The following is a 56,228-nucleotide window of genomic DNA, read 5'->3' as shown; positions in this document are numbered from 1 at the left end:
GGCTCAGCGACTGCTGCACCAGGTACTCCGATTCGGGGTCCGCGAAGGCGGTCGCCTCGTCGAGGATGAGGACAGGGGCGTCGGCGAGGATCGCGCGGGCGATCGTGAGGCGTTGTCGCTCACCGCCGGACAGCGCGGGATCGCGGCCCAGTACCGTGTCGTAGCCCTGCGGCATCCGCAGGATCCGCTCGTGCATGTCGGCGGCGCGGGCGGCGTCCTCGATCCGCTGCCTGTCGGCGTCCGGGACCGCGAGCGCGATGTTCTCGGCGACGGTCCCCACCACCAACTGGGTCTGCTGCAGGACGATTCCCAGGTGCCGGTACAGCTCGTCGGCCGCCATCGTGCGGATGTCCTTGCCGCTCACCGTGATCTCCCCGTCGCCCACGTCGTGGAACCGGGCGATCAGCGCGGCCAGAGTGGACTTGCCGGAGCCGGAGGCGCCGACGAGCGCCGTCACCGTACCGGGACGCAACGTGAGCGAGACATCGTGCAGCACCGGCACATCGGGGCGGTAGCCGAACGTGACGTCGCGGATCGCGACCTCGCCCGGCGCACCGTCGAGCTCGCCCGACGGTGCGCGTTCGGTCAGCTCGGGCGCGTCGAGCACGATCTGCAGGTCGCGCGCCGCGATCATGCCCGCGCGCAGTCCGGCGAGCCCGTACCCGATCCCCAGCAGGCGCACCCCGAAGGTCGCGCCCAGGAGTAGGAACGGCAGCAGGTCCACCGGGTCGGTCCAGCCGAGGGTCACGAAGAGGGTTCCCGCGGCGGCGATCACCCAGAGGAAGGTGGTAGGCCGGGTGACGATGTCCATGATCGTCTTGGTGCGGACGAACGGCCGCTGCCAGGCGGAGAGGAAGGCGATGTAGCCGTCCAGGTTCCGCCGGAAGCCGGACGCGAGCACGCCGCCGAAGACGCGGATGACCGGCTGCGCGTCGAGGTACGCGGTGGCCTCGTCGTCCATCTTCTCGACCCACGCCTGGTGCTGCGGGATCTTCACCGACGACGAGATGATCATGCGGTACATGGTGAGCAGGTAGCCGAGGACCGGGATGAGCAGGAGCAGCGCGATCCCCCAGTCGACGGCGAACAGGTACACGAGCACCGCGATCGGCGCCACGACGGCGGCCACGGAGTCGGGCACCGCGTGCGTGACGAGGTAGTGCAGCGCAAGAGTGTTGTCCTGCACCAGGTTCTTGATCCCGCCTGAGGTGCGAGTGGTGAACCAGCCGAGTGGCAGTCGCGCGAGCTTGCCCAGCAGCGATTGCCGCAGGTCCCGGGAGAACCGCGCGTCCACGGCGTGCAGCCACAGCATGAGCGCCGATTCGAGCAGCGCGCCGACGCCGAGGAGGACGATCGCGAGGATGCCGATGGTCCAGAGCTCCTGCGCCGGTGCGTGATTCAGCAGCCTGCGTCCGAGTTCGACCAGCAGCAGGTACGGCGCGAACTGCAGCAGTGTGATGATCGCCTGCAGCACACCCGAAACGATCATCGTGCGCTTGAGTGGCGCCAGAAGTCTTCCCGCCGCGGCGGCCTTCCACCGGCCGGCGGGCGCCGGTGCCGGAACGGGCTCGGGGGCGGACACCGGTGCGGATGCGGCTTCCGCGGCCGGGGCGGCGGGCGCGGCACCGTCGGGACCGGGAACGGCGCCGTCGAACGGCGACGGGGCCTCGGCGTCCTCGGGCGCCCGTTCCTTGCCCATCGCCTTGCCCTGTGACCAGTAGGCGAGTGCGTGTGTCTCCGAACGGGGAATCCGAACTCCTTGAGCCGGGCGCGGATCAGCTTGAGGGACCCCTGTTCCGGGCCGGCCCAGGCGTACCAGTTCGACCAGTCCCGGGCCTCGATGGCGTCGGCGAGCGACTGCGGGCCCGCGCGATGAACCCAGTGCACCCGCAGTCGCGGGTGGTGGCTCACCGGGAGCTCGCGGTCGGCGGGTTCGTGCTCTTCGAGGTACGCCTCGATCGGGATCTCGGGCGGCATCGCGGCGATGATCGTGTTGATCGCCGGGATCGACGCCGAGTCGCCCAGCAGGAGGTAACCGGCCGGAGGGTCGTCGGGGATCTCGAGCGGGACCGAGCTCATGTAGTTGACCGCCACCGTGTCGCCGGGCTCGGCCGCGCGGGCCCAGTTCGACGCCGGGCCGGACGGCTCGTGCAACACGAAGTCGAGCGCGAAGCGGCCGGTCGCCGCGTCGACCTCCGAGAACGTGTAGGCGCGCTGGAACTCCTTACCGGAACCGTCGGGGAACCAGACCCGAATCCACGACGTGGGGCCGTCGGAGACCTCGTCGAACAGGGTGTCCGAGTGGAATCGCACGCGCACGCAGTGCGAGGCGCGTCGTTCCGATTCCAGAACTGTGATCAGGTGGTCCTGGGCGCCGAACGCCCGCATGACCGCCCCGCTGAATCCGCGTGCCATCGTCGCCCCTTCCGCCCGTGTACGGAAAGGGTAACCTAAGTCGCTGGGTGGATCACGCCGCCTGGTCGGCGAACTGCGTGCGGTAGAGCTCGGCGTACCGTCCGCCCTGCGCCAGTAGGGCGTCGTGCGTGCCGCGTTCGACGATGCGCCCGGCTTCGAGCACCAGGATCTGGTCCGCGGCGCGGATCGTGGAGAGGCGGTGCGCGATCACCAGTGACGTGCGGTCGGCGAGGGCCTCGGCCAGTGCCGCCTGGACGGCGGCCTCCGACGTCGAGTCCAGGTGGGCCGTGGCCTCGTCGAGGATCACGACGGACGGCTGAGCGAGCAGCAGCCGCGCGATCGTCAGCCGCTGGCGCTCGCCGCCCGACAGGCGGTAGCCGCGCTCGCCGACCACCGTGTCCAGGCCGTCCGGCAGGTGCTCCACCAGGTCCTCGAGGCGCGCGCGGCGCAGCGCGTCGTGCACCTGCGCGTCCGTCGCATCGGGGTTCGCGAGCAGCAGGTTCGCGCGGATCGTGTCGTGGAACAGGTGCCCGTCCTGCGTGACCAGGCCGATGGCGGCGTGCAGGCTCCGGGCGGTGATGTCACGCAGGTCCGTGCCGTTCAGGGTGATCGCCCCGGAATCCGGGTCGTAGAGCCGGGTCGCGAGCTGGGCGATCGTCGACTTCCCGGCGCCGGAACTGCCGACCAGCGCGACCATGGTGCCGGGTGCGGCGGTGAACGAGACGTCGTGCAGCACCGTCTCGCCGCCGCGGGTGTCGAGCTGCGCGACCTCCTCGAGCGACGCGAGCGAGACCTTGTCCGCGGAGGGGTAGGCGAAGTCGACGCCGTCGAAGCGCAGCTGCGCCGCGCCCTTGTCGATCGCGATGGCGTCGGGCGCGTCGCGAACCATAGGTTCCAGGTCCAACACCTCGAAGACGCGCTCGAACGAGACCAGCGCGGTCATCACCTCGACGCGCGCGTTCGCGAGCGCGGTGAGCGGAACGTAGAGCCGGGTGAGCAGCAGTGCCAGCGCGACGACGGCGCCCGCCTGTAGATCGCCGCGGATGGCGTAGAAGCCGCCCAATCCGTACACCAGGGCGAGTGCGAGCGAGCTGACCAGCGTCAGCATCGTCACGAAGGTCATCCGGGCCATGGCGATGCGGACGCCGATGTCGCGCACGGCGCCGGCGCGCCAGGCGAACTCGTGCGATTCGATCTCGGGCCGGCCGTACAGCTTGACCAGGGTGGCGCCGGGGGCCGAGAAGCGCTCTGTCATCTGGTCGCTCATCGATGCGTTGTGCCGGGCCGCGCGGCGCGACATGGCCGCGATCTTCCGCCCCATGCTGCGCGAGGGAATGATGAACACCGGTAACAGGAGCAGTGCCAGCAGCGTGATCTGCCACGAGATCGTGAGCATCACGCCCAGCGTGAGAGCGAGCGTGACCACGTTGGTGACCACGCCGGCGAGGGTGTCGGAGAATGCGCGCTGCGCCCCGAGCACGTCGTTGTTGAGGCGGCTCACCAGCGCGCCCGTGCGGGTCCGGGTGAAGAAGGCCACCGGCATCGTCTGGACGTGGTCGAAGACGGCCGTGCGCAGCTGGTAGATCAGGCCCTCGCCGATGCGCGAGGAGAACCAGCGCGAGAGCAGGTCGACGCCCGCGCCGACGATCGCGATGACCGCGATCAGGACCGCGAGCTGGACCACCGCGGACGTGGGGCCGCCGCCCACGATGCGGTCCACCACCCTGCCCGCGAGCAGCGGCGTGGCCACGGCGAGCAGCGCCGAGACCACCGAGAGCAGCAGGAACGCGGTGAGCCGCCAGCGGTGCGGCCGGGCGAACGGGCCCATCCGGCGCAGCGTGTCGGCGGGGCGGCGCGACGGTGCGTCGAGCGACCGATTCCCCTGGTACAGGGTGCTCCATGCGACCGATTCCATGCTCATGCATGAAACCCTACGACCTCAAGTTAACTTGATGTCCAGTCGTTCGCGGAGGGCGTAGCGCGGGCCGTTCCCCGCGGTGGCGCAGGATGGCGGGGTGTCCGTGGTCGAGCTGGTGCTGGTGTGCGTGGCGGGCTTCGCCGCGGGCCTGATCGGATTCCTCACCGGCCTCGCGTCCGTGGTCTCGTACCCGGCGCTGCTCGCCGCGGGGCTCGCGCCCGTGGCCGCCAACGTGACCAACACCGTGGCGATGGTCGCTGTCGGCGGCGGCTCCGTCGCGAACTCTGTCTCCGACCTCGCCGACGACAAGCCGCGCATGCTCCGGCTCGCGGTGCTCGCCCTGGCCGGCGGCGCGGTCGGTTCGACGGTGCTGCTGCTCGCCCCCGGCGATACCTTCGAGCGGATCGTGCCGGTGCTGGTCGGGATCGCCTCGCTCGCGATCCTGCTGCAGCCGCGGCTGCGCGCGCTGGCGGGCGAGCGCACCTTTCCGGTGGTGTTCCCGATCGGGATCTTCCTGGTCGCGGTGTACGGCGGGTACTTCGGTGCGGGCGCGGGCGTGATGATCCTGGCGCTCACCCTGGTCTGCACGACGATGCCGATGTGGCGGGCCGTGGTCGAGAAGAGTTACGTCCTGGGGATCGCGAACCTGGTCGCGGCGCTGGCTTTCGCCGCCTTCGGTCCCGTGCACTGGCCCGCCGCCGTCGCGATGGGCGTCGGTGGCTTCGCGGGCGGCTGGTGCGGCCCTCCGGTCGCCAAACGCGTCGATCAGGACCTGCTCCGCCGGACGGTGGCCGTCTGCGGCCTGGGTCTGTCGGTCTGGCTGGCGCGCGTCTGGTTCTGAGCGCGCGCCGGCGGCGGACCGTCGAACCGCGACGCGGCGGCGGACCGTCGAACTGCGGAGCCCGCGCCCCCCGATTCGTCCCAGCCCCACCGATTCGACCGGCGTTCCGGTGGGGCTCGGACGAATCGGGGGAGGGCGGCGTTTCGAGGGGGGCACGACGGAAAGGGGGGCGCCGTACGAAAAGGGGGCGGGAGTCCGGTGGGGTTGACAAGTCTCGATGTTTACTTGAGTCTCAATAATCACAATCACCTCATTGGTAACGAAGGAGACCCGGATGCCCGTGTGGATCGACGGCGGCCCCCGTCGCTCTCGGCGATCGAGGGCCGCGCGGGCAGCGGCGGCCACCGTCGTCCCTGCGCTGCTGGTGGGGGGCGCGCTCGCGGCCTGGGATCGCTCCGCGCCGGCGTCCGCACCGTCGGACCCGGTCCTGGTGGACCTCCCCGGCGCGGCCGGCGGGCACGGTCGCGGGATGAGTCAGCTCGGCGCGTTCGAGTACGCCAAGCAGGGCTGGACCGTCCATCAGATCCTGAACAAGTACTACCCCGGTGCGACGCTGGGCACCGTGCACACCGGGTTGCCCGTCACCGTCAACCTGACCGAGCGTAAGCGGCTCGACGTACTCGCCCCGGCGGGCGCCGTGGTCGGGGGCCAGCAGGTGGCCCCGGGCCAGGCCGTGAGCATCGACGGTACGACCGCGACGATCCGCGCGGGATGCGGCGGCGCGGTCGTCGGCTCGATCCCGAGCCCGGACGGCACCGTCGCACCCCCGACGGCCAACCAGTCCGTCCCCGCCGACCAGGTGCTGCGGTTCTGCGGCGATAACGCGGGGTACCGGGGCAGCCTCGTCGCGCGCGGCGGCAAGGTGCTCAACGTGGTCGGGCTCGAGGACTACGTGCGCGGCGTCGTCCCGATCGAGAGCTCGCCCGGCTGGGCCGACCAGGGCGGTACCGCGGCCCTGCAGGCCCAGGCGATCGCGGCCCGCTCGTACGCGCTGGTCCGCGGCGCCGAGCGCGGCGACGAGTTCACCGACACCCAGGCCTCTCAGGTCTACGGCGGCGTCGATCGCGAGGATCCGCGCACCGACGCCGTGGTGGCGAGCACGGGCGGGCTCGTGATGGCGCAGGCGGGTCGCGTGTTCGAGACCGAGTACGGGGCATCCCGCGCCGACGACCCGGCCTCGCGTCCCGCGCCGTAGTGTGAGTCGTATGGCGAAGTTGCAGCTGGGATACAAGGCGTCGGCGGAGCAGTTCGGGCCGCGCGAGTTGGTGGAGATCGCCGTCGCGGCGGAGGCCGCCGGCCTGGATTCGGTCGCGGTGAGCGACCACTTCCAGCCGTGGCGCGTGAACGGCGGCCACGCGCCGTTCTCGCTGGCGTGGATGGCCGCCGTGGGGGAGCGTACCGAGCGGGTGAAGATCGGCACCTCGGTCATGACGCCCACGTTCCGCTACAACCCGGCGGTGATCGCGCAGGCGTTCGCGTCGATGGCGTGCATGTACCCGGACCGGATCTTCCTGGGCGCCGGCACCGGCGAGGCGCTCAACGAGTACGCCACCGGCTTCCAGGGCGAGTGGCCGGAGTTCAAGGAGCGGTTCGCGCGGCTGCGCGAGTCCGTGCGGCTGATGCGCGCACTGTGGTCCGGCGAGATCACGAACTTCGAGGGCGACTACTACCACACCAAGGACGCGGTCCTGTTCGATGTTCCGGAGAACCCGGTGCCCGTCTACATCGCCGCCGGCGGCCCCGTCGTCGCGAAGTACGCGGGCCGCGTGGGCGACGGCATGATCTGCACCTCGGGCAAGGGCATGGAGCTCTATACCGACAAGTTGATCCCCGCAGCGAAGGAGGGATCGGACCTCGCCGGCCGAGACTTCGAGGCGCTGGACAAGATGATCGAGATCAAGATCAGCTACGACCCGGATCCGGAGCTGGCGCTGGAGAACACGCGGTTCTGGGCGCCGCTCTCGCTCACCGCGGAGCAGAAGCATTCGGTGAACTCGAGCGCCGAGATGGAGCGCCTCGCCGATGAGCTGCCGATCGAGCAGGTCGCCAAGCGGTGGATCGTCACGTCGGATCCCGACGAGGCCGTCGCGGTCGTCAAGCAGTACGTGGATGCGGGCCTGAACCATCTGGTGTTCCACGCGCCCGGCCACGACCAGCGGCGGTTCTTGGACGTCTTCGCCCGGGACCTCGAGCCCCGCCTGCGTGCGCTGGGTTGATCGAGAACTGCGATAGTTAGCCCATGGGCCAGACCGCGGAGCGATCCCCGAAGACGACCAGTATCTACATCGCCTCCTCGGAGGGCGATACGGGCAAGTCCACGATCGCGCTCGGCGCGATGAACCTCCTGACGTCCACGGGCTGGACGATCGGCGTGTTCCGGCCGATCCCGCGGTCCACGGGGAGCAGCGGGACTACATCCTGGAGCTCCTCATCGAGCAGTGCACCGCCGACCTCACCTACGACGAGTGCGTGGGCGTGAGCTACCAGCAGGTGCACGAGGACCCGGACGCGGCGATCGCGCAGATCGTGGACCGCTTCCACGCGGTGGCGGACAAGTGCGACTTCGTGCTCGTCCTGGGGTCGGACTACACCGACGTCACCACGCCGACCGAACTGTCGTTCAACGCGCGGATCGCGGTGAACCTCGGGTCGTCGATCCTGCTCGCGGTCAAGGCGCTCGACCGTACCCCGGACGAGGTTGTGCTCGCCGCCGAGCAGGCGATGTCGGAGATCCGGGTGAATCACGCCCACACCGCGTCGATCATCGCGAACCGCTGCGCCCCCGATCAGCGCGAGGTGGTCTGCGCGGCCCTCGAGGCGGAGACGGGGCTGCCCGTCTGGGTACTGCCCGAGGAGCCGGTGCTCACCGCGCCGACCATCGGCGAACTGATGGATGCCATGGACGGCAAGCTCCTCTGGGGCGACCCGGAACTGCTCTCCCGCGAGGCGATGGACGTGCTGGTCGCGGGCATGACCGCCGAGCACAGTCTGGAGCGGCTCACCGAGGGCGTGGCGGTGGTCGCGCCCGGCGACCGGTCCGAGGTGCTGCTGTCGATGGTCACCGCGCACCGAGCCAACGGCTTCCCGTCGCTGTCCGGGATCATCCTCAACGGCGGCTACGCCCCGCACCCGATGACCGCGGCGCTGGTGGACGGGCTGAAGCCGAACCTGCCGATCGTCGCCGTCGAGCACGGCACCTACGAGACCGCCCGGATCGCGTCGAACACCCGCGGCCGCGTGGGGCCCGGATCCGAGCGCAAGGTGGACCTGGCGATCGCGCTCACCGAGAAGTACGTGGTCTCCGAGGCTCTGCTGGAGGCGTTGCAGGTCTCGAATCCCGGTGTGGTGACGCCGCAGATGTTCGAGTACAACCTCATCGCGCGGGCCCGCGCCGATCGCAAGCGGATCGTGCTGCCGGAGGGCGACGACGACCGCATCCTGCGCGCGGCGGGACGGCTGCTGCAGCGCGAGGTCGCCGACCTGACGATCCTGGGCCAGGAGTCCCGCGTGCGCGCCCGCGCCGCCGAACTGGGCGTCGACCTCGGCGACGCCGACGTGATCGACCCGAAGCGCGCAGCCGATCTCGTCGCGAAGTTCGCGCAGACCTATTACGAGCTGCGCAAACACAAGGGCATGACCCTCGAGCGCGCCGCCGAGGCGGTGGTCGACGTGAGCTACTTCGGCACGCTGATGGTGTACCACGGCCTCGCCGATGGCATGGTCTCCGGCGCGGCGCACACCACGGCGCACACCATCCGGCCGTCGTTCGAGATCGTCAAGACCAAGCCCGGCGTCTCGACGGTGTCGTCCATCTTCCTGATGTGCCTGCCGGACAAGGTGCTCGCGTACGGCGATTGCGCGGTGGTCCCGGACCCGACCGACACGCAGCTGGCCGACATCGCGATCTCGTCGGCGCAGACCGCGGCGCAGTTCGGCATCGATCCGCGGGTGGCGATGCTCTCCTACTCGACGGGCGAGTCCGGCACCGGCGCCGATGTCGACAAGGTGCGGGCCGCCACCGGACTGGTCCGCGAGCGCGCACCGGAACTGTTGGTGGAGGGCCCGATCCAGTACGACGCCGCGGTCGACCCGGGCGTCGCCGCGGCGAAGATGCCCGACTCCGCGGTCGCGGGCAGGGCGACGGTGCTCGTCTTCCCGGACCTGAACACGGGCAACAACACCTACAAGGCGGTGCAGCGCTCCGCGGGCGCCGTCGCGATCGGCCCGGTGCTGCAGGGTCTCAACGCGCCGATCAACGACCTGTCGCGCGGCGCGCTGGTCGAGGACATCGTGAACACGGTCGCCATCACGGCGATCCAGGCGCAGGCCTTCGCGGCCGAGAAGGGGAAGTCATGACTGCCGTCGCGGGGACGGTCCTCGTCCTGAACTCCGGCTCGTCGTCGCTGAAGTATCAACTGCTGCACCCGGACACGGGCGAGGTGGTGCACGGGGGCATCGTCGAGCGGATCGGCGAGACCGACGTGCCCGACCACAAGGCCGCCCTGCGCCTGGTGTTCGACGAGTTCGCCGCGCGCGGCCTCGACCTCACCGACGGTGCCGGTACCCCCGCCGGGATCGCCGCCGTCGGTCACCGGGTCGTGCACGGCGGCCGCAGTTTTCACGCGCCCACGGTGATCGACGACCACGTGCTCTCGGAGATCCGTCGGCTCAGTTCGCTGGCGCCGCTGCACAACCCGGCCAACGCGCAGGGGATCGAGGTGGCGCGGGAACTGCTGCCGCAGGTGAGGCAGGTCGCCGTGTTCGACACGGCGTTCTTCTTCGACCTCCCGGGCGCGGCGGCCACCTACGCGATCGACCGCGAGCTGGCGCAGGAACACGCGTTGCGCCGCTACGGTTTCCACGGCACCTCGCACCAGTACGTCTCCGAGCAGGTCGCGGCGTTCCTCGGCAGGCCGAACGCCGAGGTGAACCAGATCGTGCTGCACCTGGGGAACGGCGCCTCGGCGTCCGCGGTCCGGGGCGGCCGCGCCGTCGACACCTCGATGGGCCTGACCCCGCTCGAGGGCCTCGTGATGGGCACGCGCACCGGCGACATCGACCCGGGGCTCGTGCTGCACCTGGGCCGCAGCCTGGGTATGTCGATCGACGAGATCGACGAGCTGCTCAACCGGAAGTCCGGACTCAAGGGCCTGGCCGGCGAGAACGACTTCCGCGCGCTGGGCGCCCTGATCGAGGCCGGCGACGAGGACGCGAAGCTCGCCTACGACGTGTACATCCACCGCCTGCGCCGCTACGTGGGGGCCTACCTGGTGGACCTCGGGCGGGTCGACGCGATCGCGTTCACGGCGGGCGTGGGGGAGAACGCCGCGCAGGTCCGCGCCGACGCTCTCGCCGGGCTGGAGGGATTCGGCATCGTCGTCGATCCCGAGCGGAACGCGGTGCGTTCCGGCGAGCCCCGCCGGATCTCCCCGGACGACGCGCCCGTCGCGGTCCTCGTGGTCCCGACCAACGAGGAGCTGGCGATAGCCCGCGACGCGGCGAGGTTCTGATGCCCCGCGGGCAGCTGTCGGGGGACGATGATGACGGGGGCGACTACGGTTCGCCACTGCTCGGAACGCGGACCGACGGTGCCCGGCAGCGCAGGACCCGCACGGTCGCGCTGATCGCGGTGACCTCCTCGATCGCGACGCTGCTCGGCGGTGGCTTCGCCGCGATGCTCATCGTGGTCGGGATCCCCGAACCGTCCGTGCAGCGGCCGGAACTCCGGGCGATCAACACGGTGGTGGTGCCGTCCTACATCGCGGCGGGGCTGGTGCTGGGGCACCTGTACACGTTCTGGCTGGTGAACCGGTCGCTGCGCTGGACCGGGGGCGACGAACCCCCGACCGAACAGGAGGCCGCGGGCGCCCTGGCGCTGCCGCGCCGGCTCTACTGGTTCGAGGTGGCCGCCTGGGTCTGCGCGGCGATCCTGTTCGGCTCGTTGTACGGCCGGGTCGATGCGAACCTCGTGCCGAAGGTCTCGCTGGTGGTGCTCGGCGCCGGTCTGATGACCTCCGGCGTCGTGCGGGTTCTGACCGAGTTCAGCATGCGCCCGGTGACGGCGATCGCGCTCCAGGTGGCGCAGCACGAGCCGCGGCACCAGTCCCTGCAGGCGCGCTCGCTGCGGCTGTGGCTGGTGGGTTCCGGGCTGCCGTACCTCGGCGTGCTGACGGTGGCGCTGTTCGCGCTGTTCGAACCCGCGGCCACCGTCCGCGGCATCGCGGTGAGCATGTGCGTGCTCGCCGCCGGCGGGTTCTTCTCCGGGATGGTTTTCAACCTGCTCTCGTCGTCGCGTGTGTCCGCGCCGGTCAAGAGCGTGACGACCGGCATGCGGCGGGTGTCCGAGGGACGGTACGACACCGAGGTCGTGGTCTACGACGGGACGTCGCTGGGAGACCTGCAGTCCGGGTTCAACGCGATGGCGGCCGGACTCCGCGAGCGCGAGCGGGTGCGAGACCTGTACGCGCGCCAGGTGGGCGAGCAGGTGGCCCGCGCGACCATCGAGCGCGACCCCGAGCTGGGCGGCGTGGAGCAGACGGTCGCGGTGATCTTCATCGACCTGGTCGGCTCGACGGCGCTGGCCGCGGAGCGCCCGGCCGTCGAGGTGGTCGAGATCCTCAACCGGTTCTGCGGGGTGGTGGTCGCCGAGGTCAACAGCCGGGGCGGGCTGGTCAACAAGTTCGAGGGCGATGCTGTGCTGGCGATCTTCGGCGCGCCGGCGCCGCTCACCGATCCTTCCGGCGCCGCGCTGGCCGCAGCGCGCGCCATGATGCGTCGCCTCGGCGTCGAGGTGCCCGAGGTCCGGGCCGGCTGCGGGGTCACGTTCGGCACCGTCGTCGCCGGATACGTCGGGGCGGCGGACCGCTTCGAGTACACGGTGATCGGCGATCCCGTGAACGAGGCCGCCCGGCTCTCGACCTACGCCAAGGTGGATCCGACGGTGCCGTGGGCCACCGCTCCGGCCGTCGATGCCGCAGACCCCGACGAGGCGCGGCGCTGGCGGCCGGGCCCCGTCGACGTGCTCCGCGGGCGGATCCGGTCCACCCGGATGTACACGGCGGTGGAGCTCATCCGGCCCGGGCGCTGACTGCCCCGGGGGCCGCCGAGTGCTCCGGGCGTCAGGCGAACGTGGGCAGCTTCGGAGGGAGTGTCGTGAGGACCCACTCGATGGTCACGGGGTTCGGCATCGACATGGCGTTGCCGATCGTCCGGTCGATCGTGGTGACCCGGTTCTCGCGGCTGACCGCCAGGGACCGGAACGCGGTGTCCTCGGTGACCTTCGTGCCGTAGTCGAGGTAGACGAGGGCGTCGAGGTCCAGCACGGCGAGGTTCTCGGCGGAGACCTCGGTGAAGAACTTGCCCTCGGGGATCAGTTTCGCGACCGCCTCGGGCAGCGTGAAACCCAGCATCTGCAGGACCTGGCCGCGGCCGTCCGTCGTGGCGTACACGTAGAAGCCGCCGTCGGCCTTCGGCAGGATCGTTGCGGCCGTCTTCCCCTGGTACTGCGGGTGCTGCGCCTTGGCCCGAGTGATGGCCTCGTTCGTCTTGGTGATCAGCGCGTCGCCCTCGGCGGCCTTGCCGACTCCCTTGGCGATGGCGCGGACCTGCTCCTCCCACGGCACGCCCCAGGCCGCGTACTGCGCGGGCCGGCGGATCACGGGCGCGATCGCCTCGAGGCGGGCGAAGGTGGCGTCGTCGAATCCGGAGTTCACGGCGACGATCACATCGGGCTTCGCCGCGGCGACCTTCTCGATCGCCTTCGTGTCCATGTTCGTGCCGGTGCCCAGCAGCATCTCGGGCTTCGCGTCGCCCAGCAGCGGCTTCGCCCACTCACCCACCGGTTCGGTGGCGTCCTGCGCCCAGGGCGCGACGAGCACGGGCACCACATCGAGCGCGAGCAGCGTGTCCACGTCGCCGAGCCCGAGAGACGCAACCCGCTTCGGCGATTCGACGGTGCCGCTCGGGCCCGCCGAGTCGGCCGGCGAGCCGCACGCGGCGAGGGTGATCGAGAGCACGATGGCGAGGATCGCCGAGACCAGACGCATGCCGCCCCTTCCCTGGGATGAAGGGCAGCCTATCATTACGATCGTGACCGTCATCTCGACCGAGAAGGCCCCCGCGGGAGGACGCCGCCTGCGCGGCCCGTCCCGACCACCGGCGCCGCTCGCCGCAAACGCCGCGTGCTCGGCCTCGTGCTGCTCGTGGTGCTGCTGGCAGTGACCGTGGTGGCCTCGCTGGCCATCGGCTCGCGGAGCCTGGCCCCGTCGGACGTGTGGGCGGGCCTGCTCCACCGGTACACCACCGGACCGAACCCCGCGGACCCCGAGCTCAACGAGGCCGCGATCATCATCCAGACGCTGCGTGTACCGCGCACTCTGCTCGCGCTCATCGCGGGCGCGGCGCTGGCGCTGGCCGGCGCGCTGATCCAGGGACACACGCGGAACCCGATCGCGGATCCGGGCATCCTCGGCATCACACAGGGTGCCGCGTTCGCCGTGGTGTGCGCGACGTTCCTCGGCGGCCTCACGGCTCCGATCCAGTACGTCTGGTTCGCGTTCGCCGGCGCCGCGATCGCCGCGGTCGTGGTCTTCGGCCTGTCCAGCGTCGGCAAGGGGGTCGCATCGCCGCTGACGCTGGTGCTCGCCGGCACCGGCGTGAGCGTGTTCCTGAGCTCGATGACGTCCGCGGTCGCCCTGAGCGACAGCGCCTCGCTCGACACGCTGCGGTTCTGGAACGCGGGCGCGGTGGTGGGCCGCGGATTCGACGTGATCGTGGTGGTCGCGCCGTTCATCGCCGTCGGCGCGGTCCTGGCGCTGTCGAACGGTCCGGCCGTGAACCTGCTCAACATGGGCGACGACGTGGCGAAGGGCCTGGGCCTGAACATCGGCCTGGCGCGGACCATCGGCGTGCTGGCGGTGACGGTGCTCGTGGGCGCGGCGACCGCCGCCTGCGGCAGCATCGCGTTCCTGGGCCTGATGGTGCCGCACATCGTGCGGTTCTTCACCGGCCCCGACTACCGCTGGTTATTACCGTTCTCGGCACTGATGGGCGCGTGGCTGTTGCTCGCGGCCGACATCGTGGGCCGCGTGGTGGCGCGTCCGGGCGAGCTGGAGGTGGGCATCGTGGTGGCCATGGTGGGCGCGCCGTTCTTCGTCGGTCTGGTCTGGTGGCGGAAGGCGGTCCGGGTATGAGCGTGACGATGGACAAGACGCCGGGGGAGACGCCCTCGGTGAGGCCTCCGATCCAGTCCGGCCTGCGGTGGGGCGGCGTCGTCTCGTTCGTGTGGCGACCGTGGCCGGTGGCGGTCACCGTCATCCTCGGCGTGGTGGCGTTCGTGGCCTTCTGCGCCAGCATCCGGCTCGGCGAGTTCCCGCTCACCTTCACCGAGGTGCTGCAGGCCCTCGTGGGCCGGGGCGAGTCGATGACCAACTTCATCGTGATGGACCTGCGTATGCCGCGGGCCCTGGTCGGGGTGCTCGTGGGCCTCGCGCTGGGGATGTCCGGCGCGATCGTCCAGTCGATCGCCCGCAACCCGCTGGCCAGCCCCGACATCCTGGGCATCACCGCGGGCGCGGGCGTCGCGGCGGTCTTCCTGGTCACCTCGACCGGCACCCTCGCGGCCACGCTGAACACCGACTTCGGCCTGCCCGTCGTGGCGCTGGCCGGCGGGCTCGCGACCGGCCTGCTCGTGTACCTGCTCGCCGTGCGCGGCGGGGTCGACGGGATGCGCCTGATCCTCGTCGGCATCGCGATCACGGCCCTCATGCGCGCGCTGATCGACTGGATGCTGGTGCGCGCCGACATCCGCGACGTGGCCCGCGCCCAGACCTGGCTGGTGGGATCGCTCGAGAGCCGCGACTGGGGCGACGTGACGTCGGCGCTGGTCATCTCGGTGCCCGCCTTCCTCCTCGCGATGTGCGCCGCGTTCGCGCTCAAGGCGGTGCAGTTGGGCGACGATGTGGCACTGGGCCTCGGGGTCCGCCGGGCTTCACCCGCGCGGTCCTGCTGATCGCGGCGGTGCTGCTCGCCGCCGCCGGCGTCTCGGCGGCCGGTCCGATCGCGTTCGTCGCGTTCGTCTCCCCGCAGCTCGCCATGCGACTGACGCGACTGCCGACGCCGCCACTGATCCCGTCGGCGCTGATGGGCGCCGCGCTGCTGGTGTGCGCCGACCTCGTGGCCCGCACCGCGTTCCCCGTGACCCTGCCGGTGGGCATCGTCACCGCCGCCGTCGGCGGCCCGTTCCTCGTCTACATGCTCGTCCGCCAGAACCTCAAGGGGGCCAAGTGACCACCCGCATCGTCACCGAGACCGACGCGGCGAACCCGCCGCAGGACGGCGCACCGTCGAGGCTGGGAGCCCGCGCGGTCTCGTCCGGCTACGGGCACACCACCGTGCTCGACGGCCTGGACATCGACATCCCCACCGGCGTGGTCACCACGATCATCGGGCCGAACGGGTGCGGCAAGTCGACGCTGTTGCGCACCCTGGCCCGGCTGATCAAGCCCACCTCCGGTCACGTGGTGCTCGACGGTGCCGACATCGCCAAGCTCAAGTCGAAGCAGATCGCCACCACGATGGGCCTGCTGCCGCAGAGTCCGCTCGCCCCCGAGGGGCTCACCGTCGGTGACCTGGTGGCGCGCGGGCGGCATCCGCACCAGACTTGGCTGCGGCAGTGGAGCTCCGACGACGCCGAGGTGGTGGACGCCGCGCTCGAGCAGACCGGCGTGCGCGACCTGGCCGACCGCACCGTCGACTCCCTGTCCGGCGGTCAGCGGCAGCGGGTGTGGATCTCCATGACCCTGGCCCAGGGCACCGACCTGCTGCTGCTCGACGAGCCGACCACCTACCTCGACCTCTCGCACGCCCTGGACGTGCTCGATCTGGTGGACGAGCTCAGCGACCAGGGGCGGACCGTCGTCATGGTGCTGCACGACCTGAACCTCGCCATCCGGTACAGCGACCACATCATCGCCATGCGCGACGGTGCCGTGGTCGCGCAGGGCGCGCCGGCCGACGTCATCAGCGAGGAGATGCTGCAGGAGACCTTCGGCCTGCGGTCCAAGGTGATCGACGATCCCGTCGCGCCGGGTCGGCCGTGCATCGTCCCGATCGGCGACCGGCGCACCGGCGAGTAGTCGCACGCCCGAGCGCGACCGCGACGTGCGGCACCGTCGGGCGCGCCGTCAGAAGAGCGTGCGCGGTCGGATCGCGTTGGCGAGATCGACCAGGGCGTGCCGCTGACGCTTCCGCTCGGCGAGGGCGGCGAGCTCGCGCAGCGACTTCTCCGCGGCCTTGCGCAGTCCGCGCTCGGTCAGCTCGTGGTCGAGCAGCGTCGAGGTGCCGTCCAGCCGCCCGTGCTGGTTGCGGTGCTGGACCCACCCCAGCGCGACGCCGAGCACGAGGGCGCGCAACTGCATCCGCCGCCACTCGGACTTCGGGAGCGTCCGGACGCGGCGCGCCGCCTCCTGCAGCTGGGCCTCCGAGACGTCGGCCAGGTCGCGGCCGTGGACCAGCGCGATCACCGAGCTGCACAGAGCGTTGTGGTAGTGCCGGCTCGTCGACGGCACCTGGTCCAGGATCTCGACGGTGCCCGCGATGTCGCCCGCGGCGCGGCGCATGCGGGCGGCGCCGAACGCCGCGGAGATGATGCCCCGGTCGGTCCGCCACACGCTCTCGTAGCGCTCGCGGGCCCGATCCCGCCAGCCGTCCGGGTCGGATTCGCCGGAGAGGAAGCAGAACTCGGCCGCGACGGCGGCGGCCAGCTTGGGCGCGGCCTCGCCCGGCGCCTGGTCGGTGACGGTCTCGAAGAAGTCGTACGCACCGGAGTAGTCGCCCTGCATGAGCGCGGTCTCGGCGCGGTACCAGGTGACCTGCCAGCGGTGCGGTTCGCGCGCGGCGAGCGAGTCGAGGAGGGTGGTCGCCGCGTCGACCTCGCCGAGTTCCAGGTGCGCGCGGGCCTCCGCGAGATCGATCTCGACGGTGCCGGCCATCGCCTCGCGCAGTTCGGCCAGCGAGTCGAGGATCTGGGTGGGGTCGCTGCGCATGGTGAGGGCGAGCACGCCGGCCGCGGGGTCGGACGGGTTGGCGATGGGGATCGGCAGCGCGGCCAGCACCTCCGGTGCGCGCAGCATGTCGTCGTGCACGTCGGGGTCGGGATCGACGGCGCGGAGCATCAGCTCGACGCCGAACGTCGAGCGTTGCGGCGTGAACACCACGGACAAACCGGGCCGCGGCTCGCCGGACTTGGTGGAGAGGCATTCGCGCAGGACCCCGAGCAATTGGTCCGTGAGCTCGGCGGCCGAGGCGAACCGCTCGTCGGGGTCCTCGGCGGTGGCTTTGACCAGCAGACGGTAGAGCGAGTTGTACTTCTCCAGCGTGTCGTCCTCGGTGGGCGAGGGCAGGCCGTCGACGTAGCGGCCCTTCTCCATCGGGACGTCGGCGACGAGGACGGCGAGCGTGCGGCCCACGGTGTACACGTCGGACGCGATGGTGGGGCCGGTCTTCGCGATCTCGGGCGCCTGGAATCCCGGTGTGCCGTAGATGAACCCGTATCCGCCCAGCGGAGCCACGGCGCCCAGGTCGATCAGCTTGACGTCCTCCTCGCTGATCATGATGTTGTCGGGCTTGAGGTCGTTGTACGCCAGCCCCAGGCTGTGCAGGTACCCGAGGGCGGGCAGCACCTCGAGGATGTAGGCGATGGCCTGCTCGACCTCGATCCCGCTCCCGGCCTCTGCCTCGGCTTCGGCCAGGATGTCCTTGACGGTCTTCCCCGGCACGTACTCCATCACGATGTAGCCGATCCGGGTCCCGTCCGGATCGGGGTGCTCGACGAAGTTGTAGATCTTGACGATCGACGGGTGGGTCATCTCGGCCAGGAACCGTCGTTCCGAGACCGCGACGGCCTGCGCCTGTTCGTCGCCCGAGTTGAGCAGGCCCTTGAGCACCACGGGCCGGTCGACCACGTTGATGTCGGTCGCCAGGTAGATCCACCCCATGCCACCGTGCGCGATCGCGCCCTGGATCTCGTACTGATCGGCCACGATGTCGCCGGGTTCGAGCGCGGGCTCGAACGAGAACCGTGCGCCGCAATGCGGGCAGGTGCCGATCAGCGCGCCGGGCTCGCCGTCATGCGCGCGTCCCACCGGCTTGCGGCAGTTCCAGCAGTAGCGCTTCCTCCGCGATGATCGGGTTCGTCTTGATCGCTTCGGACGGGTCCACCTCGATGATCCGCGGGATCTCCACCAGCCCGCCGCCGACGCGCCTGCGGGCGGCCACCCGGGTCGTGGTCGCCACCCGCGCGGGGCCCTTGCCGAACCGCGGTGTGGCCTCCGTGTTCACGGCGGGCGGTGGCACCGTCGTCACCTGCGTCCCCACGGGTGGGGGTTCCGTGTCGAACAGGCCCTCCATCGGGGCCCCGACGGTGCCGGGCCCCTCGTCGTCCGTCAGGTCGGTCGGGGTCGCGACGGTGCCGGGCCCCTCGTCCGTCAGGTCCGTGGGGGTCGCGACGGTGCCGGCGCTGTCGTCGTCCTCGTCGAACGTCACGACCTGCGCCTGTGTGTGTTCCAGCTCCTCGTCCTGCTCCATCTCCCTCACCCCGTGTACTGCGCCGCGGGCGCCGACCAGACCTGGCCCAGGCTCGGCGCGAACCACTGGTTGTACAGCCGCATCCACGTGCCGTCGAAGGCCATCCGCAACAGCACCCCATTGATGAAACGCACCAGGTCGGTGTTGTTCTTCCCGACGCCGACCGCGTAGTACTCGAGCCCCATCGACGGCCCCGTCACCGTGAGGTTGGGGTCCTGTTGCTCGAGCCCGGCGAGGATCGCGTCGTCGGTGGAGACGGCGTCCACCTGGGACTGCTGCAGCATCACCAGGCAGTCCGACCACGAGTCCGCCGCGATCACCACGGCGCTGGGCACGAGTCGGCGCACGCGGTCGAGCGACGTGGTGCCGCGGACCTCGCACACCCGGCGGCCGGACAGATCGCCCACGGTGTTGATCGGCGCCCCGCGCGGCGCCAGGATCCGCTGCTGTGCGATGAAGTACGTGGCCGAGAACGCCACCGATTCCGCGCGCTCGCAGGTGGCAGACATGGTCTTGACCACCACGTCGACGGTGCCCTCCTCGAGCGCACGCTGCCGCTCGGCGGTGGACAGGATGCGGAAGTGGATCCGGTTCGGGTCCCCGAAGATCGCGGCGGCGATCTGGTGCGCGACGTCGGCGTCGAAGCCCTTGATCTCGCCGGTGATGGGGTCGCGGAAGGACAGCAGGTTGGAGCCGATGTCGATCCCCACGATGAGCCGGCCGCGGTCGAGGATGCTCGCCATCGTGGTCCCGGCGGGCATCCGGCCCGGGGTGGGCAGGGCCGACGGTGACGGCGTGCCGGGGCACATCGCCACCTCGCCGGGGAGGGTGTCCGCCGGCACCACCGTGCCGGAGCCGGGGATCGGTTGCGGGAACGAGGTCACGGCGTCGCCGGGGGCCTCGGGCGCGGACACGACGCAGCCGGCGGTCGCCAGCGTGACGGTGACGGCGAGGGCGACTCCGCCCAGGATGCGGCGCATCATCGGTACTCCCTGACGCGGGGATAGAAGCCGGCGGCCACGCCCGCGGCCGCCACCACGCACAGTACGAACGCGCCGGGCCCGGAGAACGCGATCGCGAAGCGGGCGGTGTTGACGTTGTCGCGGTACAGCGTGCGGGCGCGGGCGATCGCGGCGGTGAGGTTCTTATCGAGCGAGCGGTAGGCGACGGCGGCGGAGCCGGGGTCGGTGCCGATCGCGAGCCGGGTGGCGCCCAGGTAATCGCCTGTGGCCTCGCGGGCAGCGATCTGCTGGTGCGCTGCGATCCACCGGGCCGCATCGGCGCGCGCGCCGGCGACGGCCCCGGCGATCTCGGCGTCCGATCGGCCCAAGCCCTCGAGCGTCTCCTGGGCCTGCTGCAGGGTCTCGGCGAAGGCGCCGGACGGTGCGCCGCTGCCGGCGCCGCGCTGGACCAGCGCCATCGTCTCCATCGAGCGGGCCTTCTGGGTGAGGGTCCGCGCCTGCGAGAGCGCGTCCACCGCCGCGGTGCCGCGTTGCTCGGCACGCAGCGAGTACGTCGACGACGCCAGGCCCGCGACGACCACCCAGAGCAGCGCGACGGTGAGCGCCGCGGCGGCGACCACGAGTCCGCGGTTCACCCGGCGCTGCGTGCGCCGGGCGAGGTACTGGTGCGTCAGCAGCAGGGAGGCCAGGGCGATACCGAGAACGCCGTACAGCGCCCACGGCGGCGCGGCGAACCGGTCGTGGGTGGCGCGGAGGTTCTCGGTCTCCTCGCGGTAGAAGCTCTCCGCGGCCGGGAGCAGCGTCTCCTGCATCAACGTCGACGCCGTCGCGAGGTAGGCCGCCGCCACCGAGTTGTCGAGGCGGTTGTTCGTGCGCGCGGTCTCGACCAGCCCGGTGTAGACGGGGAGATTCATCGCGATGGTGTCGAGGTTGCCGTGGGCGCGCGAGTCCTCCGGCGGCAGGCTGGTGGCCGAGGTGATGAGCGACTTGCCGGCGGTGGCGATCGCGAGGGTGTAGCTGCCCTGGATCTCGTCCGACGGCAGGCCGCCCGCGACGAACGCCGCGTTCGCCGACTCGTTGGCCGCCGACAGCGAGCTGTAGAGCACCTGCGCGGCGTGCGCGCGGGGCTCGTAGTCGGCCAGGTTCTGTTGCAGCACCTCGGTGCGCGAGAGCTGCCCGGCGGAGGTGAACCATCCGGCGAACAAGCACATGGCGATGAGCACGATCGCCATCGACACGAGCTTGCCGGGGCTGGACGTGAAGAACTCGCGCAACTCGGCGAAAACCGATGATTCCGGGAAGGATCGGAGGCGGAGCGACGACAGCTGCCGATTCTTCGACGCCTGGGCTGTCACCGTGTGCTCCTTCCCTCTGATCGTCGTTCGATCGCCCTGCGGCTCGCGGCTGATCCCGCGCTGACCGGTGTCGTCCGAGCCTATCGCGCGGTGGCGCCGCATCGCGGTGCATGACTCGCACTTCCACCGCCCCGAGTACGGTTCGGTCGGCTACGGTGGGAGCCATGTTGGGTGACGGGAACGGCTGGGTCCGCGACCCGGACGGGGCCCGGTTCTGGGGCAGGTTCGGCGCGGCGGGTCTACTGGCCCTGTCGCCCGACGAGGGGAAGGTGTTACTGCAGCACCGCGCGTGGTGGAGCCACCAGGGCGGCACCTGGGCGCTCCCCGGCGGCGCGCGGGATTCGCACGAGTCCGCCGCCGAGGCCGCGCTCCGCGAGGCGTTCGAGGAGACGGGCTTGCCGCCGACGTCGCTGGAAGTGCTGTCCGAGGTCGTCACCGCCCGGTCACAGGCGGGCTGGACCTATACGACGGTGCTGGCCCGTCTCGTGGAGCCGCGCGAACTCGTGCCGAATGAGGAGTCGACCGCGCTGGAATGGGTGCATCTCGGCGCCGTCACCGACCGCAAGTTGCACCCGGCGTTCGCCGCCGCCTGGCCGGATCTGCAGCTCCACGTCCGCGCGCTCCCCGAGTCGTAGCTCCACTCTTGAGGCGTTCTGCGAGTGCGCGGTCGCAGAACGCCTCGAAAGAGTCCGCTGCTGTGGTCGGGACGCGCGTGGCGTGGCGTCACCGTCCGGGTACGGTCCGTTGTTCGTCCCCCGCGCCGCGCCGAAAGGCGTCCCAGGGTTCGCTCCCTCACCGGAAGCCGTGCGTGCGGTGTGGGGTCGTTCGTCCCCCACGCGGCGCCGAGTCCCCCACCGGACGCCGCCGGCCGGGCCGGGGGTAGCGGTTACGCCAGGGCGGCCTTGAGGGCGCGGGCGGCGGCCTCGGGGTCGTCGGCGGCGGTGATGGCGCGGACCACGACGATCGCGTCGGCACCCGCGGCCGTCACCTCGGGGACGCGGTCGAGGTCGACGCCGCCGATCGCGAACCACTTCCGGTCCGGTGCGGCGGCCGCGGTCTCGCGGACCAGTGGCAGCCCCGGCGCAGGGCGACCGGGCTTGGTCGGCGTGGGCCAGCACGGACCCGTGCAGAAGTAGTCCACGCCGTCCTCGACTGTCGCTGCGCGGGCCTGGGCACCGTCGTGCGTGGACCGGCCGATGACCACGTCGGGACCCACGATCCGGCGCGCGACGGCGACGGGCAGGTCGTCCTGGCCGAGATGCAGCACGTCGGCGCCGGCGGCGAGCGCGACGTCCGCGCGGTCGTTCACCGCGACCAACGCGCCGTGCGCGTGCGCGATCTCCCGCAGTTCGGCGACGATGTCGATCTCCTGCGCAGCCTCCAGCGCCCCGAACTCCCGCTCGCCCGCCGAGCCCTTGTCACGGAGCTGCACGATGTCGACCCCGCCGCGCAGCGCCGCCGCAACGAACCCGGCGAGGTCGCCGCGCTCGCGACGCGCGTCGGTGCACAGGTACAGAGAGGCGGAGGCGAGCGCGTCGCGCGGGGAGATCATGCCCCCAGCCTAGGCGTCGGGAGTAGGCTGGGCGTCGTACACACGGGAGCTCGGGACCGCGCGTGGAAGCAGCGCGGTGACGAGGGGCTGAGAGTGGGGCACGGGCCGTCCCTGACCGTTAGACCTGATCCGGGTAATGCCGGCGAAGGAAGGATTGACCGTTGCAGCAGTCTGTTTCCGTCGTGGGCGGCGGAACCGTCGGGCTCACCGTCGCGTGGACGCTCGCGCGCCGTGGGGCCGCGGTCACCGTCCTCGATCCCGAGCCCGGCTCCGGCGCGAGCTGGGTCGCGGGCGGCATGATCGCCCCGTACTCCGAGGCCTGGCCGGGCGAGGAGGCGCTGTACCGCCTCGGCGTCGAATCACTGGACCTGTGGGAGGCCTTCGCGCGGGACCTACAGCCCTACGCCGACGGCCCGCTCGTCACGGCGCGCGGCACCGTCTGGCTCGCGGTGGACGACGGTGACGCGGAGGACCTGGCGACGATCGCCGCGGCGGTGGGCGATCCCGAGCTGTTCGGCGCACTGCGCCCGTCGGCGGCGCTGCGCGCGGTTCCCGGTGCGGCGCCGCGGATCCGGGCGGCGGCACGGGCGCCGCGGAGATCGCCGTCGACAACCGTCTGGTGCACCGCGCGCTGCGCGCGGCGTGCGCCGACGCAGGAGTGGCGTTCCGGGCGGAGGCGGTCGGCGCGCCGTCGGACCTGCGGGCACTGGACGGCGACGTGATCGTCTGCGCCGGAGCCGCTTCCGCGTCGCTCGCCCCGGAGCTGGGCGTGCGGCCGGTCAAGGAGGTGGTGCGGTTGCGCCGCGGCGGCACGTGCCTGCCACCCCGACGGTGACCGTCCGGGCCCGGGTGCACGGCCGTTCGGTGTACGTGGTGCCCCGCGCGGACGGCGTGGTGGTGGGCGCGACGCAGTACGAGAACGACCGGGACCTGTCGCCGCGGATCGGGCCGGTCGTGGACCTGCTCGACGACGCGTTCACGGTGCTGCCGTTCCTACGGGAGTACGACCTGGTCTCGGTCGACGCCGGGCACCGCCCGACGACGCCGGGCAACGTCCCGGTGATCGCGCGGCTCGGCGAGCGGCGGTTCGCCGCGACGGGCCACGGGCGCAACGGGATCCTGCTCTCGCCGGTCACGGGCGTGCGCGCGGCGGATATGGTGCTGAACGAGGAGGTACACGCATGGAGCTGACGATCAACGGTGAGGACCGGCAGGTGCTGGACGGGACGTCCGCGACGAGCCTGCTCGAACAATTGGGCCTGCCCGACAAGGGGGTGGCGATCGCGGTGAACGGTGCGGTGCACCCGCGATCGAGCTGGGACGAGGCGCTGCCCGCGTACGCCGACATCGAGGTGCTCACGGCGGTGCAGGGTGGCTGAGCGGGCCGCCGATCCGCTGGTGATCGCGGGGCGGGAGTTCTCCTCGCGCCTGATCACCGGCACGGGCGGGAGCGCCAATCTCGAGCACTTGCGCGCGGCGCTGATCGCGTCGGGCACCGAGCTGACGACGGTCTCGCTGCGCCGCACCAGCCTCGCCGAGGGCGGCGGCGTGCTCGAGACCATCCGCGAGCTCGGCATCATGCCGCTGCCCAACACGGCGGGCTGCCTCGGCGCCGCGGAGGCGGTGCTCACGGCGCGACTGGCCCGCGAGGCGCTGCACACGGACTGGGTCAAGCTCGAGGTGATCGGCGACGACGAGACGCTGCTGCCCGACGGCGTGGCGCTGGTCGAGGCCGCGGAGGAACTGGTCGCCGACGGGTTCATCGTGCTGCCCTACACCAACGACGACCCGATCCTGGCGCGCCGACTCGCGGACGTGGGCTGCGCCGCGGTCATGCCTGCGGGCTCGCCCATCGGCACCGGCCTCGGCATCCTCAACCCGCACAACATCGAGATGATCGTGGCGCAGTCGCCGGTGCCGGTGATCCTGGATGCGGGGATCGGGACCGCGAGCGACGCCGCGCTGGCGATGGAACTCGGCTGCGACGCCGTGCTGCTCGCGTCCGCGGTCACCCGGGCCGCCGACCCCGAGGCGATGGCCACCGCCATGCGGCTCGCCGTGGATGCCGGGCGGCTCGCCCGCGACGCCGGCCGGATCCCGCGGCGCCGGTGGGCGACGGCGTCGTCGCCCACCGACGGCCGGCTGGGCCGCCCCGCGCTACGGCCCGCCCGTGGCTAGTCGCCCCGCGCGCGCCGAGCCGAGCGCGGCACCGTCGGGCAGGGTGCGCCGCGGCGCGCAGATCGGGGGCGTGGCGGTCCGGCACGCGGCCCGGTCGGCGGGCACGCTGGCCGCCGCACCGTTCCGGGACGACGCGGCGACCCGCGAGGCGCGGGACAAGGCGATACTCGCGCTCGCCGACGACCTGGCGACGGTGCTCGGCGGGATGCGCGGCGCCGCGATGAAGCTGGGGCAACTGCTGGCGGTGATCGACATCGGGATCACGAGTCGCCATGCCCGGGAGCACTTCACGGCGAGGCTGCGGCCGCTGTTCCAGTCCGCGCCGCGATGGACCGACGCGGCGATGATGGCACTGCTCGATCGGGAGCTGGGAGCGTTGCGCGGGCGGATCACCGCGCTGGAGGGCCGATCGCGGCGGCGTCGATCGGGCAGGTGTACAAAGGCGTCCTCGACGACGGCCGGACAGTGGCGGTGAAGGTCCAGTACCCGCGGATCGAGACGATGGTGCGGGCCGACCTGAAGAACATGCGCCTGCTGATGAAGGCGCTGGGGAAGTACGTACCGGCGGCGAACGCCGAGGCCCTGTCGGCGGAGATCGCCCGGCAGGTGACGGCGGAGCTGGACTTCGCCGCGGAGCTCGACCATCACCGCTACTTCGCGGACCTCTTCGCCGGCCACCCCGCGATCGCCGTGCCGGAGCCGGTGGACGAGCTGTGCACCGACCGCGTGCTGGTGACGGAGTTCCTCGAGGGGGAGCCGTTCGCGGCGGCGCTGCACCAGGACGCCGCGGCACGGAATCGCCTGGGGGAGGCGATTTACCGCTTCTACTGCGGAGAGATGTACCGCACCGGCAGATTCTGCGCAGACCCGCACCCCGGCAACGTGATCGTCCTGCCGGACGGGCGTGCGGGCTTCGTCGACTTCGGGATGACGGTGCGGCTCGCGCCCGCCGACCACGCCTTCGAGCGCGAGCTGTTCACCGCGTTGCTCCGCGGGGAGCACGACCGGGTGCACGCGCTGGCGGTGCAGGCCGGTTTCATCGGCCGACCCGACCTGATGAGCGCCGGGGATCTCGAGGAGTACATCGACCGCGTCGTCGGGTGGCACTTGCACCACGGCGAGATCGCCATCACGCCCGACACCGCGCGGAACGCCGTGATCACCGCGACCATGCCCGCGGGCGGGTTCTACGACCATTTCGAGGGGCAGATGCTGCAGGAGACGCATGCACTCGGCCGGCGCACCGACATCTCGACGGTGGCGCTCCTCGGCGAGCTGCGCGCCACGGCCGACTGGCGGGCCGTCGCGTGTGAGGTGCTCGGGCTCGCTCCGCCCGCCACCCCGATGGGGATTGAGATCGCCGAGTGGGCTTCCCGGGGTGCTCGGGCCCGGATAGACTGTGCGACCATGCCGGAATCGCACCCCGAGGTGCTCGCCGACGCGAGGCCTCGCCGCGGACGCCCGCCGTCCGTGGGCCTCGCCGAGCGACGCCGCCAGGAGTTGACCCGCGCGGCGTTCGAGGTGTTCGCAGAACAGGGGTACGAGCAGGCGTCGGTGAGCGACATCGCGAATCGCGCGGGCATCGGCCAGGGCACGCTGTACCGGTACGTGGAGGGCAAGCGTGAGCTCCTCGACCTCGTCTTCGACGAGTGCGTCGACCAATTGCTGGCGGCGATCTCGCCGGACGAGATAGTCGCGGTGACGGCGACGGGCGACCTCGCCGCGTCGGAACGGATGGTGTTCGACCTCGGGGAGCGGCTGTTCGCGCTGGCGGACGAGCGGCCCGACATCCTCAAGGTGCTGATGGTCCAGTCGGGCACCGTCGACGAGGAGCTGCGCTACCGGATCCAGGGCCTGTACCAGACCTTCGACTCGATGATGGGCCGAGCGCTCGCGCACGCCCGCGAGCGCGACTGGATCGTCACGCGCACCGGTGATCCCGAGCGGGAGACCGTGCTCCTCGGGCGGCTGCTCCCGGCGCTCGGTGTCCCGGGGCTGGTGATGGCCCTCAACCGCGACGACGACGTCGAGCGGCGCGCGGCGTACGTCCGGGGGGCCGTGCGGATGTCGGGGCGGGGCATCCTGTCCGACGGTGCGCGGTCCGCGCCGGGGGCGGAATCGGGCCCGGCGGATCCGGGCATCGCGGCGGCGTTGCGTCGCGGGCCGGCGGCGGTGACGGGACCGAGCCGTGCGGCGCAGCTGCTCGATGCGGCGGTCACGGAGTTCGTGGACAACGGCTACGCCGAGGTGGGGGTCCGCGAGATCACCGCGCGGGCGGGCGTGAGCCACGGCACGTTCTACAACTACTTCGACAGCAAGCGTCACCTGCTCGCCGTCCTCGTGGACCGGAACCGGAACACCGTGCTCGGCGTGCTCGAGGACGCGGCGCGGGCGCTGGACGGGCCGGTGACGCCGGCGGTGCTGCGGGGCGCCGTGTTCGGCGTGAACCTGTCTGTGCTGCAATACATCACGGAGCGCTTGGACGAGTTCCGATTCCTCATGTTGGAGGTTCCCGGGGTCGATGCCGAGGCGTTCGCGGAGTACCTCGATCTGTACGCCGAGGTGAAGGACCGGATGGCCGCGATCCTCGCGCCGGCGGTCGCGGCCGGGGTGATCGATCCCCGCCTGGCTCCGGGGGCGATCGCGGAGGGCTGGCTCGGCTACATGCTCGGCGTGGTCGCGGCGATGGTCAACGAGGTGGACGTGACGAGCCCCGCCGAGAGCGCTCATGTGGTCACGAGTCTGCTGCTCGGCGGGGCTCGGCGCCAGGGCGGCTGAGGCGCCGCGGGTCACACCGTGGCGAGGTCCTCGCCGGGTTCCGCACCTTCCCTGTCGGTTTCGGTATCCCGTACGATGTCGTGGTCCTTCGTCTCGACCATGAGGTAGCAGCAGAACACGCTCACGGCGGACAGGGCTGCGAGCATGACGCCGACCCAGAACACCTGGCCGTCGGCCACCAACCGCGCGGCCAGCAGGGGCGGGATCGCGCCGCCGAAGATGCCGGCGAGGTTGTACCCGAGACCCGCCCCGGTGTACCGGTAGCGCTCGTGGAACAGTTCGGGGAGCGCGGCACCGGCCGGGCCGTAGGCGATGCCGAAGATGATCAGCGTGCCGATGAGGCCGATCGCGTACATCGGCAGGCTCTTGGTGTCGAGGATCGGGAACAGCACCAGCGCCCACACCACCGCCAGCCCGCACGACGCCATGATCACCTTGCGGCGCCCGATCCGGTCCGAGTAGACGGCCGACGCGGCGATGGAGACACCGAAGAACACCGCGGCGACCATGCCCATCGCCAGCACGGTGGTGCGCGGGAAGCCGAGGTTCTTGGTGGCGTAGTTCGTGAGGAACGCCGTGCCCATGTAGAACAGCGAGAACAGGCTGGCGAGGGCCCCGCCGGCGATCAGGATCTCCTTCCACTGGAAGCGGATCGCGTCGAGGAAGGGCAGCCGCGTGCGGTTGATCTCCGACAGTGCGCGCTTGCGGACCTCGGTGAACACCGGCGTCTCCTCGACCGACAGCCGCACCCACAGTCCGACGGCGACGAGCAGCGCGGACAGCAGGAACGGGATGCGCCAGCCGATGGTCATGAAGGCGCTGTCGGCGGCCTTGGTGTCGCCTGCGACCAGCGTGAACAGCAGGAAGGTGCCGCTGGAGAGGAAGAACGCGAAAGCTGGGCCCAGCTGCGGGTACATCGCGTACATGCCGCGCTTGCCCTTCGGTGCGTACTCGGCGGTGAGGAGCGTCGCGCCCGCCCACTCGCCGCCCACGGCGAAGCCCTGCAAGAACCGCATCACCACCAGCAGGACCGGTGCGAGCGTACCGATCCCGTTGGGGAACAGGCCGAAGACGCCGGTCTCGCTGCCGGGGAGCAGGCCGATCGCGACCGTCGCGGCGCCCATGATCAGCAGCGTCCACACCAGTGTGCGCTTGCGCCCGATGCGGTCGCCGAAGTGCCCGAACAGGATCGCGCCGACGGGTCGCGCGAAGAACGCGACGGCGAAGGTGGCGAACGAGGCGAGCGTCGCAACAGCGGGCGACATGTCGGAGAAGAAGATGGTGGGGAACACCAGCGCGGCGGCGGTGCCGTAGATGAAGAAGTCGTAGAACTCGATCGTGGTTCCGATCGAGCTGGCCATCGCCACCCGGCGAAGCCGGGCTCGGGGACGGCGGGGAGTTCGGCTGCGATCACGTGCGCTCCTCAAGGTCTGTGGACCGTCGCAACGGTAGTGACCGGAGTCACAGTCGAGGTACCCCCGAAAGGGGTGGGTGCGCCGTGGCGCCTGCGCTCAGGGCAGCAGGCCGAGGCTCCGGGCGCGGGTGACCGATTCGAAGCGGGTGCGGGTGCCGAGCTTCTGCGCCGCGCTGCGCAGGTACGCTTTCACCGTCTCCGCGCCGATTGACAGGCGTTGCGCGGCTTCGTTGTTCGTGCACCCCAGGGCCACCTGGGCCAGCACGTCGAGTTCGCGGGCGGTGAGCGGGCGGTCGGGGACGGTCGCGGACTCGGTCACGGAACCGTCGGGCATCCGGCCGAGCCCGCTGATCCTTCCGCACGCCGACTCCAGACGCGACCGGACGGCACCGTCGGCGATCTCCCCGGCGAGGGCCCGCAACTCGGAGAAGACCTCCCGCAGGAGCTCACGGTCGGACCCGGCCAGCGCGCTCTGTTCGGCGGCGGCCGCCTCGGCGAACCGGACGCGTCGCTCCACCTCGTCGCGGACGCGCAGCTCGTAAGCGAGGTCGCGGACGGTGCGCGCGACGGCGCCGAGCACCGCGTCGCCGAAGGCCGATTCCCGGCGGTCCGCGGCGTAGAACACCGCGCGCACGGTGCCGTGCAGCACCAGCGGGACGGCGACCATCGATCGCAGGCCCTCCGCCTGGACCTGCGCGTGGTAGTGCTGCGTGATGCCCGCGGTGCTGTAGTCGGCGACCGCGGTGGGGCGGCCGGTGCGCAGGACGTGGCCGCCGAGGCCCGCGCCCCGCGCGACCGGCAGGCCGTTCAGGGCAGGGGTGCGCAGACCGACGCCGCCGCGCAGTACCACCTGATCGTCGTCGACGAGGCCGACGAAGGAGACGGGAAGTTCGGTGCGCGTGCGAATGGTTCGGAGCGCTGCCCGGGTCGCGTCGGCGTCCAACGCGGCGTGGGTGGTCATGGGGCTCCGGGCGTGATCGGGTGCTTCATCATCGCACGCCCGACGCGCCCGGGGCGGCGAATCGTCAGCAGTGGCGCACCGGCAGCGCTGCCAGATGCTGCGCGAACACCGAGGCCAGGCGCGTGAGCGCGGCCCGGCCGGACGCGAGGGACCCGTCGTTCGGCCGCACCGTGAGCATCGCGCCGGTGTACCCGCGCCCGGTCTCGATCACCGCGAGCTGGCGCACCAGGTAGCCGCCGTCCGCGCCCGGCCCCCAGCCGCCCTTGACGCCGACGGACTTCGCCCCGGCGAGCCCGTGGACGCCCCACCGCTGGTTGCCGGCGACGCCGCGCATCAGGTCGAGCACCGCCCGGCCCTGCGGCGAGCACGGCACGCGGGCGGCGAAGGCCGCGGCGTCGCCGTTGGCCCACAGCGTCTGGCCGAAGGCCGTGTACTGAGGGCGGACCCGAGTCGTCTGCACCACGGTGGTCGCGTCGCCGTTGGCGCGCAGCACCTGCTGCACCGCGGCGCCCGCCTGCTGCGGCGTGCCGAGCGACGCCCAGATCGCCTCGGCCGCGGCGTTGTCCGACTCGACGATCGCGGCCCGGATGTTCGCGGTCACCGTGGGCGCGCGCCCGAGGACCGCCATCGCGAGCGGCACCTTCGACGTGGACCACGCGGCGACGGGTTCGCTGCCGATCACCACTGTGCGGTCGCCTGCGACCGCGACGGAGGCGGCACCGTCGACCTCCGCGAGCGCGCGGGCGAACGCCGCCTGCCAGGACCCCGGCTTCGCCGCAACCGCCCCGCCGGACGGGCCCGCGGACGCGGGACGGGAAGCGGCGGCGGGCGCCGCGGGCGAGATGCCCGCGACGCTCGGTACCGGGGAGGACGACGGTGCCGCGTTCCCCGCATCGCCGATCGTGCAGCCCGCCACCAGCGCGGCGAGCAGCAGCGGGACCACCAGGCGCTCAGTAGATGTAGACGACCGCATTGTTCCCTCCCCGGCAGGTCACGAGATTGCCGGCGCCGGTGCAGGACATGGTGATCGGCCCCAGGTCGGGGGCCTTCGGGCTGGTCTCGGAGACGGTACCGGACTCCGGCGGCGTGAACCGGGAACGGTAGGCGGCCGCGACGACGCCCGCGAACTCGCACGAGGTGTACGGATCCCCGGCCACGCCGCTGCCCTTGTCGGCCGCGACCGAGGTGAACGCGTCGCCGGTGCCCGGCGTGCAGATCGCGGTGTTGGGCGGCTGGGCGGCCTTGGCCACCGTCGCGCTGGTCGATGGTGCCGTGGTCGCCACGGTCTCGGTGGTGTTCGGCGCGGCGGTGGAGGTGACGGTGACCGGTGCGGAGGGGCCGCCCGAACCGGACAGCAGCACCGCGGCGGCGACGATCGCGGAGACCAGGGCGACGACGCCGAGGGCGAGCGCGGCGATGAGCCCGCGGTTGCGACGCGGCGCGGGCGCCGCCCCCGGATAGGAGGCGGGCGGCGCATAGCTCGGCGTCACGTAGCGGGGCGGGGCGCTCGGCGTGGGGATCGAGTGGTGGGTCGGCGCGGCCGCCGGCGGGGCCTGCGCGGGCAGCGGCGCCGACGGCGGACGGTGCGCGGACGGCACCGTCGTGGTGGTGCCCCAGCTCTGCGGTGCGCTGCGCAGCGCCGCGGTCGCGGCCCGGGCGAGCGAGCCGCACGTGGCGTACCGCTCGTCGGGCCGCTTCGCCATGCCCTTGGCGATCACCGCGTCCAGCGCGGCGGGCACGGGGTGGGGCGCTGCGGCCGAGGCGCGTGGCGGCGGCGTGAGCATGTGCTGGCGCATCATCTCGGCGATGGTCCGGGCCGCGAACGGCGGCCGCCCGGTGAGCAGCTCGTAGAGCACGCAGGCCAGCGAGTACACGTCGCCCGCCGCGGTCGCGCCGCCGCCCTCGAATCGCTCGGGTGCGGCATACGCCTGCGACCCGACGAACAGCCCGGCGGAGGTGAGCCGCTCACCGTCGTTCCCGACGACGAGGCCGAAGTCGAGGAGGTACGCGAAGCCGGACGGGGTGACCTGGACGTTCGCGGGCTTCACGTCGCGGTGCACCAGCCCCTGCAGGTGCGCGGAATCGAGCGCCGAGGCCACCTGCGCGACGAGGTCGACGGCGCGCTCGGCGGGCAGGGCGCCGCCGGCGACGATCTCAGCGAGGTTGCTGCCGTCCACCAGACGCATGTCCAGGTACAGCGTGCCGTCGATCTCGCCGTAGTCGTGGATGGGGATCACGTGCGGGTCCGCGAGCCGCGCGGCGGTCTGTGACTCGTGCGTGAACCGGTCCCGGAATCCAGGGTCCTGTGCCGCGCTCGCGTGCAACAGCTTCAGCGCCACGTCGCGATCCTTGACCGTGTCGTGCGCGAGGTACACCTCGCCCATGCCGCCGCGCCCCAGCAGCCGCACCAGCCGGTACGGACCGAACTCGCTGCCCGCGCGCGCCCCCGCCTCGTCCCCAGTCATCTCGCCCCTCCGTGTCCGATTGCGCAGAAGTCTATGCGGCGCGACCGACACGGCGGCGTCGCCGGAGAATTGCTAGCGTGAATCCATGATCGAAGTGGCGGGGTTGACGAAGACCTACGGGCCCGTCCGGGCCGTGAGCGATCTGTCGTTCGCGGTGCGGCCCGGCCGCGTGACGGGGTTCCTGGGCCCGAACGGCGCGGGCAAGTCTACGACGATGCGGTGCATCCTCGGACTGGACCGGCCCACGGCCGGCCGCGCGACGATCGGCGGGCGCGAATACCGCACGCTGGACCGGCCGCTCACCCAGGTGGGCGCGCTGCTCGACGCGAAGTGGGTGCACCCCAACCGCACGGCGCGCGATCACCTGCGGTGGCTGGCCGTCGCGAGCGGGCTGCCGGCGGACCGCGCGGACCATTGCCTCGCCGCCGTCGGCCTCACCGACGTGGCGCGCAAGAAGGCCGGCGGCTTCTCCCTCGGCATGGCCCAGCGGCTCGGGATCGCCGGTGCGCTGCTGGGCGATCCGGGCGTGCTGCTGTTCGACGAGCCGGTGAACGGGCTCGACCCCGAGGGCATCGTCTGGGTGCGCACCTTCATGAAGTCCCTTGCCGCGCAGGGCCGGACGGTGCTCGTGTCCAGCCATCTGCTGGCGGAGATGGCGCTCACGGCCGACGACGTGGTGATCGTGGGCCGCGGCCACCTGGTGTGGAACGGCACGATGGCGGACTTCATCGCGCAGAACTCCGAGCACACGGTGCGGGTGCGCAGCCCGCGCGACGGGGAACTCCACAAGGCGCTCACTTCGCGCGGCCTCGCGGTGACGCCGGGGACGGAGGCCGCACCGGGCGGCGGCGGCCGCACGGTCCTGACGGTGCGCGGGGCCACCAGCGACGCGGTCGGCGAGATCGCGGCTGCGGAGGGGCTGCCGCTCGCGGAGCTGGCGCCGCAGAGCAGCTCGCTCGAGCAGGTGTTCATGCGGATGACGGGCTCGACGGTCGAGTACCGCGGGACGGGAGGCGTCGCATGATCGTGCGCGCGGTACAGGCGGAACTGGTCAAGATCGCGACGGTGCGCGCGACCAAGTGGCTGCTGCTCGGGTCGATCGCGGGGGCGCTCGCGATCTCCGTGATCGTCGCCCTCGTCATCCGCAACATCGGCGAGACGATCGACGAGGTGGGCGTGGTGGCGCTGGCGCCGTTCACCGGTTTCGGCGGACTGCCGGGTATCGCCATCACCTTCGCGGGCGTCATCGGCGTGCTCTCCGTGACCACCGAGATCCGGTACAACACACTGCGTTCGACCTTCCTGGCGATCTCCAACCGGTGGGTCGCACTGGCCGCGAAGACGTTCGTGGTCGCAGTCGCGTGCGCTGTGGCGTACGCGGCCGCGATGGTGGTGTGCGTGGTGCTGTTCGGTGTGATCGTGGACGGCTCGCCGCTGTTCGTGTTCCGCGCGGGTGGCTCCTTCCTGGTGACCTTCCCCGTCGCCACTGCGCTCACCGCGGTCCTCGGCGTCGCCGTGGGGTGCGCGATCCGTAACGGTGCGGGCGCGATCACGCTGCTGCTGGGCTATCTCTTCGTGGTCGACAACGTGATCTCGTCGATCCCGCAGACCCGCGCCGCCGCGCCGTACCTCCCGCTGTCGAACCTGCAGAACTTCATGGGCGTGCTGCTGAGCGACTTCCCCTGGGCCGCGCCGGTCTCGCTGCTGTACCTCGTCGTGGTGATCGGATTGCTGTGGGCCGGTGCGGTCGCGCTGGTCGCGCGACGTGACGCGTGACCCCAGTGGGGTTGCACATTGACGCAGGTCACACCTCGTTCAAGCATCGCGAGAAGGTTTGCCGACGCCCCTAACGGGGGATCGTTCGCGCTGCTACTCAGGGCCGCTCGCGCAGCCGCCACGACGCGTTGACCGGGCCGTGGCCCGCGCCGACCGGATAGGCCGCCGCCAGCGACCGGGTGACCCATTCCTTGCCGAACGCGATCGCGTCGGGCACCGTCAGGCCGTGGGCGAGGGCGCAGGCCGTCGCGGCGCCGAGCGTGTCGCCCGCGCCGTGATCGTGCCGGGTGTCGATGCGCCTCGCCTCGAACTCGAGGAAGTCCGTCCCGTCGTAGAGAACGTCGGTGCTGGTGACGGCGGTGCGGAGGTGGCCGCCCTTGACCAGGGCCCAACGCGGGCCGAGGGCGTGCAGCGCCCGTGCGGCGTCGCGTTGGGTCGCGTCGTCGACCACCTCGATCCCCGTGATGAGCCGCACCTCGTCGAGGTTCGGGGTGACCACCCAGGCGAGCGGGAACAGCCTGCGCAGCAACGTGTCCAGTGCGTCCGGGGTGAGCAGCGGGTCGCCGTGCTGCGACGCGCAGACGGGGTCCACGAGGAACGGCGTACCGTCGGGCCCGCCGATCCGCAGGTCGAGCGCCGTGTCGGCGATCGCGTCGATGATCCCGGCGGTCGCGAGCATCCCCGTCTTGACGGCGGCGATCCCGATGTCCTCCACCACCGCCCGGATCTGGCCCGCGACGGTCTCGGGCGGGATCGGGTGGAAGCCCGTGACGCCCAGGCTGTTCTGCACCGTGACCGCGGTGACCGCACTCGTGCCGTGCACGCCGGCGAGCGCGAAGGTGCGCAGGTCCGACTGCAGTCCGGCCGCGCCGCCCGAGTCCGATCCCGCGATCGTCATGACCCGGACGGGGGTCGTGCCGTTCGCGGGGAGGGAGCAGCTGCATGGCCTGGAGGCTACTCCTGGGAATCGGTCCACATCGAGGCTGCCCGCCGGTCCCGGCCACGCCTCACCGGTAAATGCGTTGCGGCCGCAAGGGGCCGCTCGTATCGTCGTCGTGCTCGACGCGCACGACGGACGGAAAGGGGCGCCTCGACATGAACACGATCATCTCCGCGCCGCCGGTGCGGGTGTTCAACGCGGATTACAGCCCGCTCGACGCGGTGACCTGGCAGGACGCCGTGGGCATGCTGCTGCGCGAGGTCGCGTTCGCGCTGGAGCCGCACGATCCGCCGCGGGTGCTGCGCTCACCGAGCGCCGAGATCGAGCTGCCGAAGTCGATGCTGCTGGCGCGGTACGCGGCCGTCCCGTACCGCCGTGTCGCCGACCATGCGAGCCGTTCCGAGATCCTGCGGCGCGACGCTCACGTGTGCCAGTACGCGGGCTGTGGCGCGCGGGCGACCACGATCGACCACGTCTTCCCGCGGTCGAGGGGCGGCGGCAACACGTGGTCGAACCTCGTCGCGTGCTGTGCTGAGTGCAACCACCGCAAGGCCGATCGCACTCCCGCCGAGGCCGGCATGAGACTCATCCGCGAGCCCTTCCGGCCCGCGGGCGTGTAGGGAGGCCGGCGTACCGGAGGAGGGCTGGGTGGAGGCGCCCACGTCGAGCGCATGTGAGGACCCGAGCCCCCAAGGGCGAGTGGTCGGAACTCTAAGCGAGCGGGGGTCCACCCGGCCCGGCCCACGCACGGACCACAGAGGGTTGACGGGGCCGTGGCCGGCGCCGAGGGGGTAGGCCCAGCGCAGGCCCTCGGTGACCCAGGCCTTGCCGAATTCGACGGCGGCCGGCACGCTGCGGCCGTGGGCGAGGGCGGCGGTGATCGCGGCGGCGAGGGTGTCGCCGGCGCCGTGGTCGTGCCCGGTGGGCACGCGCGGCGCCGTGAACTCCACGGATTCGGCGCCGTCGGTGAGCAGGTCGGGGCTGTCCGGGCAGTCCCGCAGGTGGCCGCCCTTCACCAGCGCCCACTGTGCGCCGAGCGCGAGCAGACGGTGCGCCGCCTCTCGCTGGGAGGCGGCGTCCGTCACCTCGATCCCGGTGATCAGCCGGACCTCGTCGAGGTTGGGAGTGACCACCGTGGCGCGCGGGATGAGCACGGTGCGAACGGCTTCCAGTGCGTCGGCGGCGAGCAGCGGGTCGCCGTGCATCGATGCGGCCACCGGGTCGACCACGAGGGTGAGCGGCGGCCCCGGCCGATCTCCTCCGCGTCGGCCGCAGCCGCCACGGCCTCGATGATCTCCGTCGAGGCGAGCATGCCGGTCTTCGCTGCTTCGACGCCGATGTCGCCCGCCACGGAGCGGATCTGGGCCGCGACGACTCCGGGCTCGACGCCGCGGAAGTCCTGCACGCCCACGCTGTTCTGCACGGTGACCGCTGTGATGGCGACGCAGGCGTGTAGGCCGAGCGTCGCGAACGTCCGCATATCGGCCTGAATGCCCGCCCCGCCACCGGAATCCGAGCCGGCGATCGTGAGCACCCGGTGCGGCGCGGTGCCCCGGGGCGAGGTCGGCAGGGTCGACGGTGCCCCCACCGCGACCCTGCGCGCAGCGCCCGCGGCCGTCTCCTGCGTCGTCACGCCCGCGCAGTCTCCAGCGGGATGTACACGCGCCCACCGGCGTCGGTGAACTCCTGCGATTTCGCCGCCATGTCGGCCGCCAGCTTGGCGTCGATGTCCTCCTGCGTCACCAGGTTGTGCTCCTCGGCGTACGCGCGCACGTCGGCGCTGATCCGCATGGAGCAGAACTTCGGGCCGCACATCGAGCAGAAGTGCGCGGTCTTGGCGGGCTCGGCGGGCAGCGTCTCGTCGTGGAACTCGCGTGCGGTGTCCGGGTCCAGCGACAGGTTGAACTGGTCCACCCAGCGGAACTCGAAGCGCGCCTTGGACAGTTCGTCGTCGCGAGCCTGCGCCCCGGGGTGCCCTTCGCCAGGTCGGCGGCGTGCGCCGCGATCTTGTACGTGATGACGCCGGTCTTCACGTCGTCGCGGTTGGGCAGGCCCAGGTGCTCCTTCGGCGTGACGTAGCACAGCATCGCCGTGCCCGCCTGCGCGATGATCGCCGCGCCGATCGCGGAGGTGATGTGGTCGTAGGCCGGCGCGATATCGGTGGCGAGCGGGCCGAGCGTGTAGAACGGCGCCTCCTCGCACAGCTCCTCCTCGAGCCGCACGTTCTCCACGATCTTGTGCATCGGGACGTGCCCCGGTCCCTCGATCATCACCTGCACGCCATGGGACTTCGCGACCTTCGTCAGCTCCCCCAGGGTGCGCAGCTCGGCGAACTGGGCCTCGTCGTTGGCGTCCGCGATGGAGCCGGGGCGCAGGCCGTCGCCGAGGGAGAAGGTCACGTCGTACTCGCGCAGGATCTCGCACAGCTCACTGAAATGCGTGTACAGGAAGGACTCCTCGTGGTGCGCGAGGCACCACGCCGCCATGATCGAGCCGCCGCGGCTGACGATGCCGGTGACCCGGTTCGCGGCGAGCGGGACGTAGCGCAGCAGCACGCCCGCATGTACGGTCATGTAGTCCACGCCCTGCTCGCACTGCTCGATCACGGTGTCCCGGAAGATCTCCCAGGTGAGCTTCGTCGGATCGCCCTTGACCTTCTCCAGCGCCTGGTAAATGGGAACGGTGCCCACGGGGACCGGCGCGTTGCGCATGATCCACTCGCGGGTCTCGTGGATGTCCTTGCCGGTGGAGAGGTCCATGATGGTGTCGCCGCCCCAGCGGGTGGCCCACACCATCTTCTCGACCTCCTCCGCGATCGAGCTGGTGACCGCGGAGTTGCCGATGTTCGCGTTGATCTTCACCGCGAAGGCCTTGCCGATGATGGCGGGCTCGAGCTCGGGGTGCTTGCGGTTGGCGGGGATCACCGCGCGCCCGGCGGCCACCTCCTCGCGGACCTTCTCCGGGTCGAAGCCCTCGCGCGCCGCGACGAAGCGCATCTCGTCGGTGATGATTCCCGCACGGGCCCAGGCGAGTTGGGTGCTCGCTCCGTCCACCGGGGCCGGTTTGGTCCAGGTGTCGCGGGTCTTGGGCAGGCCCTCGGAAAGGTCGTGCAGCTGGTCCTCGGACGTGTACTGGGTGTACGGACCGGAGGTGTCGTAGACGTCGTGGTGGTCGCCGTTGGTGAGCGCGATGCGCCGGAACGGGACGTGGAGATCGGCGCCGCCGTCGTTGCCGGGCACGGTGAGGTACTGCTTCTGCGAGCCCTCGATCGGGCCCGTCGTGACGGTGGAGACGGGGGTGGACGATGAAACAGACATGCGGGACTCCTCTTCCCTACGCCGGCATTACCCGGACAGGTTCGTACGGTCGACGCCCGCGATAGACGTCCTCTCAGCTCGCTGCGGCGAGCTCCCGATGGTGTGCGCTACCGAGCGTAACGCACGACCGAGGAGACTTCAGGGGATCGGCACTAGGCGATCCGCACGCCCCGGGGAGCTTCGCCGCCGGCACCCGCAGCCGCCGGGCCGCGAACGCCAGCCCGATCCCGCCCAGCGCCAGGTTCGCCAGCAGGCCCCAGTACCAGGAGTGTCCGAGGTAGCCGTCGGTTCGGCGCGGATCGCGGTAGTCGGGGATGGAGACGACGTCGTCGCCCGTGCTGAACCCGACCCGTCCGCAGGCGCGGTCCTGGTTCGCGGCGGGCCCGGTGCGCAGGTCCGACACGCCGTCGGCCAGGAACGCCAAGCTGGATTCCGCAGGTCGCCGCAGATCGTCGCCGGTGTAGCGCGTCCAATACCCACGGTCCCGATCCGCATCGCGACCACGGTCGCGCTGCGCAGCGGCGTCCGCCAGAACGACGGCGGGGTTCGGTGCGACGACCCACCAGATCCGTTCGGTGTGTTCGACGGTGACGGTCGTGCGCTCGATGCGGCACGTGCCGCTCTCGCCGCTGTCGGAGTACGTCCAGCGAGGCCTGTCCGCGGAGACCTCGGTCTTCGTCGCCGGGATCAGCAGGACGGTGATGATCGGCAGGCCGATGAGCAGGAACAGCATAGTGAGCTGGGTGATGGCGGCGGAGCCGATCGGTCGTGCCAGCAGTGCCGAGTAACCGAGACCGATGCCGCAGTACGCCAGGAAGATCAGCGCCGCCACGACCACGCCGAGGACCGAGAAGACGACCGGGTACTCGGCGACGGCGATGGCCCAGATCAGGTACGGCGCCGAGACCACCAGCAGGGCGCAGGAGGCGATCCACGCGCCGAGCAGCTTGCCCGTCGCCAGTTGCAGACCGCTCGCGGGGGTGGCCTGGACGACCGCCAAGGTGGCGTCCTTGCGGTCGCCGTTGATCGTCGTCGCAGTCATCGTCGGCGCGATGACCAGCCCGAGGAAGCCGACGAAGCCGAGGACGATGGAGTACAGGTTCTCCTCGAACGTCTGGAAGCCGGAATCGGGCGACGTGGCGGTCATGAACCACAGCAGGCCGAAGACGACGGCGGAGACGACGAGGAAGAACACGCCCAGTAGGACGCGCCAGCGGGTGGCGCGGGTGCGCTGGCGCAGTTCCAGGCCGATCAGCACGCCGACGGTGCGCCACCAGTTCGTGAAGCTGTTCATGTGCGGTCGGCCTCCAGTGCGAAGTACGAGTCCTCGAGCGCGTTGCCGGCGCGGGCGAACTCGACGACCCGGGCACCGTCGGCGATGATCCGGGCGAGATGCGCGGCGGCCTCGTCCTCCGAGGGGAAGGTGAGATCCGTTCCGCCGCTGGGTGGCTCACCGAGCAGCCGGATGCGCCAGCGGGCGGCGGCGGTCTCCGGAGGCGCCTCGGTGCGGCCGCGGGCCATCATCACCACGTCATCCACCATCTCGCCCAACTCGGAGAGGATGTGCGAGGAGACGAGCACCGCGACGCCGCTGTCGGCGAGCGCGCGCAGCGAGTCGCGCAGTTCGAACCGCGACCGCGGGTCCATGCCGGAGGCCGGTTCGTCGAGCAGCAGGATCGGCGGGTGGTGCACCATCGCGCGGGCGAAGCCGAGCCGCTGCTTCTGTCCGCGCGAGAGCACCTGCGCCGGGCGGTCGGCGAACTCCGACAGGTGCACGCGTTCCAGCAGGTCCTTCGCCCGCGTTCGGGCCTCGCCCGACGGGACGCCGTAGAGCTTCGCGAAGGTGGTGAGGATCTCGGTGGGGGTAAGGGAGTCCCAGGTGCCGAAGACGTCCGGCATCCACCCGACGCGGGTGCGGAGGTCGTCGGGGGAGACGGGGGCACCGTCGAGCTCGATGCCGCCGGACGACGGCCGGAGCAGGCCGGCGAGCATCAGCAGCAGCGTCGTCTTCCCGGCACCGTTCGGGCCGACGAGGCCGGTGATCCTGCCGGGCGTCAGGGTGAGGGTGGCGTCGGCGACGGCGACGTGCCGGGCGAAGGTCCGGGTGAGTTCGCGGGCTACCAGGGGCATGGACCCACAGTAGCCGCGTTCCAGAGTTCACGATAAAGAATGTGACAGATGTGAAACACCTGGGCGTCAGTGCGACGAGATCGCGGGGTTCGGGCGTACGGTGGGGTGATCCGCATCACATGGAGGTGTTCATGGCTGACAACGTCGAGGTTCCGCCGCCCACGCTGGAGCTGGGGGAGCCGCTGAGACTGTTCGACAACCCGGTTCGCGACCGGTACGAGCTGTGGTCGGGGGATGAACTGATCGGCGTCGAGGGGTACGAGGTCACCGATCACGGCGATGTCATCCTGCTGCACACCGTGGTCATGGAGAAGTTCGGGAGGCAGGGCTTCGCCCGCGCGCTGGTCTCCGGTGTGCTCGACGACCTCGGAGCCCGCAACAGGCACGTGATCCCCGTGTGCACCTACGTACGCTCGTTCATCACCCGATTCCCGCAGTACCAGGGCGTCGTCGCCTCGGCGGCGCACACCTAGTGCTGGCGTAGCGCCCGGACGTACCGGGCGCGCGCCACCCGTTGTGCGACGAGGAGCGCGGGATACGCCGCCCGCCAGAACCCTCGGGGCGCGGGGCGCGTCAGGGACCGGATCGTGATACCCGCGACCCGCGCGGTCACCGTGAGCCTCCGACCGGGCTCGACGGGCTCGACCGACGAGACGCTGAAGCCGCTCCGCGTCTTCACCGCCCACCGCAGCACGTCGTGCGCGGCGCGGGCGAAGTCGTCCTCGCCGGAACCGATCGCGGTGGTGATCTCCGCACGACGGTGGCCGGCTGGGCCCGGGCCCCAGATCGGGTCGGCGAGGGACGTCATCGCGGTTCCGTCCAGTAGTGGTAGCCGTGGTGCCGGGTGAAGCCCGATTCCCTGTACAGGGCCCGGGCGGCCCTGTTGTCGAGGGTGGCCTCGAGGAACACGCGCTGCGCACCCTCGGCCGCAGCCCGGGCGCGGAGCGCGCCGACCAGGCGGGTAGCGAGGCCCCGTCGACGGTGCTCGGGCGCGACGGCCATCGAACCGATTCCGCCCCACACCGCGCCTCCGGCGTCGGCGACCAGGGCCAGTCGCCCCGCGGCGGCGGGCGCACCGTCGGGACCGGCGAGGAGGGCGAACAGCGCGACGCCGTCGACCGAGGTCACGAGCGGTGCCGCAGTGCCGGTGAGCGCGAGCCACGCGGCGTCGGGGGCGTCCGCGAGTCGGACCTCGGGATCCGCGTCGCCGCCGGCCGACGCCGTGAGGACCTCCGTCGGCTGCACGACCGGCGTCAGGCCGGAGGCGCCCGGCAGCACGCGTTCGGAGAGCGTCAGGTGCAGCGGCAACGACCGTGCGGCGAACCAGGCCCGCACGCCGTCGAGGCGGTCCAGCGAGGCGTCGGGGTGCAGGGGGCGGCGCAACTGGCCCGGTTGCCCTTGATCCCGGCGCGGCGCGGCAGAGCCAGCCGTCGATCCACTCGCGTTCGACGGACCACCACGACCGGGCCCGCGCCAGGTCCAGCGACCGGATCTCGCTCGCCCGGATCGGCCTCGGCGGCACCGTCTTCGCCCGGACGATCTCGGCGCGCGCGATTGTGTGCTCCGTGCCGTCGCGATCGGCGCGGACGACCAGCGGGTCACCGTCGGCGAGCAGCGTCCCGATGACGTCCGTCGCCCCGCCCGACGGTAGGAGGTGCCGGACCACCACCCTCTCGCCCGGTGCCGGCATCAGTGGCCGAACGGGTCGTCGACGGTGCCGGGCGTCCAGGTGAGGCCGGGCACGGTCCAGCCGTTCTTCTTGATGGCCTTCTTCGCCTGCCGCGCGTAGCGGCCGGTGAGGACGTCGGTGTAGAGGTAGCCGTCGAGGTGGCCCGTCTCGTGCTGGAGCATCCGGGCGAAGAAGCCGGTGCCCTCGATCTCGACGGCGGCGCCCGTGCGGTCGGTGCCGACCACCTTCGCCCAGTCGGCACGGCCCGTCGGGAAGGACTCGCCCGGGACGGAGAGGCAGCCCTCCCAGTCGTCGTCCGGGTCCGGCATGGTCTCGGGGATCTCGGAGGTGGTGAGGACGGGGTTGACGACCTCGCCGCGGCGCCGCTCACCGGTCTCCTCGTCGGGGCAGTCGTAGACGAACAGCCGCAGGTCGCGGCCCACCTGGTTGCCCGCGAGACCGACGCCGTTGGCGGCGTCCATGGTCTCGTACATGTCGTCCAGCAGCGTCACGATCGCGGCGTCCGGCCGGCCTTCCGCGTCGAGTTCGACGGGCGTGGTAGGGGTGTGCAGCACGGGGTCGCCGGCGATGACGATGGGGAGCACGCTCATGTGTCCAAAGTAGTCCTCCCGATCGGCGACACGCCCCCGCAGCCCCGTCGGCGGCCGTCTGGCCGTGGTTAGATCGTCATGAACTACAGAAGTGTGATTTCGAATGCGAGGGGAACGCATGGAGGGCGCCGGTGCGGCCGCGCAGGAACTGGTCCAGACTGATCCGCAGGCCGCGAACGAGCGTGGCGAAGACGGGCTGACCAGGCGCGAGCACGACATCCTGGCCTTCGAGCGGCAGTGGTGGAAGTACGCCGGCGCCAAGGAGGACGCGATCAAGGAGCTCTTCGGGCTCTCCGCGACCCGCTACTACCAGGTGCTCAACGCCCTGGTGGACACGCCCGAGGCGCTCGCCGCCGACCCCATGCTCGTCAAGCGTCTGCGGCGCGTCCGGGCGAGTCGGCAGAAGGCTCGCGCCGCCCGCAAGCTCGGCTTCGAGATCACGTGATCCGATACAGTCGGGTGCTGTGAGCACTCAGAACACCCGCGCCGTCCCGATCCGGACGATCATCATGATCATGATCTCGGCTGCGATCATCCTCGCGGCGATCGGAGTCCACGGTTTCCTGACCCGCAACGACGATCCGCAGGCCGCTCTGAACGCCCAGGAGGCGAAGCTCCAGGCCGCCGCCACCGAGACCGCCGCGCCGGCGGCGAAGCCCGAAGTGTGCCTGATCGCGGTGGCCCGCGCTCCGCTCGCCGAGACCAAGGGCAAGCTCGAGCAGGCCGGATTCTCGGTCCAGCAGGACACCGATGCCTGGCCGAACCGGCCGGCCGCGCCGCGCGCCACCACCGTGTACTTCGGTCAGGGCGGCGAGGCGGACGCGAAGACCGTCGGCACCGAGCTCGGTGCGCCCACCGCGGCCAGGCCCGCCGGGCTCGAGGCGTGCGCCGGGGCCGTCGCGGTGGCCGTCGTGAAGCGATAGAAACAATGCCCGATATGATTTCGGGCAAGCCCAGCCCGCTAGCCGTTTCCATAAGGAGTCGTCGATGACGAAGCGCCAGTTCCTCGCCCCGATTGCGGTCCTCCCGGTGGCGGCACTCGCCCTCGCGGGATGTACGACCAACGAGCGGGCCGCCGAGCCGGGCGCGGGCACGACCCCCGCCGTGGTGACGGGTGCGACCGTGCCCGCGGAGGGCCCCGTCCGGAGCCTGGCTCCCGGCGCGCACGGCGAGGAGAAGCCGGGCGAGAGCGCACCGTCGGCGGGCACGGCCGAGGCCGCGCTCGTCAAGCCCGACGGCAGCAGCGCCGGCAAGGCCACGTTCAGCGAGAAGGACGGCGTCGTCGTGATCGACGTCCGCGTGACCGGCCTGCCCGCGGGCTTCCACGGTATGCACATCCACGAGGTCGGCAAGTGCGAGGCGAACTCGGTGGCCAAGAACGGTGCGCCGGGCTCGGCGACGAACTTCGGCTCCGCGGGCGGCCACTGGCAGAAGCCCGGAGCCTCGGGCCACCCGATGACGGGCGACCTGGTGTCGGTGTACGTCAACGCCAACGGCACCGGCCAGACGGTCACCAGCACCGGCGCGTTCACGCTGTCGGACATCAAGAAGAACACCGACGGCAACGCGCTCATGATCCACGCCGGTCCGGACAACTTCGGCAACATCCCCTCGGCGCGCTACACGAACGTCGTTCCGGGCCAGCCCGTGCCGGACGAGACCACCCTCAACACCGGTGACGCGGGCGGTCGCATCGCCTGCGGCGTGATCAAGGTCGGTTAGCCATCGAGACCGTCGCCTTCGAGGCGTCGCCGCGGCCGACGATCGGCGTCGAGTGGGAGTTCGCCCTCGTCGACCGGGAGACCGCGGACCTGGTCAGTAGGGCCGGGGAGTTGTTCGACGGGATCCGTGCGGCGCACCCGGACATCGCGCCGCAGGTGCATTCCGAGATGCTGCGCAACACCGTCGAGGTGGTGACCGGCGTCTGCGAGAACACCGCGGAGGCGATGGCCGATCTGGCCCGCATCATCGGAGCGGTGCGGGAGACGTCCGACCCGATGGGCGTCGACCTGTTCGGCGCGGGCACCCACCCGTTCGCGCAGTGGAACGCGCAGCAGCTCACCGACAATCCGCGCTACGACGAGCTGATCGCCCGCACCCAGTGGTGGGGCAGGCAGATGCTCATCTGGGGCGTGCACGTGCACGTGGGCGTGAACCATCGCGACAAGGTGCTGCCGATCATCTCGACCCTCCTCAACCACTACCCGCACCTGCTGGCGCTCTCCGCCAGCTCCCCGATGTGGGGCGGCCACGACACCGGCTACGCCAGTACCCGCGCGATGATGTTCCAGCAGCTGCCCACGGCGGGCCTGCCCTTCCAGTTCGAGCGGTGGAGCGAGTTCGAGCGCTTCGTGTACGACCAGAAGACCACCGGGATCATCGACCACCTGAATGAGATCCGCTGGGACATCCGGCCCGCGTGCCACCTCGGCACCATCGAGGTGCGGATCTGCGACGGAATGTCCAGCTTCGCGGAGCTCGAGGCAGTCGTCGCCCTGATCCATTGCCTCGTCGTCTGGCTGGATGCGCGGCTGGACGCAGGGGAGGCCCTGCCGACGCTCCCGCCGTGGCACGTGCAAGAGAACAAGTGGCGCGCGGCCCGGTACGGCCTGGACGCCATCATCATTCAGGACGCCGCGAACAACGAGCGCCTGGTCACCGAGGACCTCGACGACCTGCTCGAACAGCTCGCGCCCATCGCCGCGCGCCTCGGCTGTTCCCGCGAGTTGGCGGCCGTCGCCGACATTCCGCGGCACGGCGCGTCTTACCAGCGGCAGCGTGCGGTCGCCAGCGGCGTGTGCAGCACGGACGCGTACCGGGACGTCGTGCGGTCGGTGACGAACGAGCTCGTCCTGCCGTAGCCGCGGGGTCGATGCACGTATAGCCGCATGCTGCTTTGTTAACGAAAATTATTCTCGTTAACTTGGTCGCGTGTTCACCACCTCGGTCGGCCGCCGTGCCGGCGCCTCGCTCTCCCCGCTGCTGCCGGCCGGAGTCCTCGCCGTCGTCCTCGTCGTGTCGATGGCCCTCGCCGTCTCGCAGGGCGCGGCGACGGTGCCGGTCGGCGACGTCCGCCGCCTCCTCTGGGTCGCGCTGACCGGGGGAACTCTCGCCCGCGAGGACGCGTCGACCTACGCGATCCTCTGGGACCTGCGGGTCCCGCGCGTGCTGCTCGCCGCCCTCGTCGGGGCGGGCCTCGCGACCGCCGGCGTCGCGTGTCAAGCGCTGGTGCGCAACCCGCTGGCCGATCCCTTCATCCTCGGGATCTCCAGCGGCGCCTCGGTGGGCGCGAGTTTCGTGGTCACCACCGGACTGGTCGCGGGCCTCGGTATCGCCGGGACCGCAGGGGCGGCCTTCGCGACGGCGGTGCTCGCCTCGCTCCTCGTCTACCTGCTCAGCCGCACGTCCGACGGTGCCCTCAGCCCGGTCCGGCTGGTGCTCACGGGGGTGGTGCTCGCCTTCGCCTTCCAGGGCCTCGCCGGCGCGATCGTCTTCTTCGATCCGGTCGGCGACGCCGCGCGCTCGGTGATGTTCTGGCTGCTCGGCGGTCTCGGAGGAGCGCAGTGGTCCGTGCTCCCGCTCGTCGCGGCGACGGTGGCGGTCTGCGCCGCGATCACCGGGCGCCTCGCGGGCGTCCTCGACGTCCTGGCCCAGGGCGACGAGGCCGCCGCCGCCCTCGGCCTCGATCCGCACCGCGCCCGGCGGATGCTGTTCGTCGTCATCGTGGTCATGACCTCGGTCCTCGTCGCGGTCGCGGGCACCGTCGGCTTCGTCGGCCTCGTGGTCCCGCACGCGGTACGGTTGATCGTCGGCCCGGCTCACCGGGCGGTGCTGCTGCTCGCCCCGCTCGTCGGCGCGCTGCTGCTGGTGTGGGTGGACCTGCTGAGCCGGTTGGTGGTGGCGCCGCGCGAGCTGCCGCTGGGCATCGTCACCGCGCTCGTCGGCGTCCCCGTCTTCGTCGTCCTCCTCCGGCGCCGCGGCGGGCTCCTGGGCGGCGCGGCATGAGGGTCGAACTGGATCGGATCACCGTCGACCTGGGCGGAAGCCGGGTGCTCCACGACATCTCCCTCGACATCGCCGCGGGCGCGCACGTCGGGCTGATCGGGCCCAACGGCAGCGGCAAGTCGACCCTGCTGCGCTGCCTGTACCGCGCGATCACCCCGGCCTCCGGCTCCGTGCGGATCGGGGCACGGAGCTCGGCGCGCTGCGCCGCCGCGACGGTGCCCGCCGCGTCGCCGCGGTCACCCAGAGCGAGGCCGGCCACCTCGGCTTCACTGCGGGTGAGACCGTCATGCTCGGCCGGTTCGCGCACGGCGACGCCGGCAGCGCCGTCGCGGCGCGGGCCTGCGAAGATGCGCTCGCCGCGGTCGGCGCCACCCACCTGCGGCACCGCAGCGTGCTGGGGCTGTCCGGCGGCGAGCGGCAACGCATCCTCATCGCGCGCGCCCTCGCGCAGGACACGCCGGTCCTCCTGCTCGACGAGCCGCTCAACCACCTCGACGTCCGGCACCAGCTGGACCTGCTGCGCCTGCTGCGGGCGACCACCAAGACGACCGTCACCGCCATCCACGACATCGACCTCGCCGCGCAGAGCTGCGACCGCCTCGTACTCCTCGACGGTGGGCGCGTCGCCGCCGCCGGTACCCCGGCCGAGGTCCTCACGGCGGACCGGATCGGCGAGGTCTACGGCGTGCGGCCGGTGATCGCCGCCGGGTCGTCCGGCCCGCCGCGCATCCGCTTCGAACTGTAGAACCCCGACCGATCGAAAGGATCGACCGATGCACCCCCGTCCCCTGCTCGCCGCGGCCCTCGCGGCGAGCACCCTGCTCGCCGGCACCGCCTGCGGCGCCCGCCCCGCCGAACCCACGACGGACCTCGTCGACGTCACCAACTGCGGTGTGCACCAGCAGTACCGATCGCCCACCGCCGCGGTGCCCTACGACGTCTCGGCGATCGAGAAGATGTTCGCACTCGGGCTCACCGACCGCATCAAGGGCATCGTCCTGCCGAAGACGGTGCACGGCGTGATCGCGAAGTCCCCGTACCGCGATGAGTACGCCAAGGTCCCGATCCTCAGCGACGGCGTCCTCACTCAGGAACCGCTCGTGGCCGCCGAGGCGGACTGGGTGTTCGCGGGCTGGCAGGCCGGCTTCAGCCCCGCCCGAGGCGTCACCCCGGAGTCCCTCGGAAAGCTGCGGATCGACAGCTACATGCAGGAGGAGACCTGCTACAACTACGGTGACAAGCCCGCCGCGCGGGCGGCGAACCCGTTGGCCGACACGTACACCGACCTCACCAACCTCGGCGCGATCTTCCGCGTGCCGGACCGCGCGGCGAAGCTGGTCGACGGCCTGCGGGCCCGCGAGAGCGCACTGCAGGAACGCGCCGACCGTAAGAGCGTGAAACCGTCGGTGTTCGTCTACGACTCGGGGACGGCGGAGCCGTACACCGCGGGCCGCCGCGCCGCCGCCGACCAGGTGGTCTCCCTGGCCGGTGGGCGCTCCGTGACGCACGACGTGGACGGCCGCTGGACCTCGGTCGGCTGGGAGTCGGTGGTGCAGGCCCAGCCGGAGGTGATCGTCATCGTCGACTACGACAAGCAGCCCGCGCAGCAGAAGATCGACTACCTGCGACAGTCGTCGCCGATCAAGGACTCGCCCGCGGTGCGGGAGAACCGCATTCGGGTGGTGGACTACGCCGAGCTGGTCGCCGGCCCCCGCAACCTCGACGCCGCCGCGGCGCTCGCGGACTACCTGGAGCAGAGTGGGGCGGCCCGATGACCGCACCCGGCCCCGCCCCCGAATCCGTCGCCGACGTCGTGGATCTCGCGCGCGCGGTCGCGGACGACGCGGTCGCCCGCAGTGTCTTCTTCGTCGCGCACGGGACCCGCCTCGCCGGCAGCGACCAGCGGTACCGCAACCGCTACGTCCTCGTCCGCGTCGGAGACTCCTTCGGCGCCTGCGCCTTCGAGGAGGGCGAGCTCGACCCGGACGTCGCGGACCTGTCCGGCGAGCCCCTCGCCGGACTGCTCGACCACGCCGCGCAGCCCCTGCGGATCGCCGCCGCCGACGCCGCGCTCGGTGCCGCGGCGCCGCACCGGGAGGACCCGCGCGCCGAGCTCCGGACGCTGCCCACCGGCACCCCCGACGTCCGGGCCGTCGCCCGTGACGCCGCGGTCGCCGAGCTGCTCGCCGTCGCCCCCGGGACGCGCGTCGCGCTGATCGGCGTGGTGAATCCCCTGGTGGCCGCCATCCGCGAGCGCGGCGCGGAACCGCTGCTCGCGGACCGGAACCTGGAGCGGACCCACTGGGGCGACCCCGTCGCGGACGACCACCGCGCGGTGCTCGCCGAGGCCGACGCGGTGCTCGCGACCGGGATGACCCTGGGCAACGGCAGTTTCGACGAGATCCTCGCGGCCTGCCGGGAGCGCGGCGTGCCGCTCGCGGTGTACGCGCAGAGCGGCGCCGCGGTCGCGCGCTCCTTCCTCGGCGCCGGGTTGACCGCGCTCTCCGCGGAGCACTTCCCGTTCTCGCAGTTCTCCGCCGACGCCTCCCCGATGTACCTCTACCGGGGCCGGGCATGAGCGCGACCGAGGACCGCCCCCTGTCCGATCGGGTACTCGTCCGCGCGATCTGGCCGATGCTCGCGGCCGCCGCGCTGGGGCTGGTGCCGTTCACGATCATGGCGAACTTCCTCGTGGCCATCGCCGCCGACGCGCACGCGGGAGTCGACCTGATCGGCGGCCTGCGCGGCCTCGGCGGGGGCGCGGCCCTGCTGGTCGGAGTCGCGGCCGCGCCCCTGCTCGACCGGCTCTCGCGCTCGTCGGTGGCGGCGCTCGCGCTGCTCGTCCTCGCGCTGGGCTGCGGGCTCGCGCTCCAGGGCAGCACCGTCGCCTGGATCGCCTTCTGCCTGCTGATCGGCGCCGGCACGGCCGTCCTCAACCCGGCGGTGTCCGCGATGGCCGCCGACCGGTTCGATTCACCGGCGGCCTCAGCGCGGGCCGCGACCCTCGTCTCCTCGACCATGACGCTGACGGCGGTCCTCGCGGCGCCGGTCCTGGCCCTGCCCGCAGTGCTGTGGGGCTGGCGCGCCGACATGGCAGCGACCGCCGTGGTGCTGCTCGTGGTCGCGGCGCTGATCGCCCGCCGTCGCGATCCGCGCGGCGGGAACACCTCTGTGAGCTACCTCCAGGCCTTCCGCACCGTCCGGTCGATCCCCGGCGCCCTGGACACCCTGGCCGTCTCGCTCCTGCGCACCCTCGCCTTCATGGGGTCTCTGGCGTACATCGCCGCCGCCTTCGGTGAGCGCTTCGAGATCGGGACGGGCTGGTTCTCCCTCGTGTGGGCCACCTCCGGCCTCGCCTTCTTCCTCGGGAACTTCCTGGGCGGCAGGGTGATGCAGGACCGCGGGCCGGACCGCCTGCTCGGCACGGTACTCGCCGCGATCCTCGTCGCCGCCGTCGCGATGGTCGCCCTCTACACCGCGCCCCACGTCGCCGTCGCATGGCCGATGGTCGCCCTGGTCTCGGCCTCGCACGCCGTCATCGCCGCCGCGGTGACCACCACCCTCGTGCGGGGCGCGGGACCGGTGCGGGGCACCGTCCTCTCGCTCAACGGGGCCGCGCAGAGCGTCGGCGTCTTCGCGGGCGCCTCCTTCGCCGGCGGCGCCCTCGCGCTCGGCGGCTGGACGGGCGTCGGCCTCGTCCTGGGTGGCGCCACGGCGCTGGCCGCCGTCTTCGCCCGGCGCGCACTGCGCGGCGCCCGCACCGCGGAGGCCGTCGGATGAGCGCTCCGCGCACCGGTTCCCGCGGGCGTGGCGTGGGACGGAGCACGGGCCACCACGGCGAGCTCCTGCAGGGCCGGTTCCGCTGTCACGTCCAGGGCGAGTGCCCGGGGCTCGTGACGGTGCCGATCGGCACCGTCGGATCCGTGGCGGCGTTCGCCCCGGACCGGTCCGGGGCGGTTCGTGCTCGGGCGATCGGCGGCACGCGCGACCTGGACAAGGCCCGCCGCGCGGCCGTGGCGACCCTCGCCCTGCTGCGGGCGAACGGCGCGCTCGGGTGCACGGGCGGCGAGCTCCGCATCGCGCGGACGACGGCCGTCGGCCTGGGGCTGGGTTCCTCGACCGCCGACGTCCTCGCGGCGGTCCGCGCCGTCGCCGACTGCGCGGACGTGGAGCTCGACGCCGACACCGTCGCGCGGCTCGCCGTCGCCGCGGAGGGGGCCTCCGACCCGCTGTGGGCCGACCGGCCGATCCTGTTCGCGCACCGGCACGGTCACGTCATCGAGGACCTCGGAGCCGCGCTGCCCCCGATGCTGCTGGTGCGGTGCGTGCTCGGCGGCCCCGTCGACACCCTGACGCTGCGGACGACCGGCGACGGCGACGTGGGGGAGTACGAGGACCTGCGCGCCCGCCTGCGCCGGGCGGTCGCCGCCGGGGACGCCGCCGCCGTGGCCGCCGTCGCGACCCGCAGCGCGCTGCTCAACCAGACCCGCCACTACAAGCCCGGCCTCGAGCGCCTGATCGCCGCCGCCGAGCGCGGCGACGCGCTCGGCGTCCAGGTGGCGCACTCCGGGAACGTCGCCGGCCTGCTCTTCGAGCGCGAGCACCCGCGGGAGCGCCTGCGGCGCACCTGCACCCGCGTGCGCGCCGTGGGCTTCCGCGTGGACGACGCCCCGATCGCGATCGGCGGAGCCGCATGAGGATCCACGGCCACATCGCCGAGGCGCTGAGCCGTCCGGCACTCCTCCGCGGCGCGCACGACCGGTACCTCCTGCGGTTCGAGTCGATGAAGGTCGCCTCCGCGCGAGCCGCGCTGCGCGCCGCCCTCGACGCGGGCCGGGTCCGGCCGGGCGGCACCGTCATCGACTCTTCGTCGGGCATCTACGCCTACGCCCTGGCCCTGGCCTGCCACGAGGCGGGCGTGCGGTGCCGCATCGTCGGATCGACGACGATCGACGAGGGCCTGCGTGTCCAATTGCTCGCCCTGGGAGTCGAACTCGAGCAGATGCCGCCGTCGGCCTCGCTCAAGCTCGACCAGGACCGCCGCGTCCGTCGCATCACCGAACTCCTCGCGCAGGACCCGTCGCTGCACTGGATGCGGCAGTACCACGACCCGGTGCACTACCTCGGCTACCGGGACATCGCCCGCGCAGCGGCGGCCCAGCTCGCCGCGGAGGGCGTCGCCTCCGTGCGGCTCGTCGCGCCCGTCGGCTCGGGCGTGTCCAGTGGCGCGCTGCGGCTCGGCCTCGAAGAGGCGGGGCTGGCCGTGCAGCTCGTCGGGGTGCAGCCCTTCGGCAGTGTCACCTTCGGCGCCGAGCACGTGGCGGACCCCGCCATGCTCATCGCCGGCATCGGCTCGTCGATCCCGTTCGACAACGTGCGGCACGGGCTCTACGACGTGATCCACTGGGTGTCCTTCGAGGTGGCCCGCGCCGGCACCCACCGGCTGCTCCGCGAACACGCCCTCTTCGCCGGGCTCTCCTCCGGCGCCGGGCACGTCGTCGCCGGGTACGAGCAGGGCCACGGCGACCCGGTCGACGCCACCGTGCAGGTGCTCCCGGACACCGGGCACCGCTACCTGCGCGCCCTGTCCGAGCACACCGAACCGGCGGAACCAATGCGGCCGCGGCTCGTGGACGACCCGTCGGGCATCGAGCTGCCTTGGTCGCGGATGCACTGGGAGGGGCGCCCGACGCCTGGTTAGTCGCGGTTGCCCGTCTCCATGTCCTCGAGCCGGATCGTCTGGTCACGCAGGCGCTGCTCCTGGTAGGCGACCCGGCCGACGCGATGCGCCACCACCGGGGCGGTCAGCATCGCGAACAGGCCGGCCAGCACCAGCATCCAGACGTCGACCGAGTCGTGCATCCGCAGGATCGCGCCGACCAGCAGGAGCAGCAGGCCCATCGTCTGCGGCTTGGTGGCCGCGTGCATCCGGGTCAGTGTGTCCGGGAAGCGGATGATCCCGAGCGCCGCGGTCAGTGCGAAAACGGCACCGGTCAGGAACAGGATCGAGGAGATCACGTCGATGATCACCGGCGCTCACCTCCGAATCCCGGGTCGATGTCGGGTGTCTCGGGAGGGCCGGCCTGGGCTGTGCCGGCATCGTCGGGAACGCGGAACCGGGCCACCGAGGTGGACCCGACGAAGCCGATCAGCGACAGTGCCACAACCCCGGGGATCACCGACGAGTTGCGGCTGAAGGCCGCCCACACCGCGAGGCCGCCCATCGCGATGGCGACGAGCGCGTCGACCGCGACCACGCGGTCCAGCGTGTTCGGCCCGACCAGCAGCCGGTAGGTGGTGAGGAACGCCGCGGTCACGAGGATCACGCCGGTCACCAGGAACACCGCGGTCATGATCGCTCCTCCTCGCTGCGCGCAGTGGGACGGGTGCGGCGGTACTCGATCTCGGGGGCCGCCATCCGCCGCGCCGACGCGGCGCGGTTCCCGGCGGCGCCGCGCTCGACGCCGCTGACGTGGTGGTACTCGTCGTCGTCGATGCCGTGCAGCGGGCTCGCGTGCCACTCGTTGTCGCGCTCGAACGCGCTGATGAACAGCCGCTCCAGCCGCGATGTGCTGCGGTAGAACTGCCGCACCGCCTTCTCGCTGCTCACGTCCACCACATGCACGTACAGCAGGCGACGTTTGGTGTCGATGTCCAGCACCATCGTCCCGGGGATGAGGTTCATCATATCGACCAACAGTGTGAGCACCAGGTCGGACTTGATCTGCACCTTCGCGCGCAGCACCGCGCTCATCGGCGCGCCCGGACGCAGCGCCAGCCACGCCACCTGTACCGACGACTTGAACATCTCCACCACGTACACCAGCAGCAGCTTCGTCAGCGAGCCCAGGTGCACTCGGCCCTCCACCGGAACCGGCGGCAGCGGGAGCAGCAACAGGATGGCGAGCCCCACCAGCAGGCCGCCCACGATGTTGCCCCAGCTCACCGTGCCCCACAGCATCACCCACACCGCGTCCAGCCAGAGCAACTGCCCCACCTTGACCATCACGGTCCGGCCGTCGCGCAGGTCCGGCAGGATCCGCGTCACGAGTCGCTTAGCCATGCGCGCCTCCCCGGCCCCGGGCCCGACGGTGCCGGACGCACCGTCGGGATACGTGAGCCCGCCGACGGCCTCCGGGCCGAGCACGGCCTCGATGTAATCGGCCCGCCCGATGAGCTGGGCGGCCGCCCTGTCGGTGACGTCGAACATCGGGCCGGCCCAGAGTGCGATCAGCAGGCCGACGGCGAGCAGGCCGGCCGTCGGCGCGACCATGCTCGCGGGCATCCGGCCGGGATCCTCCCGGTCGGCGAACTCGATGACGTCGCCGTCGTCGAGCAGGGCCTGCGGGTGCGCCACCGCGAGCTGTCCCTCCGGCGCGTCCGCGCGTGCGCGCCAGAAGGCCTTCGTCCACACGCGGGCCACGGCGTACAGGGTCAGCAGGCTGGTGATGACGCTGCCGGCCACCAGGACCCAGGCGAGCACCGAGCCGTGCTGGACACCGGCCTCGATGAGGCCCACCTTGCCGATGAACCCCGAGAACGGCGGGATGCCGCCCAGGTTCAGTGCCGGCAGGAAGAACAGGATCGCCAGCACCGGGCTCGCGGCAGCCAGGCCGCCCAGCCGGCGCAGCGACGCCGCGCCCGCCTGCCGCTCGATCAGGCCCACCACCAGGAACAACGTGGTCTGGACGAGAATGTGGTGCACCACGTAGTAGATCGTCGAGCTCAGGCCGAGCGGCGTGGAGAGCCCGATGCCGAAGATCATGTAGCCGATGTGGCTGACCAGGGTGAACGAGAGCAGCCGCTTGATGTCGGTCTGGGCGATGGCGCCGAGGATGCCGACGATCATCGTGAGCAGGCCCGCGATCATGAGCACGTCGTCGAGCGAGCCGCCCGGGAACATCAGGGTGTGCGCGCGGATGATCGCGTACACGCCGACCTTCGTCAGTAGGCCCGCGAACACCGCAGTGACCGGGGCGGGCGCTGTCGGATAGGAGTCGGGCAGCCACGTGGACAGCGGGAACACGGCGGCCTTGATGCCGAACGCCACCAGCAGCACCGCGAACAACGTGGTCCGCGTCCCGGACGGCAGGTCCTGCAGCTTCACCGCCATGTCGGCGAGGTTCAGCGTTCCGGTCGCGAAATAGGCGTACGCGATGCCGAGCAGGAACACCAGCGACGAGACCATCGACACCATGACGTACGAGACGCCGGCCCGGACCCGGTCCTCGCTGCCGCCCACCGTGAGCAGCACGAAGCTCGCGGCGAGCAGCACTTCGAACGAGACGAACAGGTTGAACAGGTCGCCCGCGAGGAACGCGTTGCACACTCCCGCCGCGAGGATCAGGTAGGTCGGGTAGAAGATCGAGACCGGCTGGTTCTCGTCGCCGTCACGGATACCCTGTCCGACCGAGTACACGAGCACGCCGAGCAGCACGATCGCCGAGACCAGGACCATCAGCGCGGCCAACTGGTCGGCGACGAGGGTGATGCCGAGCGGGCCGCCCCGGCCGTCGCGGTCGCCCCAGCCGCCGACGTGCAGCGCGACGGTGCCGTGCCGGTCGGTGTAGTAGAGCATCAGGGCCGAGACCAGGACGATCGCGGTCAGTGCCACCAGCGAGATCGCCCGCTGCAGCCGCGGGTGCCGGCCCATCACCATGGTGGTCGCGGCCGCGACGATCGGCAGCACGGTCGGCAGCGGGATGAGGGTGAGCATCATCTGCTGGTTCATCGCTCACCCTCCTTTCCACGCGTCTCGGCGGCCGGTAGTTCCCTCTCGCGGGGCACGCTCGGCAGCGGCAGCGCGCCGGTGTCGAGCGCGTCGAGGCGGGCCTCCCGCAGCTCCTCGGGGGTGAGGGGTTCGCCGTCCGGCCCGAACGCGTCGCCGAGGGCCGACGGTGCGCCGGTGATCGGGTCGTCGGACGCGTCGTAGTCCGGGTCGTCCGCGGCGCGGTCGACGTCGCGCTCGAGGACCTTCGTGTCCTCGGGGTCGTCGTCGACCTCGTCGTCGGTGTTGATGGTGAAGGACCGGTAGGCCAGCGCCAGGATGAACGCGGCCATGCCCATCGTGATCACGATCGCGGTGAGGATCAGGGCCTGCGCCAGGGGATCGGCCTCGCTGCTGCGGCCCGCGGAGAAGTACCCGACGATCGGCGGGTTCCCGGGCGGCGATGCCAGCGCGAGGATGAGCAGGTTGACCGCGTTGCCGAACAGGATGATGCCCATGAGCATCCTGGTCAGGCTCCGGTCCAGGAGCAGGTACACGCCGGTGGCGACCATCACGGCGATGGCCGCGAACAGCCCGATGTCGACGATCACTTCGCGCCTCCCGCCGGGACGGGGATGGGCGAGGTCATA

Annotated in this window: 48 protein-coding genes, 10 pseudogenes and 2 riboswitches (2 of these 60 cut by a window edge); of the genes and pseudogenes, 33 read left to right on the top strand and 25 right to left on the bottom strand. The window is 71.8% G+C overall.

Annotated elements, in window-relative coordinates:
• Positions 1-2,415, bottom strand: a pseudogene (locus MTP03_RS19860) (ABC transporter ATP-binding protein/permease); it reaches 191 nt to the left of the window's first position.
• A gap of 52 nt (positions 2,416-2,467) precedes the next feature.
• Complete coding sequence (locus MTP03_RS19855) at positions 2,468-4,336, bottom strand: ABC transporter ATP-binding protein (protein ID WP_248489661.1); 1,869 nt, start codon at positions 4,334-4,336, stop codon at positions 2,468-2,470.
• 94 nt (positions 4,337-4,430) lie between these two features.
• On the opposite strand from MTP03_RS19855, the gene MTP03_RS19850 reads away from it, so the two are divergent.
• The 6 genes and pseudogenes from MTP03_RS19850 to MTP03_RS19825 all read left to right on the top strand — a co-directional run bounded on the left by MTP03_RS19850 (position 4,431) and on the right by MTP03_RS19825 (position 12,261).
• On the top strand, positions 4,431-5,174 hold the full coding sequence (locus MTP03_RS19850) for a sulfite exporter TauE/SafE family protein (protein WP_248489660.1): 744 nt from the start codon (positions 4,431-4,433) through the stop codon (positions 5,172-5,174).
• Between the two features lie 274 nt (positions 5,175-5,448).
• Positions 5,449-6,369 carry a SpoIID/LytB domain-containing protein gene (locus MTP03_RS19845; protein ID WP_248489659.1) on the top strand — a complete coding sequence of 307 codons (921 nt, stop codon included), beginning with the start codon at positions 5,449-5,451 and terminating at the stop codon, positions 6,367-6,369.
• Between the two features lie 10 nt (positions 6,370-6,379).
• Positions 6,380-7,390, top strand: coding sequence for a glucose-6-phosphate dehydrogenase (coenzyme-F420) (fgd, locus tag MTP03_RS19840; protein ID WP_248489658.1), 1,011 nt, complete (start codon positions 6,380-6,382; stop codon positions 7,388-7,390).
• A 23-nt stretch (positions 7,391-7,413) separates the two neighbouring features.
• Positions 7,414-9,530, top strand: a pseudogene (gene pta, locus MTP03_RS19835) (phosphate acetyltransferase).
• Complete coding sequence (locus MTP03_RS19830; RefSeq protein WP_248489657.1) at positions 9,527-10,684, top strand: acetate kinase; 1,158 nt, start codon at positions 9,527-9,529, stop codon at positions 10,682-10,684. Before pta ends, MTP03_RS19830 begins: the two are co-directional and overlap by 4 nt.
• On the top strand, positions 10,684-12,261 hold the full coding sequence (locus MTP03_RS19825) for an adenylate/guanylate cyclase domain-containing protein (RefSeq protein ID WP_248489656.1): 1,578 nt from the start codon (positions 10,684-10,686) through the stop codon (positions 12,259-12,261). Before MTP03_RS19830 ends, MTP03_RS19825 begins: the two co-directional genes overlap by 1 nt.
• 31 nt (positions 12,262-12,292) lie before the next feature.
• Here the strand turns inward: MTP03_RS19825 and MTP03_RS19820 are convergent, their stop codons facing one another.
• Positions 12,293-13,219 carry an iron-siderophore ABC transporter substrate-binding protein gene (locus MTP03_RS19820; protein WP_248489655.1) on the bottom strand — a complete coding sequence of 309 codons (927 nt, stop codon included), beginning with the start codon at positions 13,217-13,219 and terminating at the stop codon, positions 12,293-12,295.
• A 135-nt stretch (positions 13,220-13,354) separates the two neighbouring features.
• On the opposite strand from MTP03_RS19820, the gene MTP03_RS19815 reads away from it, so the two are divergent.
• Genes MTP03_RS19815 through MTP03_RS19805 form a run of 4 tightly spaced genes read left to right on the top strand, consistent with a single transcriptional unit; the run spans position 13,355 to position 16,309 of the window.
• Entirely contained in the window at positions 13,355-14,365 is a 1,011-nt protein-coding gene (locus MTP03_RS19815; RefSeq protein ID WP_248489654.1) for an iron ABC transporter permease, read from the top strand.
• Positions 14,362-15,183, top strand: coding sequence for an iron chelate uptake ABC transporter family permease subunit (locus tag MTP03_RS19810; RefSeq protein WP_256465177.1), 822 nt, complete (start codon positions 14,362-14,364; stop codon positions 15,181-15,183). Before MTP03_RS19815 ends, MTP03_RS19810 begins: the two co-directional genes overlap by 4 nt.
• 8 nt (positions 15,184-15,191) lie before the next feature.
• A complete protein-coding gene (locus MTP03_RS22940) occupies positions 15,192-15,461 on the top strand; it encodes an iron chelate uptake ABC transporter family permease subunit (RefSeq protein ID WP_256465175.1) in 270 nt (89 codons plus the stop codon).
• Positions 15,458-16,309 carry an ABC transporter ATP-binding protein gene (locus MTP03_RS19805; protein WP_248489653.1) on the top strand — a complete coding sequence of 284 codons (852 nt, stop codon included), beginning with the start codon at positions 15,458-15,460 and terminating at the stop codon, positions 16,307-16,309. The genes MTP03_RS22940 and MTP03_RS19805 overlap by 4 nt, the downstream gene beginning before the upstream one ends.
• Before the next feature lie 48 nt (positions 16,310-16,357).
• On the opposite strand, the pseudogene MTP03_RS24050 reads toward MTP03_RS19805, so the two are convergent.
• The 3 genes and pseudogenes from MTP03_RS24050 to MTP03_RS19785 form a co-directional block, all read right to left on the bottom strand.
• Positions 16,358-18,581, bottom strand: a pseudogene (locus tag MTP03_RS24050) (tetratricopeptide repeat protein).
• 182 nt (positions 18,582-18,763) lie between these two features.
• Positions 18,764-19,741 carry a transporter substrate-binding domain-containing protein gene (locus MTP03_RS19790; RefSeq protein ID WP_248489652.1) on the bottom strand — a complete coding sequence of 326 codons (978 nt, stop codon included), beginning with the start codon at positions 19,739-19,741 and terminating at the stop codon, positions 18,764-18,766.
• Positions 19,738-21,075: a hypothetical protein gene (locus MTP03_RS19785; RefSeq protein WP_248489651.1), complete on the bottom strand. Its 1,338-nt coding sequence runs from the start codon at positions 21,073-21,075 to the stop codon at positions 19,738-19,740. The genes MTP03_RS19790 and MTP03_RS19785 overlap by 4 nt, the downstream gene beginning before the upstream one ends.
• Positions 21,076-21,239: 164 nt before the next feature.
• Here MTP03_RS19785 and MTP03_RS19780 point away from each other — a divergent pair, with 164 nt between their 5' ends.
• Positions 21,240-21,710, top strand: a complete 471-nt coding sequence (locus MTP03_RS19780; protein WP_248489650.1) for an NUDIX domain-containing protein — start codon at positions 21,240-21,242, stop codon at positions 21,708-21,710.
• Positions 21,711-21,961: 251 nt separating this feature from the next.
• Here MTP03_RS19780 and thiE read toward each other — a convergent pair whose 3' ends face one another.
• Positions 21,962-22,627, bottom strand: a complete 666-nt coding sequence (gene thiE, locus MTP03_RS19775; protein WP_248489649.1) for a thiamine phosphate synthase — start codon at positions 22,625-22,627, stop codon at positions 21,962-21,964.
• 32 nt (positions 22,628-22,659) lie between these two features.
• Positions 22,660-22,795: riboswitch (TPP riboswitch) on the top strand.
• Between thiE and MTP03_RS24045 the strand changes: the two genes are divergently transcribed.
• The 6 genes and pseudogenes from MTP03_RS24045 (at position 22,789) to MTP03_RS24030 (ending at position 27,583) form a co-directional block, all read left to right on the top strand.
• On the top strand, positions 22,789-23,349 hold the full coding sequence (locus tag MTP03_RS24045; RefSeq protein ID WP_371820814.1) for an FAD-dependent oxidoreductase: 561 nt from the start codon (positions 22,789-22,791) through the stop codon (positions 23,347-23,349). Its footprint overlaps the riboswitch before it by 7 nt.
• A 109-nt stretch (positions 23,350-23,458) precedes the next feature.
• On the top strand, positions 23,459-23,818 hold the full coding sequence (locus MTP03_RS24040) for an FAD-dependent oxidoreductase (RefSeq protein ID WP_371820813.1): 360 nt from the start codon (positions 23,459-23,461) through the stop codon (positions 23,816-23,818).
• A complete protein-coding gene (gene thiS / locus MTP03_RS19765; protein ID WP_248489648.1) occupies positions 23,809-24,006 on the top strand; it encodes a sulfur carrier protein ThiS in 198 nt (65 codons plus the stop codon). The genes MTP03_RS24040 and thiS overlap by 10 nt, the downstream gene beginning before the upstream one ends.
• Positions 23,999-24,805 carry a thiazole synthase gene (locus MTP03_RS19760; RefSeq protein ID WP_248489647.1) on the top strand — a complete coding sequence of 269 codons (807 nt, stop codon included), beginning with the start codon at positions 23,999-24,001 and terminating at the stop codon, positions 24,803-24,805. The genes thiS and MTP03_RS19760 overlap by 8 nt, the downstream gene beginning before the upstream one ends.
• Positions 24,798-26,182: pseudogene (locus tag MTP03_RS24035) on the top strand (ABC1 kinase family protein); the annotation flags it as partial. The gene MTP03_RS19760 and the pseudogene MTP03_RS24035, both read left to right, overlap by 8 nt.
• Positions 26,183-26,212: 30 nt before the next feature.
• Positions 26,213-27,583: a TetR/AcrR family transcriptional regulator gene (locus MTP03_RS24030; RefSeq protein WP_371820997.1), complete on the top strand. Its 1,371-nt coding sequence runs from the start codon at positions 26,213-26,215 to the stop codon at positions 27,581-27,583.
• An 11-nt stretch (positions 27,584-27,594) separates the two neighbouring features.
• Here MTP03_RS24030 and MTP03_RS19745 read toward each other — a convergent pair whose 3' ends face one another.
• The 4 genes from MTP03_RS19745 to MTP03_RS19730 all read right to left on the bottom strand — a co-directional run bounded on the left by MTP03_RS19745 (position 27,595) and on the right by MTP03_RS19730 (position 32,423).
• Entirely contained in the window at positions 27,595-28,944 is a 1,350-nt protein-coding gene (locus MTP03_RS19745) for an MFS transporter (protein ID WP_248489644.1), read from the bottom strand.
• Between the two features lie 150 nt (positions 28,945-29,094).
• Positions 29,095-29,958 (bottom strand): LuxR C-terminal-related transcriptional regulator, encoded by an 864-nt coding sequence (locus MTP03_RS19740; RefSeq protein WP_248489643.1) that lies wholly within the window; start codon positions 29,956-29,958, stop codon positions 29,095-29,097.
• A 64-nt stretch (positions 29,959-30,022) separates the two neighbouring features.
• On the bottom strand, positions 30,023-30,901 hold the full coding sequence (locus tag MTP03_RS19735; protein ID WP_248489642.1) for a class A beta-lactamase-related serine hydrolase: 879 nt from the start codon (positions 30,899-30,901) through the stop codon (positions 30,023-30,025).
• Between the two features lie 7 nt (positions 30,902-30,908).
• Positions 30,909-32,423: a serine/threonine-protein kinase gene (locus MTP03_RS19730; RefSeq protein ID WP_248489641.1), complete on the bottom strand. Its 1,515-nt coding sequence runs from the start codon at positions 32,421-32,423 to the stop codon at positions 30,909-30,911.
• Positions 32,424-32,508: 85 nt separating this feature from the next.
• Between MTP03_RS19730 and MTP03_RS19725 the strand changes: the two genes are divergently transcribed.
• Both MTP03_RS19725 and MTP03_RS19720 read left to right on the top strand, forming a co-directional pair.
• Entirely contained in the window at positions 32,509-33,447 is a 939-nt protein-coding gene (locus tag MTP03_RS19725; RefSeq protein ID WP_248489640.1) for an ATP-binding cassette domain-containing protein, read from the top strand.
• Positions 33,444-34,199, top strand: a complete 756-nt coding sequence (locus MTP03_RS19720) for a hypothetical protein (RefSeq protein ID WP_248489639.1) — start codon at positions 33,444-33,446, stop codon at positions 34,197-34,199. Before MTP03_RS19725 ends, MTP03_RS19720 begins: the two co-directional genes overlap by 4 nt.
• Positions 34,200-34,296: 97 nt before the next feature.
• Here the strand turns inward: MTP03_RS19720 and thiD (MTP03_RS19715) are convergent, their stop codons facing one another.
• Positions 34,297-35,097, bottom strand: a complete 801-nt coding sequence (gene thiD / locus MTP03_RS19715) for a bifunctional hydroxymethylpyrimidine kinase/phosphomethylpyrimidine kinase (RefSeq protein ID WP_248489638.1) — start codon at positions 35,095-35,097, stop codon at positions 34,297-34,299.
• 197 nt (positions 35,098-35,294) lie between these two features.
• On the opposite strand from thiD (MTP03_RS19715), the gene MTP03_RS19710 reads away from it, so the two are divergent.
• Positions 35,295-35,759: an HNH endonuclease gene (locus MTP03_RS19710; RefSeq protein ID WP_248492308.1), complete on the top strand. Its 465-nt coding sequence runs from the start codon at positions 35,295-35,297 to the stop codon at positions 35,757-35,759.
• A gap of 126 nt (positions 35,760-35,885) precedes the next feature.
• Here the strand turns inward: MTP03_RS19710 and thiD (MTP03_RS19705) are convergent.
• The 4 genes and pseudogenes from thiD (MTP03_RS19705) to MTP03_RS19690 form a co-directional block, all read right to left on the bottom strand.
• A pseudogene (thiD, locus tag MTP03_RS19705) lies at positions 35,886-36,727 on the bottom strand (bifunctional hydroxymethylpyrimidine kinase/phosphomethylpyrimidine kinase); the annotation flags it as partial.
• A 41-nt stretch (positions 36,728-36,768) separates the two neighbouring features.
• Positions 36,769-38,456: pseudogene (thiC, locus tag MTP03_RS19700) on the bottom strand (phosphomethylpyrimidine synthase ThiC).
• Positions 38,453-38,564: riboswitch (TPP riboswitch) on the bottom strand. (Overlaps the previous pseudogene by 4 nt.)
• Positions 38,530-39,750 carry an ABC transporter permease gene (locus MTP03_RS19695; RefSeq protein WP_248489637.1) on the bottom strand — a complete coding sequence of 407 codons (1,221 nt, stop codon included), beginning with the start codon at positions 39,748-39,750 and terminating at the stop codon, positions 38,530-38,532. (Overlaps the previous riboswitch by 35 nt.)
• Positions 39,747-40,586 carry an ABC transporter ATP-binding protein gene (locus tag MTP03_RS19690; RefSeq protein WP_248489636.1) on the bottom strand — a complete coding sequence of 280 codons (840 nt, stop codon included), beginning with the start codon at positions 40,584-40,586 and terminating at the stop codon, positions 39,747-39,749. Before MTP03_RS19690 ends, MTP03_RS19695 begins: the two co-directional genes overlap by 4 nt.
• A 131-nt stretch (positions 40,587-40,717) precedes the next feature.
• Between MTP03_RS19690 and MTP03_RS19685 the strand changes: the two genes are divergently transcribed.
• Complete coding sequence (locus MTP03_RS19685; RefSeq protein ID WP_248489635.1) at positions 40,718-41,059, top strand: GNAT family N-acetyltransferase; 342 nt, start codon at positions 40,718-40,720, stop codon at positions 41,057-41,059.
• Here MTP03_RS19685 and MTP03_RS19680 read toward each other — a convergent pair.
• The 3 genes from MTP03_RS19680 to MTP03_RS19670 all read right to left on the bottom strand — a co-directional run bounded on the left by MTP03_RS19680 (position 41,056) and on the right by MTP03_RS19670 (position 42,866).
• Positions 41,056-41,394, bottom strand: a complete 339-nt coding sequence (locus tag MTP03_RS19680) for a DUF1990 family protein (protein ID WP_248489634.1) — start codon at positions 41,392-41,394, stop codon at positions 41,056-41,058. The two genes, MTP03_RS19685 and MTP03_RS19680, sit on opposite strands and share 4 nt — an antisense overlap.
• Positions 41,391-41,969: a GNAT family N-acetyltransferase gene (locus MTP03_RS19675; RefSeq protein ID WP_248489633.1), complete on the bottom strand. Its 579-nt coding sequence runs from the start codon at positions 41,967-41,969 to the stop codon at positions 41,391-41,393. Before MTP03_RS19675 ends, MTP03_RS19680 begins: the two co-directional genes overlap by 4 nt.
• 306 nt (positions 41,970-42,275) lie before the next feature.
• Positions 42,276-42,866 (bottom strand): peptide deformylase, encoded by a 591-nt coding sequence (locus MTP03_RS19670; RefSeq protein WP_248489632.1) that lies wholly within the window; start codon positions 42,864-42,866, stop codon positions 42,276-42,278.
• Positions 42,867-42,984: 118 nt separating this feature from the next.
• On the opposite strand from MTP03_RS19670, the gene MTP03_RS19665 reads away from it, so the two are divergent.
• The 12 genes and pseudogenes from MTP03_RS19665 to MTP03_RS19615 all read left to right on the top strand — a co-directional run bounded on the left by MTP03_RS19665 (position 42,985) and on the right by MTP03_RS19615 (position 52,572).
• Entirely contained in the window at positions 42,985-43,311 is a 327-nt protein-coding gene (locus MTP03_RS19665) for a DUF3263 domain-containing protein (protein WP_248489630.1), read from the top strand.
• A gap of 19 nt (positions 43,312-43,330) precedes the next feature.
• Positions 43,331-43,789 carry a LytR C-terminal domain-containing protein gene (locus tag MTP03_RS19660; protein ID WP_248489629.1) on the top strand — a complete coding sequence of 153 codons (459 nt, stop codon included), beginning with the start codon at positions 43,331-43,333 and terminating at the stop codon, positions 43,787-43,789.
• Positions 43,790-43,853: 64 nt separating this feature from the next.
• The gene (locus MTP03_RS19655; RefSeq protein ID WP_248489628.1) at positions 43,854-44,588 is read left to right on the top strand and encodes a superoxide dismutase family protein; all 735 of its coding nucleotides are present in this window, start codon (positions 43,854-43,856) and stop codon (positions 44,586-44,588) included.
• Between the two features lie 2 nt (positions 44,589-44,590).
• The gene (locus MTP03_RS19650; RefSeq protein ID WP_248492307.1) at positions 44,591-45,727 is read left to right on the top strand and encodes a glutamate--cysteine ligase; all 1,137 of its coding nucleotides are present in this window, start codon (positions 44,591-44,593) and stop codon (positions 45,725-45,727) included.
• A gap of 70 nt (positions 45,728-45,797) precedes the next feature.
• Positions 45,798-46,871 carry an iron ABC transporter permease gene (locus MTP03_RS19645; RefSeq protein WP_248489627.1) on the top strand — a complete coding sequence of 358 codons (1,074 nt, stop codon included), beginning with the start codon at positions 45,798-45,800 and terminating at the stop codon, positions 46,869-46,871.
• Positions 46,868-47,008 (top strand): annotated as a pseudogene (locus MTP03_RS22935) (ATP-binding cassette domain-containing protein); the annotation flags it as partial. The gene MTP03_RS19645 and the pseudogene MTP03_RS22935, both read left to right, overlap by 4 nt.
• On the top strand, positions 47,005-47,616 hold the full coding sequence (locus MTP03_RS19640; protein WP_371820996.1) for an ABC transporter ATP-binding protein: 612 nt from the start codon (positions 47,005-47,007) through the stop codon (positions 47,614-47,616). The pseudogene MTP03_RS22935 and the gene MTP03_RS19640, both read left to right, overlap by 4 nt.
• Before the next feature lie 28 nt (positions 47,617-47,644).
• Entirely contained in the window at positions 47,645-48,646 is a 1,002-nt protein-coding gene (locus tag MTP03_RS19635) for an ABC transporter substrate-binding protein (protein WP_248489626.1), read from the top strand.
• Positions 48,643-49,449: a Rossmann-like domain-containing protein gene (locus MTP03_RS19630; protein ID WP_248489625.1), complete on the top strand. Its 807-nt coding sequence runs from the start codon at positions 48,643-48,645 to the stop codon at positions 49,447-49,449. The genes MTP03_RS19635 and MTP03_RS19630 overlap by 4 nt, the downstream gene beginning before the upstream one ends.
• Positions 49,446-50,651, top strand: coding sequence for an MFS transporter (locus tag MTP03_RS19625; RefSeq protein WP_248489624.1), 1,206 nt, complete (start codon positions 49,446-49,448; stop codon positions 50,649-50,651). The genes MTP03_RS19630 and MTP03_RS19625 overlap by 4 nt, the downstream gene beginning before the upstream one ends.
• A complete protein-coding gene (locus tag MTP03_RS19620) occupies positions 50,648-51,568 on the top strand; it encodes a hypothetical protein (RefSeq protein ID WP_248489623.1) in 921 nt (306 codons plus the stop codon). Before MTP03_RS19625 ends, MTP03_RS19620 begins: the two co-directional genes overlap by 4 nt.
• Complete coding sequence (locus MTP03_RS19615) at positions 51,565-52,572, top strand: pyridoxal-phosphate dependent enzyme (RefSeq protein ID WP_248489622.1); 1,008 nt, start codon at positions 51,565-51,567, stop codon at positions 52,570-52,572. Before MTP03_RS19620 ends, MTP03_RS19615 begins: the two co-directional genes overlap by 4 nt.
• Here the strand turns inward: MTP03_RS19615 and mnhG are convergent.
• The 6 genes and pseudogenes from mnhG to MTP03_RS19585 form a co-directional block, all read right to left on the bottom strand.
• Positions 52,569-52,901, bottom strand: a complete 333-nt coding sequence (mnhG, locus tag MTP03_RS19610) for a monovalent cation/H(+) antiporter subunit G (RefSeq protein ID WP_248489621.1) — start codon at positions 52,899-52,901, stop codon at positions 52,569-52,571. The two genes, MTP03_RS19615 and mnhG, sit on opposite strands and share 4 nt — an antisense overlap.
• Before the next feature lie 71 nt (positions 52,902-52,972).
• Positions 52,973-53,224, bottom strand: a pseudogene (locus MTP03_RS19605) (monovalent cation/H+ antiporter complex subunit F); the annotation flags it as partial.
• A complete protein-coding gene (locus MTP03_RS19600) occupies positions 53,221-53,832 on the bottom strand; it encodes a Na+/H+ antiporter subunit E (RefSeq protein WP_248492306.1) in 612 nt (203 codons plus the stop codon). The pseudogene MTP03_RS19605 and the gene MTP03_RS19600, both read right to left, overlap by 4 nt.
• A gap of 177 nt (positions 53,833-54,009) precedes the next feature.
• Positions 54,010-55,602 (bottom strand): annotated as a pseudogene (locus tag MTP03_RS19595) (Na+/H+ antiporter subunit D); the annotation flags it as partial.
• A complete protein-coding gene (locus MTP03_RS19590) occupies positions 55,599-56,189 on the bottom strand; it encodes a Na(+)/H(+) antiporter subunit C (protein WP_248489620.1) in 591 nt (196 codons plus the stop codon). The pseudogene MTP03_RS19595 and the gene MTP03_RS19590, both read right to left, overlap by 4 nt.
• Positions 56,190-56,223: 34 nt before the next feature.
• Positions 56,224-56,228, bottom strand: a pseudogene (locus tag MTP03_RS19585) (Na+/H+ antiporter subunit A) (it continues 2,850 nt past the right edge of the window).

This window comes from Tsukamurella sp. PLM1 (assembly GCF_023168325.1).
Lineage (GTDB): Bacteria > Actinomycetota > Actinomycetes > Mycobacteriales > Mycobacteriaceae > Tsukamurella.
The sequence above is the reverse complement of the archived record's forward strand: the minus strand, read 5'-3'. Positions and strand labels throughout refer to the sequence as shown.

Excerpts from the sequence above, each read along its gene's own strand:
- MTP03_RS19625 (WP_248489624.1), top strand. The coding sequence starts at position 49,446 with ATGAGCGCGACCGAGGACCGCCCCCTGTCCGATCGGGTACTCGTCCGC.
- MTP03_RS19615 (WP_248489622.1), top strand. The coding sequence starts at position 51,565 with ATGAGGATCCACGGCCACATCGCCGAGGCGCTGAGCCGTCCGGCACTC.
- MTP03_RS19780 (WP_248489650.1), top strand. The coding sequence starts at position 21,240 with ATGTTGGGTGACGGGAACGGCTGGGTCCGCGACCCGGACGGGGCCCGG.
- MTP03_RS19680 (WP_248489634.1), bottom strand. The coding sequence starts at position 41,394 with ATGACGTCCCTCGCCGACCCGATCTGGGGCCCGGGCCCAGCCGGCCAC.
- MTP03_RS19730 (WP_248489641.1), bottom strand. The coding sequence starts at position 32,423 with ATGACTGGGGACGAGGCGGGGGCGCGCGCGGGCAGCGAGTTCGGTCCG.
- MTP03_RS19655 (WP_248489628.1), top strand. The coding sequence starts at position 43,854 with ATGACGAAGCGCCAGTTCCTCGCCCCGATTGCGGTCCTCCCGGTGGCG.
- MTP03_RS19635 (WP_248489626.1), top strand. The coding sequence starts at position 47,645 with ATGCACCCCCGTCCCCTGCTCGCCGCGGCCCTCGCGGCGAGCACCCTG.
- MTP03_RS19725 (WP_248489640.1), top strand. The coding sequence starts at position 32,509 with ATGATCGAAGTGGCGGGGTTGACGAAGACCTACGGGCCCGTCCGGGCC.
- MTP03_RS19720 (WP_248489639.1), top strand. The coding sequence starts at position 33,444 with ATGATCGTGCGCGCGGTACAGGCGGAACTGGTCAAGATCGCGACGGTG.
- MTP03_RS19690 (WP_248489636.1), bottom strand. The coding sequence starts at position 40,586 with ATGCCCCTGGTAGCCCGCGAACTCACCCGGACCTTCGCCCGGCACGTC.
- MTP03_RS19710 (WP_248492308.1), top strand. The coding sequence starts at position 35,295 with ATGAACACGATCATCTCCGCGCCGCCGGTGCGGGTGTTCAACGCGGAT.
- MTP03_RS19620 (WP_248489623.1), top strand. The coding sequence starts at position 50,648 with ATGAGCGCTCCGCGCACCGGTTCCCGCGGGCGTGGCGTGGGACGGAGC.
- fgd (WP_248489658.1), top strand. The coding sequence starts at position 6,380 with ATGGCGAAGTTGCAGCTGGGATACAAGGCGTCGGCGGAGCAGTTCGGG.
- MTP03_RS19845 (WP_248489659.1), top strand. The coding sequence starts at position 5,449 with ATGCCCGTGTGGATCGACGGCGGCCCCCGTCGCTCTCGGCGATCGAGG.
- thiE (WP_248489649.1), bottom strand. The coding sequence starts at position 22,627 with ATGATCTCCCCGCGCGACGCGCTCGCCTCCGCCTCTCTGTACCTGTGC.
- MTP03_RS19820 (WP_248489655.1), bottom strand. The coding sequence starts at position 13,219 with ATGCGTCTGGTCTCGGCGATCCTCGCCATCGTGCTCTCGATCACCCTC.
- MTP03_RS19740 (WP_248489643.1), bottom strand. The coding sequence starts at position 29,958 with ATGACCACCCACGCCGCGTTGGACGCCGACGCGACCCGGGCAGCGCTC.
- MTP03_RS19695 (WP_248489637.1), bottom strand. The coding sequence starts at position 39,750 with ATGAACAGCTTCACGAACTGGTGGCGCACCGTCGGCGTGCTGATCGGC.
- MTP03_RS19855 (WP_248489661.1), bottom strand. The coding sequence starts at position 4,336 with ATGAGCATGGAATCGGTCGCATGGAGCACCCTGTACCAGGGGAATCGG.
- MTP03_RS19825 (WP_248489656.1), top strand. The coding sequence starts at position 10,684 with ATGCCCCGCGGGCAGCTGTCGGGGGACGATGATGACGGGGGCGACTAC.
- MTP03_RS19830 (WP_248489657.1), top strand. The coding sequence starts at position 9,527 with ATGACTGCCGTCGCGGGGACGGTCCTCGTCCTGAACTCCGGCTCGTCG.
- MTP03_RS19600 (WP_248492306.1), bottom strand. The coding sequence starts at position 53,832 with ATGCTGTGGGGCACGGTGAGCTGGGGCAACATCGTGGGCGGCCTGCTG.
- MTP03_RS24030 (WP_371820997.1), top strand. The coding sequence starts at position 26,213 with ATGCCGGAATCGCACCCCGAGGTGCTCGCCGACGCGAGGCCTCGCCGC.
- MTP03_RS19685 (WP_248489635.1), top strand. The coding sequence starts at position 40,718 with ATGGCTGACAACGTCGAGGTTCCGCCGCCCACGCTGGAGCTGGGGGAG.
- MTP03_RS19810 (WP_256465177.1), top strand. The coding sequence starts at position 14,362 with ATGAGCGTGACGATGGACAAGACGCCGGGGGAGACGCCCTCGGTGAGG.
- thiS (WP_248489648.1), top strand. The coding sequence starts at position 23,809 with ATGGAGCTGACGATCAACGGTGAGGACCGGCAGGTGCTGGACGGGACG.
- thiD (WP_248489638.1), bottom strand. The coding sequence starts at position 35,097 with ATGACGATCGCGGGATCGGACTCGGGCGGCGCGGCCGGACTGCAGTCG.
- MTP03_RS19790 (WP_248489652.1), bottom strand. The coding sequence starts at position 19,741 with ATGATGCGCCGCATCCTGGGCGGAGTCGCCCTCGCCGTCACCGTCACG.
- MTP03_RS19745 (WP_248489644.1), bottom strand. The coding sequence starts at position 28,944 with ATGGCCAGCTCGATCGGAACCACGATCGAGTTCTACGACTTCTTCATC.
- MTP03_RS19665 (WP_248489630.1), top strand. The coding sequence starts at position 42,985 with ATGGAGGGCGCCGGTGCGGCCGCGCAGGAACTGGTCCAGACTGATCCG.
- MTP03_RS19630 (WP_248489625.1), top strand. The coding sequence starts at position 48,643 with ATGACCGCACCCGGCCCCGCCCCCGAATCCGTCGCCGACGTCGTGGAT.
- MTP03_RS19670 (WP_248489632.1), bottom strand. The coding sequence starts at position 42,866 with ATGAGCGTGCTCCCCATCGTCATCGCCGGCGACCCCGTGCTGCACACC.